Raw genomic sequence first — 47322 nt, 5'->3', positions numbered from 1 at the left:
TTGTCACGTTCACGGGTTGTGTAATGCCATGTTCTGCTGAACATGAGGTGAACGGAACAATCCACCGGGCTTAACTGACTGGCCTTACTGCCAGCGGTCAGCCCTATTCTGTATGAATTGTCCGCAACAGATCATTTAATCAGTCGGGCAGTCATGTGTACCTGGTTACCGGCATAGGCCTGGGTAATGGTGTACTCTGCGCCAGCCATTTTTGCCTGATGAGCAATTTTAGCTTCCGCAGCGTCGAGAGTAGACGCTGATGCAGTCACTGTCTGCGCATAGCTGGTGGAAGAAATCAGGGCGAAAAGCGCTACTGCAACAAAAGTTTTGATGGTGTTCATGGTCATTCCCTCAGAGTGTATTTTAAGTTAATTCAGGTTTTGTCTTGATGGAATGAATAGTAATGATGTTCAGGCGGTGAGAAAATCCCATAATCTTGCTTAAACAAATCAAAATATTTGAAGTAATTTAGTTGTGCGATATTTACCCTGAATGTGCGCTGACGTTTCGATGAGTTGATGAATCAGCAGGTAAGGCGCAGGACGAACCGCCCCGCACTTATGCGGGGCGGCTGAGAGGATAAAACCCGTCGTGGGTTTAGAATGCGAAGCAGCTGCAGCCGAGCGCGCCCCAGAAGGCGTTCTCCTCGGAAACCGGCAGGTTGGCACCGCGAGCAATGTCGTGCGAGTGGCTATGTACCCCGCACGGGCCGCTGCACTGATGAGGCATCTGCTGCATGCCTACACGCGTTGCCGCCGTTGGCGGGGCGCTGCGGTAGTGACCCGGCACTTTCACCACCGGCGACCATTCTGGCAGAACCGGAATGGCAGGTGGCGCATCGCTACTGAACGAACCGGCTGCATAAACGATTTTTCCGCCCACGATCGTCAGTACCGACTCAATGCCCTTAATTTCCTCTTCAGGAACGCTGAAGAAGTCTTTACTCAGCACGGCCATATCCGCCAGCTGGCCGACTTTGATCTGGCCTTTTTTCCCCTGTTCGCTGGAGAACCAGGCGCTCCCCTGTGTCCATAGCATGAGCGCGGTATCGCGATCCAGACGCGCGTTAACATCATACATCTGCATCCCACCTACGGTGCGCCCTGAGACCAGCCAGTACAGCGCAGTCCAGGGGTTATAGCTGGCCACGCGCGTTGCGTCTGTACCCAGACCGACAGGTACACCCGTTTCCAGCATGCGCGCGACAGGCGGGGTGTGACGAGTGGCCTCAATACCATAACGTTCAGCAAAATATTCGCCCTGGAAGGCCATACGGTGCTGCACCGCAATACCGCCGCCCAGTTCCTTAATACGATCGATATTGCGCTGGGTGATGGTTTCAGCGTGATCGAAGAACCACTGCAAGCCATCAAACGGAATGTCGCGGTTGACCTTCTCAAAGACATCCAGCATACGGCTGATCGATTCGTCATAAGTGGCGTGCAGACGGAATGGCCAGCGGTATTCCACAAGGTGACGAACCACGCGCTCGAGTTCGTCTTCCATTCCTGGCGCCAGATCTGGCCGGGGTTCGAGGAAATCTTCAAAATCGGCAGCGGAAAAGACCAGCATTTCGCCTGCACCATTATGACGGAAGTAATCGCTGCCCTGACCCGGAACCAGCATATCGGTCCATTTTTCGAAATCTTCCAGCTCGTGTCCCGGGCGTTGAGTAAAGAGGTTATAGGCAATACGAACGGTCATCTGGTTTTTCTGATGCAGTTCCGCGATCACCTCATAGTCTTCCGGGTAGTTCTGGAAGCCGCCGCCGGCATCAATAGCGCTGGTCAGGCCCAGACGATTCAGCTCGCGCATGAATTGACGTGTGGAGTTGATCTGTTGCTCCAGCGGCAGTTTTGGGCCTTTTGCCAGTGTCGCGTAGAGGATCATGGCATTCGGGCGGGCAATCAACATACCCGTTGGGTTGCCGTTGGCATCACGCTGGATTTCGCCACCCGGCGGGTTAGGCGTGTCTTTGGTGTAGCCGACGACTTTCAATGCGGCGCGGTTCAGCAGCGCGCGATCGTACAGGTGAAGAACAAACACCGGCGTATCAGGCGCCGCTTCGTTGATCTCATCCAGGGTTGGCATACGGCGTTCCGCAAACTGGAACTCATTCCAGCCCCCCACCACACGTACCCACTGCGGATTTGGGGTACGAAGCGCCTGCTCTTTCAGCATGCGTAAAGCATCTGCTACCGAAGGAACACCTTCCCAGCGTAATTCGAGGTTGTAGTTCAGCCCTCCGCGGATGAGGTGCAGGTGAGAGTCGTTCAGTCCCGGAACGGCAGTGTGGCCTTTCAAATCAATGACTTTTGTGCCATCGCAGTGGTGTTCCATCACCTCTGACTGGCTGCCGACTTCAAGGAATTTCCCGTCGCGAATTGCTACCGCTGTGGCAACCGGGTTTTCGCGATCGACAGTATGAAACCGTCCATTAATAAGAATGATATCGGCTTTACCGAGGGTAACCATAAGATCTCCTGGATTGGGTTGTCCGAAGCGGTAACACGTTCCGCGGACTGAGAATTGCCTGCCTGACAGGCAGAGGCTGGGGTAGCGGGATTATGGTAAGGAAGGCTGGAAAACGTCCAGTTATACAAAGGGATAGGTATACAAACGTATAGTATACCTAAAGATAATAGTCCGAAAAATAAAAGCTTCCTACACTGAGCCTCAGACAGTCACCAACCGTTATAGCGATGTAAACAGGGACGCTTAATGGCCAACAGGAATGATGTCAATCACACCGTTATAACCGCGGAATTTCGTAACTTTTATCTCAATGGACACCATTATGAGCAACAGCAAACTTGAAGTATTAACGCCGCAGAACTGCCAGATCATCTTCATCGACCAGCAGCCGCAGATGGCCTTCGGTGTACAGTCAATTGACCGTCAGGTTCTGAAAAACAACGTTGTTGCCCTGGCTAAAGCAGCGAAAGTTTTCAACATCCCAACGGTACTGACCACCGTTGAGACCCAGAGCTTCTCGGGTAACACCTTCCCGGAACTGCTGGACGTCTTCCCGGGCCAGGACATCCTGGAACGTACCTCCATGAACTCCTGGGATGACCAGAAAGTGCGTGATGCCCTGAAAGCTAACGGCAAGAAAAAAGTGGTTGTGTCTGGTCTGTGGACCGAAGTATGTAACAACACCTTTGCCCTGTGCGCGATGCTGGAAGGCGACTACGAGATCTACATGGTGGCTGACGCATCCGGCGGCACGACCAAAGAAGCGCATGACTATGCCATGCAGCGCATGATCCAGGCTGGCGTGATCCCGGTAACCTGGCAGCAGGTGATGCTGGAGTGGCAGCGTGACTGGGCTCACCGCGACACTTACGACGCCGTCATGAACATTGCGAAAGAGCATTCCGGTGCTTATGGCATTGGTGTTGACTATGCCTACACCATGGTTCACAAGGCACCTTCTCGTCAGAAGAGCGAGCACAAAACGCTGGCCCCGGTTCCGGCTCCGGTTCGTTAATCAGTGATACTGGCTGGCCCTCAATGGGCCAGCCGATACGTAAAGGAGGACCCATGAGTCCTTTATTGATTTCTCTGGGAGCAGGGGCATTAATCGGTGTGATGTATGCCTTGCTGAAGGTGCAGTCTCCGGCTCCGCCGGCAGTAGCGCTTGTTGGCCTGCTTGGCATGGTGATCGGCAGTGCGCTGGGTGGAAAACTTTTTCACAGCGATTCGACTGCCAGGGTACCCGCCAGCGAGCAAACACAGGTTGCTGAGGAAGTGCGGCCAACCCTCACCACACTCAGTGCTAAACAGGTGGGCTGACAATGTTGAAAACCTATTCTGTTTCGTTATCGGTAGGGATTCTGGCTGGGCTTGTTTATGCTGTCCTCGACGTGAATTCTCCGGCACCGCCGATCATTGCTCTGGTAGGGCTGTTAGGAATGCAGGTCGGGGAGCACGCTATCCCACTGATTAAAAAAATAATTAAACGCGATCCGGTTAATTTCCACTGGTTCCGCCATGAGTATCACCATAAAATCGGGGACACCCCGCCGCCCTCCGGTGACAAAACCTCCTGAGTCAGCGCCATATATAAGTAAGTGAATTCTTTAAGGAAAACAGCATGCAGCTGTCGCAGCGCATTGTCGTCGTCGATGATGAACGTTCTGTCCGCAATGGTCTAACCAACCTTCTCCAGTCTGAAGGCTATCAGACCGAAGCCTTCGAGTCGGCGGAATCTCTTCTTTGTGATGAAGCAGCGATGGCCAATGCCGCGCTTTTTATCATTGATGTGCAATTGAAAGGCATGAATGGTTTTGAGCTTTTCATCAATCTTACCCGGCTGCTTGAAAAACCGCCGGGTATTATCATTTCCGGTAACGGAGATGAGGGCATGTTGCAGCAGGCCCTCGATCTGGGCGCACTTGCGTTTCTGCCTAAGCCGATCGAAATTGATACATTATTTGAATACATTCGTCATGAGTTCTCCTCGAAGGCCACACCTTAATGAGTACGAATCCGGAAGTGTTAAATACCGTAGAAAACGATCAGATCGTCCTGTCAGAGGAGATCAGCTTCAACCTGCTGGCTCAGGAAGGCAATATCGACTGGTTTTTGTGTCAACATGCCACGACGGGGGAAACCTTTGTCCTGGCGACGGCAGGAAATGAAGAGTCGGTATTTCATGTCACGCGGTTGCTCAAAAATGAATATGGCCTTCGCGCAAAATTATCTGAGAGCTGGGCACTGCAACCCCAACGATTTACCCTTTATCAGGGGCGTTATGCTCTGGTATATAACCCTTTCAATTACAATACTCTGGCCGACAGGTTGTGCATGCCCCCCGACACTGTTCGGGAGTTTCTTAGCTGTGCAGCCAAACTCTGCGCAACCCTGAGCATGATGCATCAGCATGGGCTGATCCATGGTGACATAAAGCCCGCCAATTTTTTTTTCACCGATGAGGGTGAGGTTCGCCTGGGGGGTTTTGGGCTTTCATCGATACAGAACGATCTGCTTCAGCAGTCCAGCATCCCGGTTTCGGGAGGGACGCTGGCTTATATGTCTCCGGAACATACCTACAGATCTTCCCATCCGGTCGATAAGATCAGCGATCTCTATAGCCTTGGCATTGTGCTTTATGAATTACTGACCGGAAGATTACCGTATGGCAACGCTGAAGGAGGCCATGCTGAATGGGTCCATCATCATATTGCCTCCGAAGCCTTGCCCCCCCATATGATCCGCCAGGATGTGCCGCTTGTTTTATCTTCGATTATCCTGCGATTGCTGGCCAAATCACCGGAGTACCGCTATCAGACCGTCGAGGGTGTGCTGGCCGATCTTCGTCGGTGTGCTTCAACATTAAGGCCCGACGGGATCATTGAGCCATTCGCCCTCGGGCTTCAGGATTTGCAGCCTTCCACCTTCGCCCCCGCAATCCTCTTTACGGAACATCCCCAGGCAAAGGAGATCCTTTCGGCTTTTGAGGAGGTCAGCAAAAGCGGCAAACACAGTCTGGTCGCGATAAGTGGCGTACCGGGTTCGGGTAAGTCTTCGCTTATTGCGTCGTCGTTGAAACTGCTTCGTAATCAGAACGCGTTGATGACAGTGGTGAAAGCGGATCAGCATTCTCCTGTTTTACCTTATGCCGTCTTTACTGCCGCATTCAGAACGCTGACTCTGCATGTTCTGGGCCTTCCTACTGAAGAGATGACGTGCTGGAAAACGCACATTACCTGTCTGCTGGGTAAATATGTCGGGCTGGCAGTGAACCTGGTTCCTGAGCTTGGGATACTGCTAAAACAGAGGGCAGCGGTGCAGACGCACGCGCATTCCGTAGATGCGCGCGATCGTCTCAATCTGGTGGCATGTAGCCTGGTAAAAGCGTTTACGGCACCGGGCCGTCCACTGGTGATGCTGATTGATGATGTCCACTGGGCCGATCAGGCCACACTGCTTCTGCTGCAAAATCTGCTCACGTTAAGCGAAGATATTCCGCTATTGCTGGTGATGACCTACAGGGACAGTGTCTCCTTACCTTGCCCGACAATCGCAGCCAATTTGAACTGTATTCGCGCCCGTGCCGCACGTATTACGGACATTACGCCTGCACCGCTTTCAGAAAAAAATATTGCCGACTGGCTTGCCGGACTCTTCCACAGCCGTCATCAGGAAATGGCAGAACTGGCAGCGATCATTCATGAAAAAACTGATGGTAATCCACTCGCGACCCATGAATTTTTCAGACAGGCTGTGCGCGAGGGTTTAATCACGCACAACGCTCCCTTTAAATGGACATATGATTCGCAGGCGCTCAAAAACTGCCACTATACGGAAAATGTGGCCGCCAGTGTTTTACACCATTTATCTGCCTTGCCGCCTGCAACCCGGGTTCTTTTGGGCAAATTAGCCTCTCTCGGCAGTGCCGGTGAACTGGCTGTCACAGGCAAAATTATCAACGCATCTGTAAAAGATATTGAAACGACGCTTTTGCCTGCCGTTACGGCCAGACTGGTCTCGCTGAATGCATCAGGATATGCGTTTTTGCACGACAGCATGCACGAGGCGGCGCTGAGTCTTCTGGACGACGAAGAAAAAGATGGATTCCATTACGCGGCACTTCACTATTACATGCGCGAATCCAGTCTTGATATCTCGAACGCGCTCCTTTTCCGGGCCGCCCATCACTTGCTCTCCGTGAAAAATCCGTCACTTCTGACGCCCAATGCCCGCGAGTTATGCCAGCTGATGGTGAACGCGGCCAGGCGAGCAAAAATGACAGGCGACTACGTTTCGGCACTGCGTTATTTGAAGGTGACCCGTTTAATCAATAGCAGTGCAGGAAATGAAGAGAGCGTCGAGTTTTTGCTGGAGGAAGCTGAGTGCGAATTTCTTAACGGTAATTTACCGGCCGCGCTGACGTTATGTCACACCATCCAGTCTCTTCCCGGTGAGATAACCGATAAAGCTGAGACCGCTTGTTTAATCGCAGAAATTCATATGCGCCAGTCGGACAGTCCGCTCGCACTGGAAACGGCTCTGGCCTGGCTTGCGGTATTTGGCATCCACCTGAACCGTAATCCGAGCCAGCAGGAGTGTGATGAAGCAAGGGTTGTGCTTAAGGAGGACGTAGGTAAAAACCCTTATACCCGATTCCGTTCACTTCCGGTGGTCACCTGCAAGGACACGGCGGCAATCATGAATCTGCTGGCCAGCGCCAGCACTTTCGCGGCATTCACCAACCCGCGTCTGCACTTTATGCTCCTGTGTAAATTGCTTCATCTCAGCATGGCTCGCGGACTGAGCGGGGCATCCACCCTGGCGCTGTCGTGGTACGGCGTGGTATGCGGGGATCAATATGATGAATACAGCCGGGGCTTCGCCAGCACGCTGCTGGCCCGGGAGTTGGTGTATAAGCACGATTTTGTCAGCTTTAAAGCTCGCACGCTCCTGCCACTCGATCAGGTCAGTGTCTGGACGATGCCGCTAACCTATGCCATCGAGCGCGCGAAAGCAGCCTTTGACACAGGTGTTGAAACAGGCGACAGGACATCAGCTTGCCTGGCGCTCCGGCATATCATCATGAACTATCTAGCCCGGGGCGATCATCTTGAAGGCGTGTCCACTTCCATCGCGCGCGGTATACAGTTCGTACGTAAGGTGCAGTATCGCGACGTGGAGGTGATCCTGAGCATGCAGCAGGATTTTGTCCTGTTCCTGCGGAAAACCCGCGGCGCGACGTTCTCAGGGGATCATTTCCTGCCACCGGTACTTGAGGTTGTTAAGCCTGAGAACGCGGTAGAGCCAATGTACCTGATGCAATTCTGGTCGCGTCTGTATAAAGGGATGGCCCACTTCTTTGCTAATGAATATGGTGCCGCCAATCGGTGGTTCAGAGATGCCGGGTTCTATACCCGTCTCATCCCCGGGCATGTGCATATGCTTGATTTCCATTTATATAGCGCGCTTTCACTCACCGTACCGCTTCAGGCCGGCAGCATGGATGAAGCGTTGCGTCAGCAGCTGAATATCCATCTTGATCGCATCGTGACCTGGTCCAGTGAAAACACGAAAACGTTCAGCGATAAAGAGGCGTTGCTACGGGCTGAACTGCTTCGTCTGGAGGGCGAGACCGCACAGGCCGCAGAGTATTTTGAAAAAGCGATGACGTTATCCCGTGAAGGTCAGTTCCATCATATCAACGGACTGGCATGTGAGCTGGCTGCACGCATGGCCAGCACCAGAAACATGCCCTTTGCCGCGGAAGGCTACCTTAAAGGCGCCATTGCGGCCTGGGACCGCTGGGGAGCAGGGGCGAAAGTGCATCAACTGGAAACACAGTATCCGGCACTTGTCAGCCATCACTCTCAGACAGCACTGAGTACCGTCTCCTTTGAGCAAAGCGCCGTCATCAGCGATTTACAAAGCATGGTGACTGTCATGCGCGCCCTTACAGAGGAAATTAATCTGGATCGGCTGATCCATATCCTGATGATGATGCTGGTCGAACGCGCTGGCGCACAACACTGCATGCTGATCCGTTTAATTGATGGCACCATCCCTGAGATTCAGGCGAGGGCATCGACGACGATTGATGGCGTAAAAGTGAAAATTGTCCGGGAAATTCCAACGGCCAGCGATCTTCCCCTTTCCGTTCTCTCCGCGGTCATCAGGACGGGACAGGAGATTCGCACCGGTAAGCCTGAGACATTCAGTCCCTTTAGCCAGGACAACTATCTGGTTGCATCCGGGGCCGCTGTGATGTGCGTCCCGATGTTCAGGCAGGCGCAGATGGTTGGCGTGCTTTATCTTGAGAACAGGTTAATGCCTGATGTCTTTACCGCCGATCACTCCAGGATTGTGTCCATGTTAGGCGCCCAGGCGGCGGTCTCACTGGAAACGGCCCGCCTGTATGCCGAACTGGTTGATGAAAACAACCAGCGGAAAAAAATCGAAAAGCAACTCAGGGCAAGCCAGACATCACTTATTCTGGGTGAAAAAATCAGTAATACCGGAACCTGGCACTGGCATGTTGAGCCAGATATTCAGTACATCACGGACGAATATAAGCGCATTATGGGTCTTCCGGCAGATCAAGCCACCACTTCCATGGCTGAATTTCAGAGCCGTGTACACCCGGATGATATTCACTCTCTTCGTGAGTTGATCGAAACGAGTGTACGCCATGGCGTTGTGATGCAGGCCGAGTTTCGTATCATTCGCGATGATGGTGAATGCCGTTATATAAAAGGCATTGGCGAACCGAATGAGAACTGGCCAGACGTTGCGGAATACTTCGGTACGCTTACCGATATTACCGCGCAGCGTCAGGCTGAGGATGCCGTCAGGATCGCGCAGGTGGAGCTTGCCCGCGTTGCGCGTGCTACTACCGTTGGGCAGCTGACCTCTTCCATCGCACATGAAATAAACCAGCCGCTGATGTCGATTGTGGCGAATGCGGGTGCAAGTCAGCGTTGGTTGAAACGCGAGCCTGCGCATCTGGAGCATGCGGTAAACAGTCTCGATGAGATCATAAGGGAAGGGCGTCGCGCCGGGGAAATCATACGGGGTCTGCAAGCCCTGACCCGTAACCAGGCGTCCGAACTCGCTCCGGCGAGTCTCCATGTGATCACCAGGGACATCATAGGCTTATCGCGTCTTGAACTGGAGCGTCGCGCCGTTGCCCTGGAACTCGATCTCGCTGCGCAGGGTGATGCCATCATGTGTCAAAGTGTGCAAATCCAGCAGGTCATGCTCAACCTCGCCATTAACGCGATCGAAGCGATGGGGAACAATAAAGGGTCACGGACGTTAAAAATCTCGTCCTGGAATCCATCAGAGGATGTGATTCGCATTGAAGTGGCTGACAGTGGTACGGGGCTATCTGACGAGGTTATCGATAAAATCTTTAATTCCTTCTATACCACCAAACCTGAAGGTATGGGAATGGGATTGACCATCAGTCATGCCATCATCAAGCGGCATGGTGGAATATTAAGTGCAGAGAATCGTCCAGAAGGAGGAAGCCTGTTCTGGTTTACGCTTCCATTGATAACCCAGTCTGATTAAATAAGGTCAATACGCCCACAGCAGGGTGGGGGAGGCCGATTAACTGCTCTGGCTGGAAAGAATTTCTCGCCAGTCAGGGCAGTTAATTATCATGAAGAATGCCAAGTTTTTCAGCGGCTCTTATCAGCTCAGGTACTGACCGTACAACCATTTTGTCCAGAACGCGTCTTTTATGGACTTTGGCTGTGATTTCACTGATTTCCATTTCTGAAGCAATCTGCTTATTCAGCAATCCACGGAGGATATGCTGCATCAGCTCTTTTTCTCGTGGTGTCAGAGAGTGATACCGCGTAGTCAGCAGCAATTTTTCCTGGGACAACACGGCACTTTTTTCTGCCAGCGCCAGCGCGTCTGCAACACTGTTTATCAGCTCATCCGGGAGAACGGGCTTGGTGAGAAATTCAAACGCCCCCGCTTTCATTGCTTTTACAGACACGGGAATGGTGCCATGTCCTGTCAGGAAAATCGTCGGGATGGAATAGCCACGCTCGTTGAGCACCGTTGAAACATCAAATCCATCGAAACCCGGCATGTTCAGGTCAACAATGAGACAGCTGGACGCATCATAGTCCTGTAAGTTCAGGAATTCTGAAGGCGATGTAAAGGCTTCAATAAGATAGTCTTCTGAGCGAAGAAGATTTTGCAGTGCAGCAATGACGGATTGATCGTCATCCACGATATAAACTTTTTTCATCATATTAACTCATTATGACTCTGGCGAGTGCTGTTATATGCAGGTTACTCAATATATCCTTTTAATAACGCTTTTCAAATAAAGTTTCGTATGAAATGCGTGAGAAAAGTATCACTGCGTGCCTTATAACGGTAATGCAATGATACAGCAGCAATTATGCGTATGAATGTTATACAATCAGGTTATTCCTAATAATAAGACCATGCTCTTTTTATGGAAATATCGACGAGAGAATGATCGGTCTCATTATATATAGCAGGGTTTTATTTATGATGCGTTAACAACGATCAGCCATAAAGTTTTGCGCACGTTTTTCACAGCCAAATAATAGAGGACGCCATAACTTAAATTTTATCGCTTGCTATCGGATGTCATGTTTTCGAAACTAAAAAAACTGATGCTATTTTATTCCGATTATCGATCAAAGGTAAAAAGGGCAAGGGTAACGTAAAGCGATTTTCAATTATCTCTTAGTATAACTATCCCCCAGTATAACTATCCCTTTGTATACTACAGCTTTTGTTCGGTATCCTTGATAATCCTTTCCAGACGTAGGCGTTCATTTCTGACCCCGAACTTACACGGCGCTTAAACTTTTACACTGGAAAAAGATATGGCACAGACGACCTCTGACCAACAGTTTGCGATGGCGAATAATAAAATCATATCTAACGTGATTAAAGATATTCTTCCATGGATCGAAGAAAATCTGTATGACGAATCTTTCAGGGTGAAGGCTGTCAGCCACCGAAGCGGATATAGCCGTTGGCATTTCCAGAGGGTTTTTCGTGAACAAACTGGTTATAACCTGGCGACGTATATGAGAGTAAGACGTATAGCAAGGGCGGCACATTCTATTGCGTTCACCGACAAAGATTTGAAAGACTCGCCTGTGAGAATGGATTTACCAGTCAGCAAAACTTCAGCCGGACATTCAAGAAATACTTCAACCAAACACCGTCTCGCTTCCGAAAAGCATGCTCCGGGCAAGAAGATATTTTTTACAGGATCTCTGGAAAAATATGCCATGACTATGAGGGTGTGTTTTTTTTGAGAGATTGAGCCTGAAGGTCCCGCATTCCGGTAATGAGAATCGGAAGGCGGGAATCCCGAAGAAATAAAAACAACCCGGTATCGATGCAGTAACGGCACAGCTAATTTATTAAAAACAACGCCCCGCAGAATGCCGAAAAATTTTTCAAGCAAGTATTCACCAATTTAAGGGAAAGAGATGAGATTTCGTTATGTGGCACTGGCCGTGCCCTTCGTCATGCTGGCTGGAGAAGCGTCAGCAGCGGAGATTTATAACCAGAATGGCAACAGACTCGACTTATACGGTCTTGTTTCAGGATTGCATTACATGACGGATGACAAAAGCCAGGATGGCGATCAATCCTATATGCGTATCGGTTTCAAAGGCCAGACACAAATATCAGATAGGCTGACAGGATATGGTCAGTGGCAGAGTCAGTTTAATGCCAGTCAGTCAGAAGGTGAAAATGATTCCATTTTTACTCGCCTCGCTTTTGCAGGTGTGAAAGTGGGAGAGTTTGGGTCATTTGATTATGGACGCAACGTCGGCGTTTTATACGATGCGCTAAGTCAGACGGATATGCAGCCTGAATTTGACGCACAAACCTATAACACCGATCAGTTTATGTTCCGTAGGGGTAATAGTCTGGCGACTTACCGAAATACGGACTTCTTTGGACTGGTCGACGATCTTAACTTCGCGCTTCAGTACCAGGCTAAAAATGATGGTGGCGGCGAGCCAGGGGCACGGGATGTGTTACGTCAGAATGGTGACGGTTATGGCATGTCCCTTTCCTATGCTTTTGGCAATGGTATAAAAGCTGTCGGTGCGTTTACCCACTCCGACAGGACAAATGAACAAAATAATGCATCGGGTATTATGGGGCGCGGAGACCACGCTGAGGCCTATTCTGCCTCTCTTAAATATGATGCCAATAATGTCTATCTCGGGGTGATGTTCACCCAGGCCTACAACTCATCACGCTTTGGTTCCCGCGCCAGCTCCGACGTCTATGGCTTCGCAAATGAGTCACACATTTTTGAAGCTTTTGCCCAGTACACCTTCGATTCTGGCTGGGTCCCTTTCATTGCCTACAACCAGTTACGTGCCAAAGACCTTGGACGAGCCGGAGAGGGTACCGTCTATGGAAAGCAGGATTTAGTTAAGTTTGTTGATTTTGGAACAACCTTCAACTTCAACCGCAATATGCTGGCCTATGTGGATTACAAAATTAACAGGGTCGAAAAAAATACCTTCACCAAAGCAGCAGGGATATCGACAGATGACATTGTGGCATTAGGCCTGGTGTATCAATTCTGATACCCGACCTAATAACTTTTATGAGCCGTCAATGAAAAAGGCTCTTAATTTTTTTGTTCCTGTTGGCCGCCTGCATCGTCATTCACGTCATGCAGCAAGGGCTAAAAGGCTGCCTGAATGAATCCCTGAAAGATGACGATGAAATATTGCCTTCTCTCAGAGCCATAAATTAGCGCTGCATTATTCGTAGCCCTATTTTAGTAAGGAGTAAAACATGTTGCGGACTGCATATCATCCTGTTCAGGCAAGAGCACCCTTTGTTCCCGCTGTAAACATGGCTCGCCTGCCTCACATGAGGGTGAGGGAGAGTGGTAAGCAGGTCACGCTGCATTTGCATATTCCCCTTAACAGAGACGGCGAGAAAGCGATTGAGCTACGCAATACAACGTCTTACCGGCCAGGTGTGCGTAGCGAAAAGATGTTTGCCGTTATTCAGGAGATGGTGGTCTGGATTGAAAACCACCTTGGCTCACCCCTTAGTGTGCAGGACATCTCCCGCAAGAGTGGGTATTCAGTATGGCATCTGCAACGTACCTTTAACCAGTTAACGGGGTTCAGCGTTTATGAGTTTGTCCGTACCCGAAGAGTGATTAATGTTGTTTATGCCTTAATTCGGGAGGATAAACCTTTGCTGGATGTCGCACTGGAAAATGGCTTCAATTGCCAGGTCTCATTTACACGCACCATCAGGCAACTCACGGGATATACGCCGGGATATATCAGACGCAATTTCATTCTGAATAATAAGTGCTTAATCAGCATCCTTGAATCATTAATGACGCGAAAATAATCGGCTGTGTCATGAACTATTACGTCATCGCCGCGCAACCCGCCTGCGGTGACGAGAAATGAAATTTTTACTGCATGAAAAAACGCCCGTTGATGGGTGATGACTGAACGACAATTACAGGGGATATTTGTGAACGTTAAACGTAAAGCCTTGGCGGTACTTCTTGCTGCTCAGATGAGCGCAGCATTTGCGGGTACTATGGAGAATGCACCGTTACCGACCAAAGGTGTGGAGGCGTTTCTACAGGCGTTGAATAGCGTAGGCGGAAAACCGATAGAGCAGCTGTCTGTACCCGAAGCACGTAACGTGCTTATTGGCGCTCAGGCTGGGGTAAAATTACCCCCTGCCAGCGTCTCTGAAAAGACCATTACTGTTCTCGGAAAACCGCTCACGTTGACCATTGTTAAGCCGGAGAATGCGACCGGAACGCTGCCGGTGTTTATGTTTTTCCACGGCGGCGGCTGGGTACTGGGTGACTTCCAGACCCATGAACGTCTGGTCCGTGATCTCGTCAACGGCTCCGGGGCGGCAGCAGTATTTGTAAATTACACCCCGTCACCAGAAGCGCATTTCCCGGTGGCCATCACCCAGGCCTATGAGGCAACGAAGTGGGTTGCCCAAAACGGAGCAGAAATTGGCGTGGACGGTAAACGTCTGGCACTGGTCGGTAACAGCGTTGGCGGCAATATGGTTGCTTCTGTCGCCCTGCAGGCCGAGCGTAACCATACCCCTGACGTCCGCTACAACGTGATGCTGTGGCCGGTAACGGATGCACACTTTTCTAATGCGTCTTACAACCAGTTTGCGGAAAATCATTTCCTTACTAAAAACATGATGAAGTGGTTCTGGGACAATTACACAACTTCCGAGCAGGATCGCGCGAACAGCCTGGCTTCACCTCTGCGCGCCAGCGCAGCAGAACTGAAAGGATTGCCGCCGACGCTTATTCAGACCGCAGAGCTGGATGTCCTCCGTGATGAAGGCGAAGCGTTTGGCCGTAAGCTCGATGCCGCTGGCGTGCCGGTAACCGTGACCCGCTATAACGGCATGATCCATGACTACGGCCTTCTTAATGCCCTGAGCCAGGAGCCGACCGTGCGGACGGCTTTACAACAGGCTTCATCGGAGCTTAAAACGCATCTGCAATAACTCTCTGACTATTACCTTCCACTGATGTGCTTGTCATACTTTATGCCCGCGGCGCGCGGGCTTTTTTTTGGTGTTTTCCCTGGCACCTAAGACGCCTGTATTCATCGATAGCCTCTGGGCGTCACCCTCGGGTTTGCGATGCGACTCAGCAGGTAAACGCCTTCTCCTTCGCCAGCAGGAACGGACGCAGATACGCCACGGTATTCGACAGCGGGATCACCTCATCGGCAAGCTTAATCTTCAGCACTTCACGAATGTACGTCCGGCGGGTGACGATCCGCGTCCACAGCGCCGGGTACGCCGTCTGGATGTTGCTTTGCAGCGCCGCATCTGCCAGCGCGATACTCTCCTCGGCACTGACTCCGGTATAGCCGGGTACGGAGGGGATAATATCGATCTGCAGGATCATCCCGCTTTTCAGCGTCTCGGCGGAGTGCGGATAAACAGGGGAAGAGAGCCACTCTTCATCGGCGCTGAGGTGGCCCGGATTCAGATGCCAGCCATACTGCGCTTTGTTGAGCACCTGTTCGATGTGGGCGTACAGTTCACCCCCCGGCATCCCAATGCGGATAGTCTCAAGCCAGCTGGCAACCGCGGCAAAATAGGGTTTCGCCACCCGATCGAGATAATCTTTTTGCGATTCGGGCAGCTCGCCCTCGTCGGCAATCACAAACCCGGTCCGGCTTGATAACCCGCCTTTAAAGGCCGTGGTCATCGATAGCGGCTGGCCGCGCTCAAGCTTTTTGTAGGTGGGATAAAAGTTCGCTTTCTCAAAACGCTGCCCGGCGGCGGCAATGGTCACCACCGTCTGATACTGGCCTTCTGCCGCGAGCAGCGCCCCGAGTTCGGTTTCGCGGATCCCCGGTTCCACCGCGTTCATGGCCTGCAACATGCAGCCGGAAGCAAGGTTAGCGCCATACTCGTAATGCGCGATTTCGTTCTCGTTGTTGGTTACCCGGGCGCCGTTGTCGCCGCAAATAAACAGGTGCGCCGCGTTCACCAGCTGCGCGCCGGTGCTGTTCTTGAGCGCCTCGACGATAAAGTACGGCAGATCGAAGAGTTGCGTATTATCAGCCCTGGTCGCGGTAAACATTTTCCAGCCAACCAGCCCGATTCGGTTCAGCCTGTGAAGCCCGGTCTCACTGAACAGCGTCTCCAGCGAGGTTTCATTCTCCATCGGCTGGTTCGGCAGCGAAAATAACGGGCAGTGCTTCAACGTGACCGGGATCCGCGAATGCTGCGCCATCTTCAGATTTTCATTGCCCAGAATAGCGGTCGCAGCGCCTGATTTATCCAGTATCAGCAGGCCTTCCTCGAAGCGGGGCACAAACCCGGTCAGATACTCAAAATTTCCCCCGTGCTCCTTATCGGCGTAAATCACGAGGGCATCGAAGCCCGCCTCGTTCATGCGGATCAGCACCTTATTTTTACGCTCAAGCAGGGTGGCATCGGTGAGCAACACCGGGGGCACATCGGTGAAATGGCGCGGCGCAGGGATAGGCTGGAGCTGGATCATCATTGACCTCATCGTCAGGAGCAGGGCTGTCAGGCGCTTTTCCGGGCATGAACCCGTACGGTGGACGCAGGGGAATTTACCAGTTTATTTGCCGGTCGCACCGGGCGGCGCACCAGCTCTCCCTGGCAGTTGGGGCAGCGATGGTTGAGGTGAGTTTCAGCGCAGGCGGCGCAGAAGGTACATTCAAAGGAGCAGATTCGGGCGTCCAGGGCATCAGGAGGCAGGTCGCGATCACACCATTCACAGTTCGGGCGAAGTTCGAGCATAGGTTTCTTCCTTTCAGCGGGTTGCGTCTGCCTCACTATGCCAGAGAGACCGCAACCCCGCGACAGCGATATCGCAGGGTTGAGAGCGTTGTCCATAGTGTCGGAACGGCTTTCGCGTCTATCTCTTCATGAGTCAGTTCCCGTAGAAAGCATAAATGCCCGTAAGGGCATTTATGCTTCGACTGAATCTATCCTGTCAGAGACTGATTAGTGCCAGAACAGCGCAATCAGGATAATGATTGGGATCGGGACACCTAAAAAGAACAGTAATAGTGAGCGCATGTAAACCTCCTGCTTAATTAAGTATTAAAGATCGCGTTGACGGCCGCCCCAGGTCGCACACAAGCTGGCTACAAAAGCACCGGCCAACAGCGAGATGAATGTCCAGAGCATGAGATAGCTGGTGGCTTTGCGTGCTTCATCAGCAACCTTCTGCGCTTTCTCTTTCGTTTCTTTTAATTTCGCCTGGGCTTTGTCATAGGTGGTTTGAACCCGTTGTTCAGCTTCTTGCTGACTGATACCGGTACGTTGAGCAATCAGCTGCGCGACATACTGGCGATCTTCCTGAGGTAACTGGCCGGTGCTGATACTGTTAGCAAAGATACCGGTCACTTCATTCAACTGAGCGGGAGTGAGTTCCTGCTGTGGCGCGGCAGGTGCCGGTGCAGCGGGTGCTGCTGGCGCATCTGGCGTCGCGGTTGGGTTTGCTGGAGCAGCAGATGGCGTACCCGGACGGAACATGGAATTAACGAAATAGTCCATTGGCGAACCTGAGCCGTCAGAGGAATCTTTCGCCATCCCCGCTGCGCCGCCGACGGTGGCTGCAGCTGCACCGCCCGCAACGGAACCGACCACTTTAGCACTGCCGCCTACGATGGCGCTGACCGTAGAGGTTAACAGCATCGCCGAGACCAGCGCGGCAACGGCCCAGGCTAAAAATCCGTGGGCAGTATCGCGGAAGTAAATTTCATTGGTATGGGTAGAGACCCATTTGGTGCGCAGGCGTCCGGCTAAATAGCCGCCCATGCCTGACGCCACAATTTGCGTGAACGTCAGCCACCCTATGGCCGCAATACCGACAGTACCAGCATCAAGCCCGTCATTTTCCCAGGGAGACACGGTCGTCAGGCCCAATCCTGCGCCTAACATAAGCATAATCAACGACAAAGACGCTGCCGCCGCCGCGCCAGCAAAGATGGCGCCCCATGATACAGCACTGTTGCTGCCTGCGTCGGGCAGAGGCAGACGCGGATCAACATACTGTGTATTAGCAGTGGAATGATCGTGAATGTGAGTCATAGCTGTTGTCCTTTAAATAATCTTACGCCGGAACGCAAAACGGGAGTTTGCGTTCAGTACCAGGAACTGATTGAAAAAACAGGAAACATTATCAACTTCAACATTAAGGCTCTTTAAGGACGAAGTGGGGCAATTTATAATAACGATGTCATTAAAGATTAAATTAAATAAAAACAGTAAATGTAACTAACCCATGATTTCAGGATAGTTGATAATGTTGGCCCGGACACTTTTTGAAGCAAATAAATACAAAGCTATATTGTAATGATTTGTAAGTGCGTCGGGGTTATGCAACTCAGCGTTGCTATTATTAAGACGTATGATTATGTGACGGGAAAATAATTCCCATCCTGTCCAGGTTATTAAAACGATCGCCACAAGCTGGCGTGATAATTAAATAGGCCAGTGCCAGGTTTTATAAAAGTCCGTTACCGCATAAAGTAACGGACTTTATAATCAACCTTATTTATCACCGGCATCAGGTTTATTGACTCAGGCGACGCCAGTACCACCGTCAGAACACCAGACCTGACCGGAGGCGTAAGAGCTGCTGTCAGACGCCAGCAGAACATACAGTGGCGCTATCTCAACAGGCTGGCCAGGTCTTCCCAGCGGGGTATCGGCACCGAATTGCTGCACTTTTTCCTGAGGCTGACCGCCGCTGGATTGCAGGGGCGTCCAGTAAGGACCGGGTGCTACGGCGTTGACGCGAATCCCTTTTGGACCCAGCTGTTTCGCCAGTGATTTGGTGAAGGCCACGTTACAGGCTTTAGTCTGGGCATAATCCAGCAGGATCTCGCTAGGCTTGAAGGCCTGCACCGAAGAGGTGTTAATAATGACCGCGCCTTCCGACAGGTGACGCAGAGCGGCACGGGTGATCCAGAAGGGGGCATAAACGTTAGTTTTGAAGGTCGCATCGAAAGCGGCTGTCGTCAGCTCTTCAATGGACTCGCAATACTGCTGTCTGCCCGCGTTATTCACTAAAATGTCGAGGCCGCCCAGTTCACTCACCGCCCGTTCAACCAGCGTGTCGCAGAACGATTCCACCCGAATATCACCGGGGATCGCCACGGCTTTACGGCCTTCAGCCTGAATCAGCGCGATAACGGCCGCAGCATCAGATTCTTCTTCCGGCAGGTAGCCAATGGCCACATCGGCACCTTCGCGGGCATAAGCGATGGCGACTGCGCGTCCAATACCGGAATCACCCCCGGTAATAAGCGCTTTTTTACCGGCGAGTTTGCCAGAACCGATATAACTGGTTTCGCCATGATCGGGGATTGGCTTCATTTCCGATGCCAGTCCTGGCGTTTGTTGCGGTTGCTCCACAAACGGTGGGCGTGGGTAGTGTTTTGAAGTGGTGTTTCCTGATGTCATCCCGACCTCCTTAGTCAATGAATATAAATAATAGTCACTGTGACGTGACACACATTTCCGGGAGGTAAAATTCGGACGATTCTTCTTTTGAATATATTTTTGCTTTTTTACGCAGGATGTCTTACCCAAATATAGCGCACGCCCTGTACGCAGAAATCAATATCTCATCAGAGCAATTATTTATGCGGATGCTTGCGTGTCATACGGGAAATAATACGCCTGAGGTGTCGTTCAGGTGAACGCTGTCGCGGCGCGTTGCGGGGCAATAAATTGACTCCGCCGTAACCGGGTCAGAAATGGTGGATATCCGCCTGGTTACCGGGAGAGGGGAATCAGCGCCGCAAGGTTTTTTTGTGGTGACCTCTCAACCCCCAGTCAATATGTTAGAATCCGCAAAACACCAGGCGCAAATAAGCAAGAGGGAGAGAGATGGTAAGAAAAAACAGGATCGTTGTGGATTATTCGTTATCCGTTTTAGAGCGCACTAAAGCCAGTAAACTTATTAACGATCATAAAAAAGAGTACCTCAAACCCTACGGTTATCTTTCACTCATTCAAAAGGTGGCGGTCTCTGTTTTAGGGGTAGCGGCGTTATTTACGCTTATTACGCTGCTGATGTTAAGCCTGAAAACCGCCCCCGATGCTGCTTTTTTTGCCAGAACACGAAACTTCAGTATCGCTCTGCTGGTGCTGTTTGGTGTCGCGTTGGCCCTGTTCAAACTCTATGACGTGTTGATGAATAACATCATGAAGAAACACCAGCGGGTTGAGCAGGAGGACCCGGAGACCTTACAGAAAGTGAAGCTAAACCGCTTCTTTATTGAAAATATCACCAACACCGCCAGCGGGAAAATCTACTGGAAAAACGTTAAGGACAGCTACCGGAAAGGTGGATTTATTTTTATCCATATGATGAACGATAATTGTGTGGTGATACCTGAAAGGGTTTTTGCTTCGACCAGCGAAGCCGCAGAGGTTTTTGATTTTATCAACGAGCAGATAGCGCAAAATAAATAAACCATGACAACCCAACAGCAATTCACCTTTGCCACGCGCCCGCTGGTGCCTTTCGCCCATGACTACACGCATGGCGAAACGGAGCCGTGGCACAGTCACACCTGCGCCCAGCTGCTGCATACCCTGAGCGGGGTGGTGCGCGTGGAGACCGCGCAGGGGTTCTGGATTGTGCCGCCGGGGCGGGGCGTCTGGCTGCCTGCCGGGACGCAGCACCGTCTGCTGATCACCGGCAACGTGGCGGCACGCACGCTGTTTATCGATCCTTTTGCCCGGGCGGATCTGCCCTCGGTTTGCCAGGTGGTGCAAATTTCCACCCTGCTGCGCGAGCTGATCCTCGCCTCGCTGCACCTGCCAGAAAGTTACGCGGCGGGCAGCAGAGCCGAGCGCATTTATGAGTTGATCCTCGATGAAATCCGCGGGATAAGCGTGCTGCCGTTTAATCTTCCCGAGCCAGAGTCACCCGCACTGCTGGCGCTGTGCCGCCAGATCCAGGCCGAGCCGGGCGCGCGCTGGACGACGGCGCTGGCGGCCAGCCAGTTAAACATCAGCGAACGTACCCTGCTGCGGCATTTTCGCCAGCAGACCGGGCTGGCGTTCAGCGAATGGCTGCGCAGGGCGCGGCTGATGGAGGCCCTGAACCGCCTGGCGCAGGGGCAGTCCGTGCTCCGGGTGGCGCTGGACCTCGGTTATGAGAGTCACAGCGCCTTTAGCGCCATGTTCCGTCGCACCCTCGGCGTGACCCCGAGCGACTACTTCCAGCCTGAGTCGCTTTCCGGCAATGCGTTCAACAATGCCTGAAGCGATGCCCGGGAAACATCGTTGTCGATGCCCGTTCCCCAGCGGCTCACACCCTGCTTAGTGCTGCAACGAATATAGGCCGCCGACCGGCTTTCGCTGCACCTGCCGAGGGTATGCTCGTGATAATCCTCGATCGCGAATGTCAGATTAAAGCAGGTTTTTATCGCACTGGCGGCGGCAGAGAGCAGGCCGTTGCCTTTCCCCTCTAAGGTCACAATACCTTCGGCGGTCTGCACCCGGGCCGACAATACCAGCCCACCGTCCGGCTGGCTTTCCGTCCGGTAGTCCAGCAACTGACGCGGGGCGAGCTGATGTGGGCCATACAGCTCGCGGTAGAGCTGCCACAGCGCGCTCAGCGTCATCTCGTTGCCTTTCCGGTCGGTGTGGGCCTGAACGTGGCGGCTGAAGTCCTGCTGCAACGCCCGGGGCAATACCAGACCGTGGTTTTGCTCCAGCATCCAGGCCGCGCCGCTTTTCCCGGACTGGCTGTTGACGCGGATCACCGCCTCATAGCTACAACCGATATCGTTCGGATCAACGGGAAGATAGGGCATCTCCCAGCGCGGTGAGGCTGACTGTTCCCGGGCATGAAACCCTTTTTTGATGGCATCCTGATGAGAGCCAGAGAAGGCGGTAAATGCCAGCTTACCGGCGTAAGGGTGGCGCGGATGCACCGGCAGCTGGTTGCACTGCTCCACCAGCTCCACAACCTGCTTCATGTCGCTGAAGTCGAGCTGCGGCGAAATCCCCTGGCTATAGAGATTCATCGCCAGCGTCACCAGACAGACGTTGCCGGTGCGCTCCCCGTTGCCAAACAGACACCCTTCCACCCGGTCGGCCCCGGCAAGCAGAGCCAACTCGGCGCTGGCGACGCCGCTGCCGCGATCGTTATGGGGATGCACGCTGATACAGACGTCACGCCGGCGGGAAAAGTGACGGCAGAAGTACTCAATCTGATCGGCATACACGTTGGGCGTATTCACCTCGACCGTGGCGGGGAGGTTGATGATCATCGGCCGGGCGGAAGAGGGTTCCCAGACATCCGCCACCGCCTCGCAGATTTGCAGGGCAAAGTCCGGTTCGGTGAAGCAGAACGTTTCCGGCGAATATTCGTAGCTCCAGCGGGTCTGGGGGTGAGCCTCGCACAGGGCGCGGATCTGGCGCGTGGCGCTGACGGCCAGTTGCACGATCTCCTCTTTGCTCTGGCGAAACACCAGCTGGCGGAACAGCGGCGCGGTGGCGTTATAGAGATGCACCGTGGCGCGTTTGGCACCTTCAAGAGAGGCAAAGGTGCGCTCAATCAGATCGCTGCGGGCCTGGGTGAGCACCTGAATGGTCACGTCATCCGGGATCCGCTGCTCCTCAATCAGCTGACGGACGAACTGAAAGTCCGTCTCTGAGGCGGACGGGAAGGCGACCTCGATCTCCTTAAATCCGCATTTCAGCAGTTGCTCCCAGAAGCGCAGCTTGCGCGGAATATCCATCGGTTCGGCCAGCGCCTGGTTGCCATCGCGCAGGTCGGTAGAGAGCCAGCGTGGCGCGTGGGTTAAGGTCTTATCCGGCCACTGGCGGTCAGGTAACGCAATGGGGGCAAAGGCGGCGTACTTTTGCGAGGGATTGGGCAGCATGGTTATTCTCCAGGTGATGTTGTGTTTTTATCCTGGCGAAAAAGGGGGCAGGACACTGGCGCAAAACTGACAACCTGTGGCGAGGATCCGCCACATCACATCGCCCTGTGCAGCGCCTCTTCCATCAGCTGCTCCAGCTTCGTCTGGGCTGTGCTTCCGCTCTTTTGTTCCAGCGTGATCCCCAGGCTTCCTGGCGCAGGCAGAACACTCTCCGCCACCCGCAGGTTGCCCGGCATGCCGATACGGGTGCGCAGGGTGACGCCGAGTCCCGCCTGCACCGCCGCCCAGATGCCGCTCAGGCTGTGGCTGACAAACACCACCCGCCAGGGGATGCCCGCCTGGTTCAGGCAGTCGATGGCACGGGCGCGCATCAGGCAGGGGGAGTCAAACATGACCAGGGGCAGAGGTTCGCCCCGGGCCAACAGAGTGCAGATGTCCATGTCCGGAGGCTGGATCCACGCCATCTGGCGCTGGCCAATCAGCTGGCCCTGACGCTTTTCCTGTGCGTTCTGCCACAGCAGCACCATATCGAGGGCGTCATCATCAAAGGCATTGAGCAAAGCCCGGTTGCGATCGACCCGGGCAATGATCCGCACATCGGGATGGTGGCGTTTGAATTCCCCCAGAATGCCCGGCATCAGCGACTCGCCAAAATCCTCCTGCATGCCGATGCGGATCTCCTCCTGTAACTGTTCCCCTTTCAGGGCGCACTGCATCTCATCATTCAGGGCCAGCATCCGGCGGGCATAGCTCATGACGATCTCGCCGTCGCGGGTCAGCGCCAGGCCACGGCCCTTTTTCATCACCAGGTCTGCCCCGCACTGCTGTTCCAGCTTTTTCAGCTGGGCGCTGACCGCAGAGGTGGAGCGGCAGAGGCGAATGGCGGCCTGGGCGAAGCTGCCGCACTCCATGCCGGTGATAAAACTGCGCAGGGCATCGAGGTCGAGCGTGGGCGGGATCTTGTTCATAATCGTCCTGAAATACGGGATGGTAGGCCGCATGTTATTTGATTTTCAGGATGAAAATATCGCGCCAGAATCGGCTTACTGTCAATACGGAGAGCACACCATGGCGAAATCACTGACTGCGGAAACCCTGTCCCGCGTCGCACCCAAACTGGCTGAGCTGAGCAGGGAGGTCCTTTTCAATGATATCTGGAAGCGTGATGCGCTCTCCCCGCGCGATCGCAGCCTGATCACCCTGGCCGCCCTGACGGCCCTGGGGCGCGTCCAGCAGCTGCCCTGGCATATCGACTTTGCGCAGCAAAACGGCCTGAGCAAAGAGGAGATCACCGAAGCCTTCACCCATCTGGCGTTCTACGCCGGCTGGCCTGCGGCGGTGTCGGCCCTTGGCTGCCTGGACGAGGAGTAACCCCGATGCCTTTCACCCGTATCTCCCTGCGTCCGGGGTACAGCGACGTGCAGATCGCGCAGATCTCCGACATCCTGCAGCAGAGTCTCGAGGCGGAGTTTGCCGTCCCGCCCGGCGATCGCTTTCAGCTTTTCGAGGCGATCCCCGCCGGACAGCGCCTGTTCGACCGCCACTATAAAAGTGGCGGACGCAGCGACAATTTTATTCAGTTCCACATTCTGGCGGGCAAGCCCCGCTCGCGCGAACAGAAGCGCAATTTCTGCCGCCTGCTGTGCGATCGGCTGCACGCGGCGCTGGGCATACACCCGGATGATGTGATGGTGATGATCCACTTTAACACCGCCGATGACTGGAGCTTCAGCCAGGGACGAATGCTGTCGGAGGAGGGGTTATGATCGTGATGCAATACCGCTTTACCCTGCCTGCCGACTACGACATGGCCATCGTTGAGAAGCGCATTGCGCAGAACGGTGCCCGGCTGAACGGTTTCGCCGGGCTGCTGTTTAAAGCGTTTCTCGTCTCGCGACGTGAAGACGCCCATACCGAAGAAAACCGCTATGCGCCGCTCTACGTCTGGGAAGATGCCGGGGCGATGGCGCAATTTTTACAAAGCCCTGGCTTTCGCAAGCTGACCGAGGATTTTGGCTGGCCGCAGATCGATACCTGGCTGGCGCTGCGCCTGCCTGCTGTTGATGAGGTAAAAGAGGCCGCCTGGCTGTCGATGGATCGCCAGCCGATCGCCCCCCACAGCGACCTGTCGGCACTGACCCTGCGTGCGCCGCTGTGCGCATGGGATGTCAGCCGCTGGCAGGTGTTAGAGGTCGGGTTTGGTGACGCGCCGCAGGCGGGAAAAGAGAATTATCGCATCGGCTACGTGGCGAGCGGTACGACGGGTTCAACCGTAGTCCTTCCTTAGGCGTGATTTCCCTGCGGGGGAGATTCGCTGGATCGGGTTGGCACATTCAGAGGAGAGCGGGGCGAGCAACCCGCTTTCCGTCTCAAACGGTAGCGGCGGCCTGCTTATATATCCTGTTGCGTATAATTACGCCCCGTGACAGGCATGAAAAATGTGCAGGTGTATTCATCACCGCTGTGTTGCGCAAAACAACCCTCCCCCGTAGCAACAAAGTGAATTAAACCATTATGTTTATGGGTGTTTATTTGCGTTGTATAACGTGCTGGCTTGTTTTTTGTACGCCCGGAATAAAATTAACCTACATCTAATACTTTTTCAGACCAGACTTAATCTAAATTACAGCGCGCGATTCTCTCTAACTCGTTGATTTGTATGGTTAGAATTTTTCAATGAATTTGCTGAATCCATAATAGTCCGGTGACATATATTAATAGCATAATAACTAAATTATACTTCTTACCAATTGACAGAAGGATGAGGTTAGAATGCGGTTAATTGTCTTGTTGTTAAGCTTTGTGGTAACCATCCAGGCCTGGGCTGGTGAACTTCCCAAACCTGTCGGCAAAGTCCTTTTAACACTGTCCGGTAATATAGAAAATACAAATGAAGAGGGCAAAGCCGTCTTTGATATCGCCAGCCTTGAGAAACTGGGCCTGGTGAGTTTTAAGACCACCTCTCCCTGGTATGATGGGCGCACGACCTTTACGGGTGTGCCGCTGAAAAAGCTCATGGAGTATGTTGGGGCGAAGGGGTCTGTCCTTAAAATCACCGCGCTCAATGATTACACAACCGTAATCCCTCTCAGCGATGCCCAAAAATACAACGTTATCCTGGCCTTAAAAGTCAACGGGGAGTATATGCGTATCCGTGATAAAGGCCCGTTATTCGTCGTGTATCCTTATGACAGCATGCCTGAACTGAATAATCAGATTTTCTATTCAAGGTCTGCGTGGCAGGTCAGCAAAATGATGATCGAATAGGCGTTCAGGAGAGCTTCATGAACAGGATACTGGCGGGCATCATTTTTTTCCTCTTTATCTCTACCGGGTATGTCTCTTTCCTTGTGCATGAAAGGCAGCAAGAGTTACAAAAACTGACGCATTACACTGATTCCTGGTCGGCGGCACAGTTGGTATCCGAATATTACCGATTTGAGTCCATGCTGGGTCTTTATGCTATCGATGAAACGCTCTCCATCGATGATGTACGCCTGCGCCTCGACATTATGCTCAGCCAGAGTGATTTAATGAAAGAAGGGGATCTGGGGTATTATATTGAAAGTTCTGAAGCGCATCAGGCACTGGCTGCGGAGCTGGAAAAGTCCCTGAAATATCTCGATCTCCATCTTGAGCAAATGAATCGCTCAGAGCTCAAGACATATCTGAAGACGATGCATACCCTTGATGCGCCGCTCAGCAACCTTTCATCCAGTGCGTTAAATAAAGATGTTAACTCGATTAACAGCGCCAACCTTAAAATTCAGACGCTGTATTATGTCTATTCCGCGACCTCTGTCCTGCTGATCATACTCAGCGCCATACTGGGTACGCTGATATTTTATCAGAACAGAAATATTCTCAAGGCACACCTTCAGGTCCAGAGCCTGGCTGAAGAGCTGCAAACATCGAAAGAGAAACTGCAAATCCAGAATACGCAGCTGGAATATGACGTCTACCATGACTCGCTCACCGGGATGAATAACCGCCAGTTCTTCTGGGATAATTTAAAAAAGATAATCGAGGTAGCAGAGAAAAATAATAATTCTGTGGTTGTGATGCTGTTTGATTTAGATCGCTTCAAAGAGGTCAATGATACCTATGGTCATGATGCCGGCGATATGTTGCTGCGCCAGATATCCGACCGCCTGACGTCGATGAGCCTGACCACAGAAACGCTCTATCGCTTAGGTGGGGACGAATTTGCGTTTCTGTCGCGTGGCCTGACAGAGAGCAGCGCTGTGTCGCGAGCGCAAAAGATTTGTGAAGCTATCAACCAGCCCTACACCATAGATAACACCATTATCAATATCGCGACCTGCGTGGGGATTGTTATCTCCGAAACGGAACGCCGCGCCGACTATCTCTATAAATTTGCCGACTTGGCGCTTTATGAAGCCAAAAAACAAGGCTCCGGCCAGATCAAGGTCTTCCGCCAACGCATGCTACAGAAGCTGCTGGAAAGCAGAACCCTTGAACACGATATGGCCATGGCCTTAATGAATAAAGAGTTCGTGGTCTATTATCAGCCTATTGTTGATTCGTTCAGCCAGGATATTTACAGCTATGAAGCGCTTATTCGCTGGGTGCATCCTCTGAAGGGGCTTCTGTCGCCGGATAGCTTTATTCCTGTTGCTGAAAAAACAGGAATGATTAACGAGATGGGGAAGTCTGTGCTTGAAATGGCCTGCCGGGAAGCGGCTACCTGGGCGGTACCGGCCAAAATCTCCGTTAACGTCTCGCCTGTTCAGCTCAGCAGTAAAGCCTTTGCCGGGATGGTGCTATCCATTCTGAAAGAGACAGGCCTTGCGGCAGACCGTCTTGAGCTGGAAGTAACGGAGTCTTCTCTCTTTACCGAGAACAGTACGCCGATGAATACGCTCAACAAGCTCAGAGCAGTGGGCGTGAAAATCTCCATTGATGATTTTGGCACGGGTTACTCTTCGCTTTCGCGGCTGAGTAAGCTTGCCTTCGATAAAATCAAAATAGACAAATCCTTTGTGCATTCCATCTCCACGCAGGAAGATGCCCTGAAGATCATCAAACTCATCACCGGCATGGCGAAGTCCCTCAACATGCTAACAGTTGCTGAAGGGGTTGAAACGCAGGAACAGCTGGAAAATCTTCAGGCACTGGGGTGCGATCTCGCCCAGGGCTATCTGTTTGGCAAGCCTCAGCCCGGTATCGATGGCAGAATCAGAAACGGTTAAATCGCGAACGGCCTGCTGAGCGGGTGAAGGGGCAGGAGTGAGTCATCGCAGGGCAGCCCGAACAGGTAAACCCGGCTTTGCCCGGTAAGTTAAACGGGACGATGAATTATCACCCCTCCGTCTGCGGATACTTTGGCACAACCTCATCCGGCCCCAGCTCCCGCCCGTCACTTGCCACCATCGCCAGCGTCCGCAGTGGCTTACGATCCCGGGCATCCACCAGCACTGTTCCCACATCCCCTTCCGCAAACAGATGCGCATTTCCCCACTGGGAAAGGGCCAGCAGCACGGTTTGCAGGGCGCGGCCCTTTTCTGTCAGAACATACTCCTGCCACGCACTCCCGTCAGAGGCGGGTTGCAGCACCAGGATCCCTTCGTCCACCAGCAGTTTCAGGCGGGTCGCCAGCATGTTTTTCGCAATCCCAAGGCTTTTTTGAAACTCACCAAAGCGTTTAATCCCGCTCAGGGCATCGCGCACAATCAGCAGTGACCACCAGTCACCGATAATATCCAGCGAGCGGGCAACAGCACAGGGACTCTCTTCCAGGCGGGTACGTTTCATGGCGGCTCCTTATCAGCACAGAGTTTTATTATAAAACCATTCTTACCTACCGCACAAAGTTTGCCGCCACTTTGCGGGTGTGCTCCAGGTAATCCGTCACAAATCTGTCACACTGTTTACGACAATAAATCAGAGTGAGGAATTAGGGATGAGAAAAGCACTAATCGCTGTCGCCGTGACATGCAGCATCGGTCTGTCGGGCGGCGTCCAGGCGCAAACCGCGCCGGAAGGATATCAGCTGCAACAGGTTCTGATTATGAGCCGCCATAACCTGCGTGCGCCGCTGGCCAACAACGGCAGCGTGCTGGAGCAGTCAACCCCGGAAAAATGGCCGGAGTGGGATGTGCCTGGCGGGCAGCTCACCACCAAAGGCGGGGTGCTGGAGGTCTATATGGGCCACTACATGCGCGAGTGGCTGGCAGAGGAGGGCGTGGTAACCGCCGGGGAGTGCCCGACGGCGAACAGCGTTTATGCCTATGCCAACAGCCTGCAACGCACGGTGGCGACCGCGCAGTTCTTCATTACCGGGGCCTTCCCGGGCTGCGATGTGCCGGTGCACCATCAGGAACAAATGGGCACCATGGATCCGACCTTTAACCCGGTTATTACCGATAACTCCCCGGAATTCCGCGAGAAAGCGCTGCAGGCGATGAACAACGAGCGCCAGGGGATGAAGCTCGACGAGAGCTACAGCCTGTTGGAGCAGATGACCGACTACAAGGATTCGCCTTCCTGCAAAGAGAAACAGGTCTGTTCCCTGACCGGGGCGAAAGACACTTACAGCGCCGAATACCAGAAAGAGCCTGGCGTCTCCGGCCCACTGAAGGTGGGTAACTCGCTGGTGGATGCCTTTACCCTGCAATATTACGAAGGCTTCCCGCTGGATCAGGTGGCGTGGGGCGAGATCAAAACCGACCAGCAGTGGCGGGTGCTGTCTCAGCTGAAAAATGGTTATCAGGACTCGCTGTTCACCTCTGCAGAGGTGGCGCGGAACGTGGCGAAACCGCTGGTGAAATACATTGATAACGTGCTGGTCACCGACCAGGCGAAGGCACCGAAAATCACGCTGCTGGTGGGGCATGACTCGAACATCGCCTCGCTGCTGAAAGCCCTCGATTTCAAGCCTTATCAACTGCCCGGTCAGTACGAGCGCACGCCGATTGGCGGCAAGATCGTTTTCCAGCGCTGGCACGATAAGACCGGCAACCGGGATTTGATGAAAATTGAGTATGTTTATCAGAGTACGGAGCAGCTACGTAATGCCCAGGTCCTGTCGTTAAAAGCCCCGGCGCAACGGGTTACTCTGGCGCTGAACGGCTGCCCGGTGGATGCGGATGGCTTCTGCCCGATAGAGACGTTTAATACGGTGCTGAATACGGCGGCGAAATAAGTTTAACCCCTCTCTGTACTGACCCTGAAAGTGGGGCAGATTAACCGAGGCATATGAGAAAGAGTCCATGGAATAGATGGGCTCTTTTTTTCCTGTTAACGCTTTGATTAATACACCTTGATGTTTTCATCAATAACCTGAGGGCATCTTTACAGAGAAGCAGACAGGCGACGTAATCGCCTTTTATTGCTGGTCTTGTGACATTAGCTCAAATCATGCAGTGCCTTATCCAGCGGCGGCGTTAAAAGGATGTCCTGAAACACGACATCCAGCCCAGCCCGCTCCGGCGTACAACACATTGTACCGATCCTGACCGGACCCGGCGGAAAATAGCTCAGGCGTATTAAAGGCCACGTCTGTCCCTCTGTTGAATACTGTAGTCTCAGGCTGTCTCCTTTACGCGTGAGCCTCAGCCAGAACGCTCGCGCATCGCCGGGAAAAACTCCTGTAGCCCAGTCGGAATGGCCGAGCGTCAGCACGCTGCCAATAGCGGGCGCGCCGTCGTTATATTCAATACCCGCTTTTAGCCAGTGCTGTTCATCACCTATCATCATCAGTCCGGCCTGATCGTACAGCGTGGTAAAGTCTGCGCAGATCTTGAGCTGGAAAGTAAAATCGCCCTCAACCTCAGTGGCAAAGACATGACCGGTAAAGCGTTCAAACCCGTACCAGGTTTCGCGCCAGAAATCAGTTTTGTCATCGGTGGTGACCTGCAGAGTGCCGTTCTGGCACTGCCACTTTGCAGGCTCATTTATCCAGGCAAACGATTCAAACATAACAACTCCAGAATGGGTTATGGCTGACTTCACAAACATATCAGCAGAAATCTAAGCACCCGTAGTACCAGGCGTCATTTTTCATAACGACCTTCAGGCCGTCGATGTCATTGAGTTTACGGACGTGAAATTAAGCTGATGTAACGCTCAGAAAAAGCCTTCCGTGTAGATCCTCTTCGAGGGTATTTGTACATCAGAGTAGAGGACTCCCCATTCAGAGAGTCCAATAAAATGGATGCACTACACACCCAAAGAGGGGGGGTAACGTGTCGGGTGGTGCTTTGCTTATCCGACCTACCGAATCCCAATCCTGAACGAATTCTGTAGGCCCGATAAGCCTGGCGCCATCAGGCGTTAGTCGTCCGCATGGGTATCAAACGTTTTTACGCTCAATGGTCTGCTCGCCCCAGAACAGCGAGTCTTTGTCGGTTTTGTCGAAGGCGATCACCAGCACTTCATCACTGCCTTCTTCCCAGATTTTCTCGGCCAGTTTTTCGTCATAGTTTGCGACTTCAAAAATCGCCTCGGCGATCTCCGGTGACGTATTACGTAAACGCGCAAATTCTCCGACGCGATGTGCTTTAGCTTCTTGAGTTGGCATAGTGAACCTCCTGTTGAGTATTAACCTTTCAGTTTAGCAGCCAGACCGGCAACGTATTCACCCTGATAGCGGGCAATGTTCAGTTCTGCTTCCGACGGCTGGCGCGAGCCGTCACCCCCGGCAATGGTCGTTGCACCGTATGGCGTGCCGCCGCGGACCTGTGAAATATCAAACAGCTCCGGCGTGCCGTAGCCGATGGGCACGATCACCATCCCGTGATGAGCCAGGGTCGTCCAGGTCGACGTGATGGTCTGCTCCTGACCGCCGCCGGTGCCGGTAGAGCTAAATACGCTGGCGATCTTGCCGTGTAACGCATTTTTGGCCCACAGGCCACCGGTCTGGTCGAGGAAAGTACGCATCTGCCCGGACATATTGCCAAAGCGCGTCGGGGTGCCAAAAATAATGGCGTCGTAATCGCCCAGCTCCTGCGGTGATGCTTCCGGCGCATCCTGCGCTTTGCCTCCGGCTTTGGCAAAGGCGTCTGCCGGCATGGTTTCCGGTACGCGTTTGATCACCACCTCCACTCCCTCGACTTTCCTGGCGCCGTCCGCCACTGCATGAGCCATGGTCTCGATGTGTCCGTACATGGAATAGTAGAGCACCAGAATTTTCGTCATTTCGCTTCACTCCTCGCATGATTTTGAAGGCAGCGGCATGCTGCGCTCTTTTAAAGATATGACGTGACGGCGAGACTGCAAATTTTGAGGGCATTTATTTGATTTCAAACATAAAACAGGATGGCTTCTTTTACGTAGCAAAATGAAACATTTTCGGTATTGTGGATTTTTAGAATGATAAGAACGGCTTATGGTTTCGTTTTAGCGAACGTCATACGAAAGGCTGATTTCATATTGCAGAATATTACGGTTAGCTGGCTAAATACCCATACTCCACTAAGCTTAGGTTCACGTGGCGCAGTTAAAGACACTTTTTTAGCGCCATCAGGTGAAAGAATTCGCTTTCACTGAATACAGTATTAAGTCTTATGTTTTATAACTCTGGAGGTCCGACATGGCAAACCATCGTGGTGGGTCAGGTAATTTTGCAGAAGACCGTGAAAGAGCATCAGAAGCAGGACGTAAAGGTGGCCAGCAAAGCGGGGGGAACTTCAAAAACGATCCTCAACGCGCATCCGAAGCTGGCAAAAAAGGGGGCAAAAATAGCCATGGCGGCAACAAAAGCAGTTAAGTTGCAGCCGTCTGAAGTATGGGTCTCATGACCCCTGGCATCCCCCGCCGCCGGGCCTCCCGGCGGTTTTTTTATGTCTGTTATTGAAGTGTTATCAAATTCCTTTCACACTAGCGGATTGACTCTTTGTGCTGGTGCCTCATGTCCTCCTCCCGTTATGCCTTTTCGATCAAACCGCAGGAAGCGATCCTGATCCTTATCACCATGTTCTGGGGTGGGACTTTTCTTGCCGTGCAGTACGCCGTTACGCTCAGCGATCCCTTCTTTTTTGTTGGCCTGCGCTTCGCCACGGCGGCTATCGCGGTGGCGATCATCTCCCTGAAAACGCTGCCTGGCCTCACCATGACCGAACTGAAAGCCGGGCTGGCGATCGGCGTCTCCATTGCAATGGGCTACAGTCTGCAAACCTGGGGGCTGCAGTCGATCCCCAGCAGTAAATCAGCCTTTATCACCGCCATGTATGTCCCGCTGGTGCCGCTGTTGCAGTGGCTGTGCCTGCGCCGCATGCCGGGTGTGATGTCCTGCATCGGCATCGTGCTGGCCTTTATCGGCCTGATCCTGCTGGCGGGGCCAGACGATAACCTGCTGGCGCTCGGACCGGGGGAGATGATCACCCTGGTAGGTGCGGTGGCGATTGCCGCTGAGATTATTTTGATCAGTGCCTGGGCTGGAAAGGTGGACGTCAAGCGCGTCACCGTTGTGCAGTTGGCTACCGCCTCGCTGGTGGCGTTTCTGTCGATGCTCCCGGCGGGGGAGTCCGTGCCGCCGCTCTCGTCAGGCCTGGTGATTGTGGCCCTCGGGCTGGGGATTTTCAGCGCCATTATTCAGGTCACCATGAACTGGGCGCAGCGCAGCGTCTCGCCAACCCGGGCGACGGTGATCTACACTGGGGAGCCGGTGTGGGCGGGAATTTTTGGCCGTCTGGCCGGGGAGCGCCTGCCGTTACTCGCCCTGGTGGGGGCAGCCTTTATTATCGCGGGCGTGCTGGTGAGCGAGCTGAAGCTTAAAAGAAAGAAAAAGGCGCTGGCGGAGGCCGACAGCGCCACGCTGGATCAAGGCTCCTGAGTCACGGCTTCGCCCTGCGGGACTGCCGCCATCCGGCGGCTGAGCAGGGCGTTAAGCGCAATCGCGCCAAAGGTGGCGGTGCCGATCCCGCCCAGGGTAAAGCCGCCCAGGGAGAGAGCAAAATCACCGGCACCCAGTACCAGGGTCACGGCGACCATAATCAGGTTGCCGTTCTGACTGAGATCGACCCGGTTCTGCACCCAGATCCGCGCCCCGGCCACCGCAATCAGACCAAACACCACGATTGACGCCCCGCCAAATACTGCGGCCGGAATGGTGTGGATCAGCGCGCCAAATTTAGGTGAAAAGCCCAACAGGATGGCGATCACCGCCGCCGCCACGAACACCAGCGTCGAGTAGACCTTGGTCACCGCCATCACGCCGATATTCTCGGCATAGGTGGTCACGCCGCTGCCGCCCACCGAGCCGGAGAGCATGGTCGCCAGCCCGTCGCCGACAAAGGCCCGCCCCATCCACGGGTCCATATTGCGCCCGGTCATTCCGGCTACTGCCTTCAGGTGGCCGAGGTTCTCTGCCACCAGAATCACCGCCACCGGGGCGATCAGCATCATCGCCTGGCCGTTAAAGGTGGGTGAGGTCAGCTGCGGCAGGCCAAACCACGCCGCCTGCTGCACAAGGGCGAAATCGACCGGTTTGCCAAACCCCAACACGCTGGTGAGCAGGGCGTAGATCAGGCAGGCGAGGATCAGCCCCACAAGGATCAGCAGCCGCTGGATCATCCCCCGGGTAAACACCGCCACCAGGCCAATGCACAGCACCGTGACCACCGCCATCCAGCTGTCAAACGCCGAGCCGGACACCCCTTTCACGGCGATGGGGGCGAGGTTCAGGCCAATCGCCATTACCACTGCCCCGGTGACCACCGGCGGCATCAGCCGTTCTATCCAGCGGGTACCGAGCTTCATCACCACCAGGCCAATGACGGTGTAGATCGCCCCGCAGGCGATAATCCCGCCCAGCGCCACGCTCAGTTGCGGGTTAATCCCTTGCCCGTTAAAGCCGGTGGCGGCAATCACCACCCCGACAAAGGCCGCGCTGGAGCCGAGATAGCTTGGCACCCGTCCGCCGGTGATGACAAAGAACAGCAGCGTGCCGATCCCCGACATCAGTATCGACAGATTGGGATCCAGCCCCATCAGAATGGGCATCAGGACCGTGGCGCCAAACATCGCCACCGCGTGCTGGACGCCCATCACCGCGGTTTGCGCCAGCGGGAGGCGTTCATCCGGCGCGACCACGCCGCGGTCTGAAGAGGTCGATTTCAACTGCCAGTGAGGAAAACCGAATAGTGCCATCAGCTGCTCCTTAAGGAGGGTTAACAGGCGGGTCGCATCAGGGCGTGGTAGCCGCGGTCAAACCACACCAGGCCCTGAGGCACCGGGTGGCGGGTTATAGCAACGATCTCGCAAAACAGAATGTCGTGCGTGCCGACGCTCACCACCTGGCTAATGCGGCAGTCGAATGAGGCCAGCGCATCGTCCAGCCGCGGGCAGCCGGTGTCCCCGGTCTGCCACCGGGCGGCGGCGAAGCGTTCTGCCATCGGGGTCTTGCCACCAAACAGATTGGAGAGCGATTCCTGCCCGGCGCTCAGGGTGTTAACGCACAGGGTGCGGTTGTCGTTAAAAACTGGCCACACCGAAGCACCGCGATTGAGGCACACCAGCAGCGTCGGCGGCGAATCGGTGACGCTGCACACCGCGCTGGCGGTAAAGCCCGCCTGTCCGGCCGGGCCGTCGGTGGTAATGATATTCACCGCCGCCCCGAGGCAGGCCATGGCATCACGAAAGACTTGTTTATCAATGTTCATGGTTGCTCCTTATACCAGCCCGCAAGCGTCATCAAAGCTCAGGCGGGGCAGGCGGCCGTAAAGTTTGCTTGTATCGCCGTAACCGATGTTGATCAGCAGATTGCTTTTCAGGTTGCTGCCGGTAAAGAAGGCGGCATCCACCGTCTCCCGGTCGAAGCCGGACAGCGGCCCGGTATCCAGCCCGAGTGCCCGGCAGGCGACAATCAGATACGCGGCTTGCAGGGTGCTGTTGCGAAAGGCGGTCTCCTCGGCAAGCTGCGGGCTGGCGGTGAACCAGCTCTGGGCGTCGCCATGGGGAAACAGCTCTGGCAGCCGATCGTAAAACTGGCTGTCCCAGGCAACGATGGCCGTCACCGGGGCGGTGAGAGTTTTTTGCAGGTTGCCGCTGGATAGAGCCGGACGCAGTTTCTCTTTGCCTTCCGGGGTGCGGATAAACACCATCCGCGCCGGAGAGCAGTTGGCTGAGGTCGGCCCCCACTTCATCAGCTCGTATATTTCACGCAGCGTCTCGTCGCTGACCGCGCGGTCCAGCCAGCCGTTATGGGTCCGCGCTTCGGTAAACAGCGCATGCTGCGCGGTTGGGGTGATGGCTTCACTCATGGCAACTCCTTCGATAAACGTTCATGGCGATGCAGCAGACTGGCAAGCCCGTTTTGTAGCAGGGCGTTGAAAACCTCCGGCTCGGTAACGTTGCAGGCGTGGCCTCCCCGGGGCATCACCGTGAGGGTGCTGTCGGGCAGGGCGGCGTGGAGCTGGGATGAACAGACGGCTGGCACCAGCAGATCGTCGGCAGAGCAGATCGTTAACACCGGGCAGCGGATCTCTGTCGCCAGGCGGCTGAAATCGGCCCGCTTGAGAGCGTTCAGTCTGCGCAGCAGGGTGGCTTTACCCTGAAAATGGGCCAGCGCCAGCGCCTCTTCGGCCTCCATGCGCGGCTGACGGGCGGCCATCCAGTCGGCGGGATAGAGGAACAACGGCTGAGCTTCTACCCACGCCTGCGCACCACCGGCATGCAGCAGTCGCTCGCGCACCTGAAAACAGCGCCGGGTATGGGGATGCAGCGTCAGCCAGCCGTTGACGCACACCAGCGCGTCGATCGCTTCAGGGCGATCCACCGCCAGCTGCAGGCCGATCAGCGCCCCCAGTGCATGGCCGATCACCGAAAAGCGCCCGATCCCGGCGGTGCTGAGCGCCTGCCACAGCTCATCGGCCATCTGCGCCAGGCTGTAGTCCTCCGGCAGCTCGGCGGGGTTGTTACCGGTGCCGCGCTGGTCATAGCAGACCACCTGGTAATCCTGCTCCAGATCGGCCAGTTGGGGCAGCCAGTAGCTGCCGCTGCCGCCCAGCCCGGCGCTTAACACCACCACCGGCGCGCCCGCAAAGGGCGGGGGTGAAATTGAAAGGTTCATGGCAACCTCACTGACCGATGTGGGCAATGGTGGCGATCTCCACCAGCGCCTCGGGTTTTACCAGCCCGCACTGAATGCAGAACCGCGCCGGTTTATCGCCAGGGAAAAACTCGGCGTAGATTTCGTTAATCGCGGCGTAGTTTTTCCAGTCGGTAATAAAGATGCTGTTGAAGGTCACGTCCGCCATCGTCCCGCCCGCCGTTTCGATAACGCGCTGGATAGTCTGTAGCACGTGGCGGGTTTGCGCCTTTGGGTCATCGGGAAACACCACGTTGTTGTGGGCGTCGAACGGCAGGGTGCCCGAGACGTAGACCACGCCATCTGCCAGCGTACCTGGCACAAAGGGGGCGATCGGCGTACTGGTGCCTGGCGGGATAATCACAGATTTTGGCATTGGCTCACTCCTCAGGCGATACGGGCATAGGTGGATGGTGAAAGGGCGTCGCAGAAGGTGGCGACGTCGCTGACCCAGCCGAAAAAGGTTTCGATGTTAAACAGCGCGGCCTGCTGGGCAAACGCCGGGCCTGCCTGGTGAGTGGCGTCTTCCAGCACCACCCCGAAATATTCGAGAAAGAAGCCGTCGCGCAGGGTCGATTCCACGCACACGTTGGTGGCTATGCCGGTGAAGATCAGATGGCGGATCCCCCGGCTGCGCAGCAGGCTGTCCAGCGGGGTATTAAAGAAGCCGCTGTAGCGCGGTTTCGGCAGCACGATATCCCCCGGCTGCGGCACCAGCTCGTTCACCAGCTGGTAGTCCCAGCCGCCTTTCGCCAGCAGCTTGCCCTGCAATTCCGGGCGCTGGCGCATGGTTTTCAGGGCGTTGGATTTGTGGAAGTTGGGCGAGCCGGGGCCGCCTGCCTCCACGTACTCTTCATCCCAGCCGTTCTGGAACCAGATGATCTGGATCCCGGCCTGGCGAGCCGCAGCCACCGCGGTGCGAATATTGTCGATCACTGGCTGGGTGGCGGAGACGTCAAACCCGGCGAGGTCAAGGTAGCCGCCAGGGCTGGCGTAGGCGTTCTGCATATCCACCACGATCAGCGCGCTCTGGGCGGGATCGAAGGTGATAGCTTCCGGGCGTGCGGGCAGGATCGTCATTACGCGACCTCCCTGGTGACAGCGGGAAGATGCGATCGGCACGTCATCAGCGGCTGGATGCGCTCGCCAAAGGTTTCAATTCCGGCCAGGAAATCATCAAAGGTGAGCAACACACCTTCGGCACCGGGTACGCTCGCCACTTCATCGAGCATCCGCGCCACGCTGGCATAAGAGCCGACCAGGGTGCCCATATTGATATTTACTGCGGAGGTCGGGTCTGCCATCTGCCGCACGTTGGTGTCTGCCCCGGAGCGGGTGTCTTTCTGGCTCTGTTCGCTGAGCCAGCTCAGGGCTTCGTCGTCGGCCCCGGCTTTGTAATGCTCCCACTTCGCCCGCGCCGCTTCGTCGGTTTCATCGGCTATCACCATAAACAGCACATAGGAGCCGACATCGCGCCCGGTTTTTTCAGCAGCCTGTTTCATGCGAGCCGCGGTGGGGGCGAAGGCCGTCGGCGTATTGACCCCTTTGCCAAAGCAGAAGTTGAAGTCGGCATAGTTTGCCGAGAACTCCATCCCCGCATCGCTCTGCCCGGCGCAGATCACCTTCATGGGCACCGAGGGCTGCGGGCTGACGCGGCAGTCGTCCATGGTGAAGAACTCACCTTTAAAGTCGCTTTTGCCGGTGCCCCACAGATCGCGCAGGACCTGGACATACTCGGTGAGATAGTCGTAGCGCTTCGAGAAATACTCATCGCCCGGCCAGAGTCCCATCTGCTCGTACTCCGGTTTTTGCCAGCCGGTAACGAGATTGACGCCAAAGCGGCCGCCGGAGATGGTGTCGATGGTGGAGGCCATCCGCGCGACAATCGCCGGGGGCAGGGTGAGCGTGGCGGCGGTGGCGTAGATCTGGATGCGGGAGGTGACTGCCGCCAGCCCGGCCATCAGCGTGAAGGACTCCAGGTTGTGATCCCAGAATTCGGTTTTGCCGCCGAAGCCGCGCAGCTTGATCATCGACAGGGCAAAATCGAAGTGGTAGTGCTCCGCTTTTTGCACAATGGCTTTGTTCAGCTCGAAGGTCGGCATGTACTGCGGCGCGTGGGTGGAGATAAGCCAGCCGTTATTGCCAATGGGAACGAATACGCCAATTTTCATCACTAACCTCTCTTCATCTCAACATGGGGTGAAAGTCAGACGTGGCGCTGCATCCTGCATCTCCTGTTCAGCCGCGTAAGCCTGTTTTGCAAAGCGGATGCCAGGTTTGAAATTACTAATGTTATTAATGTGTTAATGATTGGTTGAGGAAAAGCAGGCGATAAAAGTGGACTGTCTGGTCAAAATAGTTGCACACAAAGCAGGCAGTCGTGCGCGGTAGCGGTGCAGATTGTCGTGGTAACTCAGGGGTTTTTGCTATGCTGGGTGCAGATCAACAAGGAGTGAGCCAATGGTACAAGGCGCAGTGAAAACGGGCGGTAAACGTTCCCAGGCAGTGAGCGCGAAAAAACAGGCCATTCTCTCGGCGGCGCTGGAGACCTTTTCGCAGTTTGGCATTCACGGCACGCGCCTGGAGCAGGTAGCCGAGCTGGCGGGGGTGTCGAAAACCAATCTGCTCTACTACTTCCCCTCAAAAGAGGCGCTGTACGTGGCCGTTCTGCAACAGATCCTCGATATCTGGCTGGCGCCGCTGAAGGCGTTTCGCGAAGAGCTGACCCCGCTGGTGGCGATCCAGCAGTATATCCGCCTCAAGCTGGAGGTCTCCCGCGACTATCCGCAGGCCTCGCGGCTGTTCTGTCTGGAGATGTTGCAGGGGGCACCGCTGCTGAAAACGGTGCTGAGCGGGGACATGAAATCGCTGGTAGATGAGAAGTCGGCGATCATTGCCGGTTGGGTGGACACTGGCAAACTGGCCCCGGTGGATCCGCACCATCTGATCTTTATGATCTGGGCCGCCACCCAGCACTACGCCGACTTTTCCGCCCAGGTGGAGGCGGTGACCGGCAAGTCGCTCAAGGATGATGACTTCTTCCACAGCACCGTGGATAACGTGCAGCGGATGATTATCGAAGGGATCCGGGTGCGTTAACTGGACGGCGGAAGCGGGCAGCTTAAATCGCCCTCTTCACACTGCATCAGCGAGGCCAGGAAAGCGTCCCGTTCGTTGGTTTTCTCCGTCATGCACTGATTAATGATCATCGGCTGCACGGAGCCGCCTGCGGTACCCGAACCGATAAGGGCGCAGTCGGCATCGCGCAGGGCGATCCACGCCTGCTGGGCTTTTTTCAGCAGATCGCGCTGGGGTGTCGCGGCGCGCTTCATGACGGCCTGATACGTCTGGTTCAGGGTTTTATCCGCCGCCTGATACTGTTGCGCGGTGCAGGTGTTCATCTCAACCTGGGTGCTGGCGTTACCGCACTCATCCGCCAGCGCGCTGGCGCTCAGCAGTAACGCTGCCCCGGCAATAAAAGCTCTTTTCATGTTTCTCTCCGTGTAAAAAAGCCGGATGCGCTACGCTTATCCGGCCGGTGAAAACCACATTGTCACGCTATCTGTAGCCCCGGTAAGCGTAGCGCCACCGGGGAAAGATTGCACGTTTAGCCGATGGTCATCAGGCTGGCATTACCCCCTGCGGCAGCGGTGTTCACGCTCAGGGAGCGCTCCACGTACAGACGCTCCAGCTGCAGATTGTCCTCGCCGCGGGCGAAGCCCTGCACCGACACAATCGCGCCGCTACGGGCCGCAACCTGTTCGCACAGCTCGCGCAGCTGGTCGGAATCGCCGTGATAGATCACCGCATCAAACGGCTGGCTGGTCAGTACATCCGCTTTCGCAAAGTGAATGCGCGCGGTCACCGCTTTCGGCAGCTGCTTCGCCAGGTCACGGTGCAGGCCATCTTCCGGCCACAGCACTTCACATCCGGTCGCCAGCGCGGCTGCCAGCTGGATCAGCGCATCCTGCTCGTTATCCGCCACACAGAGCACGCGCTCGCGCGGCATCAGGGTCCAGGTGTTACGCTCGCCGGTCGGGCCAGGCAGCACACGCTGCGTACCCGCCTGGGCCAGCTCGCCATACTGCTGGCACAGCGCCCGCAGTTCAGGACGTTTTTCTGCCCAGGTGGCCAGGGCTTCCAGCGGCTGAGTCAGCACCGCTTTCACCTGGGCATCCACCGGAAGTTGTGCATCCTGACGCGCCAGGGTCACGCCGAGGGCATTCGCCGGGCGGTTCGCCAACAGGCGGTACAGGTACATTGGACCACCGGCTTTCGGACCGGTGCCCGACAGCCCTTCGCCGCCAAACGGCTGCACGCCGACGACCGCGCCAACCATATTGCGGTTCACGTACAGGTTGCCGACTTTCGCGCTGCCGGTCACCTGAGCGATGGTTTCGTCTATACGGGTATGCACGCCCAGCGTCAGGCCATAACCGGAGGCATTAATCTGCTCAATCAGCTGATCGAGGTTGTTACGGTTGTAACGCACCACGTGCAGCACCGGGCCAAAGACCTCTTTTTTCAGTTCGTCGAAGCTGGCCAGCTCGATCAGGGTTGGCGCCACGAAGGTGCCGCTGGTCCATTCGCGGGCGTCTTCGCTGTTCTCACGCACCGCCTGGAATACCGGACGGCCTTTGGCGCGCATCGCCTGAATGTGATTCTCAATATTCGCTTTGGCTTCGGCATCAATTACCGGGCCGATATCGGTGGTCAGACGGCCTGGGTTGCCCATCCGGCATTCGCCCATCGCGCCACGCAGCATCTTCAGGGTGTGGTCAGCGATATCATCCTGCAGGCACAGCACACGCAGGGCAGAGCAGCGCTGTCCGGCGCTGTCGAAGGCCGAGGCGACCACGTCCACCACCACCTGCTCGGTGAGGGCAGAGGAGTCCACGATCATCGCGTTCATGCCGCCGGTTTCCGCAATCAGCGGGGTCGGACGGCCCTGGGCATCCAGACGGGTGGCGATGTTGCGTTGCAGCAGGGAGGCCACTTCGGTGGAGCCGGTGAACATCACGCCGCGCACGCGGTTGTCGGCGGTCAGCTTCGCGCCCACGGTTTCGCCGCGGCCTGGCAGCAGTTGCACCACGCCTGCCGGTACGCCCGCTTCCAGCAGGATGTTGATCCCCTGGGCGGCAATCAGCGGGGTCTGCTCGGCCGGTTTCGCCAGCACGCTGTTACCGGCGGCAAGCGCGGCAGCAATCTGACCGGTGAAGATGGCCAGCGGGAAGTTCCACGGGCTGATACAGACCACCGGCCCCAGCGGGCGATGGGTTTCGTTGTCAAAGTCGTCACGGACCTGACCGGCATAGTAGTGCAGGAAGTCAACCGCCTCGCGCACTTCGGCGATCGCGTTGCTGAAGGTTTTACCGGCTTCGCGCACCAGAATACCAATCAGCTGTTGCATCTGATCTTCCATCAGCACCGCAGCGCGCTCCAGGATCGCGGCACGCTCCTGCGGCGGCGTGGCGAACCAGATTGGCGCATTGTTCACCGCGCTGTCGAGGGCCAGATCCACTTCCTGCTCGGTGGCTTCGCGGGCGAAACCGACGATGTCTTTCGGCTCAGCCGGGTTGACCACCGGCTGCATTTCGCCGTTGCTCACCGGCTGCTCAAGGATCGGTTTGGCCTGCCATTTCTGCAGGGCGCTGTTGAGCAGCGACGAAGAGAGCGAGGCCAGACGGTGTTCGTTCGCCAGGTCCAGACCGGAGGAGTTGATACGGCCTGCACCGTACAGCTCGCGCGGCAGGGCAATCTTCGGATGCGGCAGACCCACCTGACCTTCCTGAGCGGCCATTTTTTCCACCGCCAGCACCGGATCCGCCACCAGCTCGTCCAGCGGCAGAGTGGCATCGGCGATGCGGTTAACAAAGGAGGTGTTGGCCCCGTTTTCCAGCAGACGACGCACCAGATACGCCAGCAGGGTTTCATGGGTGCCCACAGGGGCATAAATCCGGCACGGACGGTTCAGTTTGCCATCCGCAACCTTACCGGTGACCTGCTCGTACAGCGGTTCACCCATGCCGTGCAGGCACTGGAACTCGTACTGGCCCGGATAGTAGTTCTGACCGGCGAGTTGATAAATGGCCGCCAGGGTGTGGGCGTTGTGGGTAGCGAACTGCGGGTAAATCAGGTTCGGCACGCCGAGCAGCTTTTTGGCACAGGCAAGATAAGAGACGTCGGTGTAGACCTTGCGGGTATAGACCGGATAGCCCTCCAGGCCTTCCATCTGGGCGCGCTTGATCTCGCTGTCCCAGTAGGCGCCCTTCACCAGACGGATCATCAGGCGGCGACGGCTGCGGGTGGCGAGGTCGATCAGGTAATCAATCACGAACGGACAGCGTTTCTGGTAGGCCTGGATCACGAAGCCAATCCCGTTCCAGCCTGCCAGCTCTGGCTCGAAGCACAGTTTTTCCAGCAGATCGAGGGAGATCTCCAGACGGTCGGCCTCTTCGGCGTCGATGTTGATCCCGATGTCATACTGGCGTGCCAGCAGGGTCAGGGACTTCAGGCGTGGGTAAAGCTCATCCATCACGCGGTCGTACTGGGCGCGGCTGTAACGCGGGTGCAGGGCGGAGAGCTTAATGGAGATCCCCGGGCCTTCATAAATGCCGCGGCCATTCGAGGCTTTACCAATGGCGTGGATCGCCTGCTGGTAAGAGACCAGATAGGCCTGCGCGTCGGCAGCGGTCAGCGCCGCTTCGCCCAGCATGTCATAGGAGTAGCGGAAGCCTTTATCTTCCAGCTTGCGGGCGTTGGCCAGCGCTTCGGCGATGGTTTCGCCAGTAACGAACTGCTCGCCCATCAGACGCATCGCCATGTCCACGCCTTTACGGATCAGCGGCTCGCCGCTCTTGCCGATAATGCGGTTCAGGGAGCGTGAAAGGCTGGCTTCGTTATGGGTGGAGACCAGACGGCCAGTGAACAGCAGACCCCAGGTGGCGGCGTTAACGAACAGCGATGGGCTGCGGCCAATGTGTGAATGCCAGTTGCCGTTGCTGATTTTGTCGCGGATCAGCGCGTCGCGGGTGGCTTTGTCCGGGATACGCAGCAGCGCTTCCGCCAGACACATCAGGGCCACGCCCTCCTGGGAGGAGAGGGAGAACTCCTGCAGCAGGCTCTGTACCATTCCGGCACGGCCGGTGGCGGTTTTCTGGCTGCGCAGTTTTTCGGCCAGCTGATACGCCAGGTTATGGGCCTGGGTGGCAATCGGCTCCGGCAGGCGCGCCTGCTCCAGCAGCATCGGGACGGCATCGGTCTCGGCGCGGCGGTAGGCGGCGGTAATGGCCGCGCGGCTCACCGACTGAGGCAGGATCTGCTCGGCAAATTCGAGGAACGGCTGGTGGATCTCTTCGGCGGCCTCGGCGTGCTCGTCGCCCTCATTGGCGGCACCGGCCAGCAGGGCAGGCAGCTCTGGCAGGTCGTCGTTGCTCTCCAGCTTTTCCAGATAATTAAAGATGGCCTGCTTAATTAACCAGTGTGGCGTGCGGTCAATTCGCGTGGCTGCCGATTTAATCCGTTCGCGGGTCGCGTCATCCAGCTTAACCCCCATGGTGGTCATGCCCATGCCAAAAACTCCTGTGATTCAGTAGCGCTAGTGTAGTTAATGTGAAATATCCACTATGTTGCAACTTTGTGCAACCTCGTTAAATGTGACCCGGTTTGCAAGCTGGAAAATGAATGGATTGTTACGGCATGGTTAACCGCAAAAAAGATGTGGATTTTCATTTTCAACCCTGGTTTCATGCGGCGCTTAACACTTTTTGCAGGTGCAACCGCGAAAAACGTGAGCGAGTGCAACCTCCAGCAATCTGCTGTGAAACCGGGGATGAAATTGATGTAAATGCAGTGTTAAATCGTTTGTGTCAGAGCAGCGCATACGGCAGGATACGCGCGGCCAACACAAACACACATCATCACCCCCTCGTTCCGGGGGTGGAATAAAGACTGCCGGGAAGGCTGTCGAACATTTTTGCGGAGTATTTAAATGGCAATTAGCACACCGATGCTGGTGACATTTCTTATCTATATTTTTGGCATGATCCTGATAGGGTTCCTTGCATGGCGTTCTACCAAAAACTTTGACGATTATATTCTGGGTGGGCGTAGCCTGGGGCCGGTCGTCACCGCGCTCTCGGCGGGCGCATCGGATATGAGCGGCTGGCTGCTGATGGGGCTGCCGGGCGCTATCTTCATCTCCGGGATCTCTGAAAGCTGGATTGCCATCGGTCTGACCGTGGGGGCATGGATTAACTGGAAACTGGTGGCCGGGCGTCTGCGCGTGCATACCGAAGCCAACAATAACGCCCTGACCCTGCCGGACTACTTCACCGGGCGTTTCGAAGATAACAGCCGGGTGCTGCGTATTATCTCTGCGGTGGTCATCCTGGTGTTCTTCACCATCTACTGTGCCTCCGGCATCGTGGCCGGGGCGCGTCTGTTCGAAAGCACCTTCGGCATGAGCTATGAGACCGCGCTGTGGGCGGGTGCTGCGGCAACCATCCTCTACACCTTCGTGGGCGGGTTCCTGGCGGTTAGCTGGACCGATACCGTGCAGGCGAGCCTGATGATTTTTGCCCTGATCCTGACCCCGGTGATTGTGATCCTCTCCGTGGGCGGCCTGGGTGATTCTCTGGCGGTGATCCAGCAGAAGAGCATCGAAAACGTCGATATGCTGAAAGGCCTGAACTTTGTGGCGATTGTCTCGCTGATGGGCTGGGGGCTGGGTTACTTCGGCCAGCCGCACATCCTGGCGCGCTTTATGGCGGCAGACTCTCACCACACCATCGTTCATGCCCGTCGTATCAGCATGGCCTGGATGATCCTCTGTCTGGGCGGGGCCTGTGCAGTCGGCTTCTTCGGTATTGCCTACTTCACCAACAACCCGTCGCTGGCAGGTGCGGTGAACCAGAACGCCGAGCGCGTGTTCATCGAGCTGACGCAGATCCTGTTCAACCCATGGATTGCCGGTATTCTGCTCTCTGCAATTCTGGCGGCAGTGATGTCCACCCTGAGCTGCCAGCTGCTGGTCTGCTCCAGTGCCATCACGGAAGATCTCTACAAAGCATTCCTGCGTAAAAGCGCCAGCCAAAAAGAGCTGGTGTGGGTCGGGCGCACTATGGTGCTGGTGGTGGCGCTGGTCTCCATCGCGCTGGCGGCTAACCCGGAAAACCGCGTGCTGGGCCTGGTAAGCTACGCCTGGGCAGGTTTTGGTGCGGCCTTCGGTCCGGTGGTGCTGTTCTCGGTTATGTGGTCACGCATGACCCGCAACGGCGCGCTGGCGGGGATCATTATTGGTGCCGTCACCGTTATCGTCTGGAAACAGTTCGCGTGGCTGGGGCTGTACGAAATCATTCCAGGCTTTATCTTCGCCAGCATCGGGATTGTGGTCTTCAGCCTGCTGGGTAAAGCGCCGTCTGCCGCGATGCAGAAACGCTTTGCGGAAGCGGATGCGCATTACCACACCGCGCCGCCAACGAAGTTACAGGCTGAATAATGTGTTTCCCCCTCTCCATGAGGGAGAGGGAGAACCCTTACCTTCGTAATCTAAGCCGGGCACGCCCGGCTTTTTTCTTGCCAAAATCCGTGATTTACGTTGATATCGCTGTGGGTTGCCGCTGAATACTTCGCGTCGCAGGAAGGTGGCAAAGACGTGAATCCTCAGGCGCTTATATAAGTGAGTAACTGGGGTGACGGTGCGTAGCCAACGCACATGCAGCGTGAGGCATGAAGGGCATATAACAATGAGGATAGCGAACAATGATAATCAAAACAGGGCTGATGGCGGGTGCGCTTTTACTGTTGGCAGGATGCAACGCCCCATCGCACAGCATAGCGGATAACACTTGCAAAGCTGATAACCAGATGCAGCAGACCACGCTCTATTTTGGCCTGAACCGTCCGGCAGGGGAGGCGATCACCGGCCAGGAGTGGCAGCAGTTTGTTGACCAGGACGTCACCCCGCGTTTTCGTGATGGCTTAACGGTGTTTGAGGCGCGTGGGCAGTGGCTGGGTAACGACGGAAAAGTGGCGCGCGAGTCGAGTAAGGCGCTGATGCTCATCCACGGCAAAGATGCCCGGAGCGAAAGCAATATCGAGGCGTTGCGCGGCATCTATAAGCAGCGCTTTGCTCAGGAGTCAGTGATGCGCGTCGACCAGCCGGTGTGCGTGCAGTTTTGAGGTGATGCTGGGAGAGGGGGTTTGTACAAAAAAAACAGCACCCAGGGTTGTAATGCCAGTCAGTTAGGCAAGTCGATATTTCTAAAAGACTGAAGTGGAAAGGTTCCGTTCACTAAAGCATCTCTGCTTTATGCCCCCTCCGCTGCGGTGAACGTGCCA

Annotated in this window: 43 protein-coding genes and 1 pseudogene; 22 read left to right on the top strand and 22 right to left on the bottom strand. The window is 55.2% G+C overall.

Features of this window, described 5'->3' with window-relative positions; translation table 11 throughout:
- Positions 1 to 131 precede the first annotated feature (131 nt).
- Entirely contained in the window at positions 132 to 341 is a 210-nt protein-coding gene (locus tag ACF8PE_RS21280) for a DUF1471 domain-containing protein (protein WP_077227333.1), read from the bottom strand.
- A 256-nt stretch (positions 342 to 597) separates the two neighbouring features.
- Positions 598 to 2475: an amidohydrolase gene (locus ACF8PE_RS21275; protein ID WP_077227332.1), complete on the bottom strand. Its 1878-nt coding sequence runs from the start codon at positions 2473 to 2475 to the stop codon at positions 598 to 600.
- Between the two features lie 322 nt (positions 2476 to 2797).
- On the opposite strand from ACF8PE_RS21275, the gene ACF8PE_RS21270 reads away from it, so the two are divergent.
- The 5 genes from ACF8PE_RS21270 to ACF8PE_RS21250 are packed head-to-tail and all read left to right on the top strand — an operon-like array spanning position 2798 to position 10044.
- Complete coding sequence (locus ACF8PE_RS21270) at positions 2798 to 3490, top strand: hydrolase (protein WP_077227331.1); 693 nt, start codon at positions 2798 to 2800, stop codon at positions 3488 to 3490.
- Positions 3491 to 3543: 53 nt separating this feature from the next.
- Positions 3544 to 3795 carry a DUF1427 family protein gene (locus ACF8PE_RS21265; protein ID WP_077227330.1) on the top strand — a complete coding sequence of 84 codons (252 nt, stop codon included), beginning with the start codon at positions 3544 to 3546 and terminating at the stop codon, positions 3793 to 3795.
- Positions 3796 to 3797: 2 nt separating this feature from the next.
- Entirely contained in the window at positions 3798 to 4052 is a 255-nt protein-coding gene (locus tag ACF8PE_RS21260) for a DUF1427 family protein (protein ID WP_200142987.1), read from the top strand.
- A 44-nt stretch (positions 4053 to 4096) separates the two neighbouring features.
- Positions 4097 to 4480, top strand: coding sequence for a response regulator (locus ACF8PE_RS21255; protein ID WP_117385653.1), 384 nt, complete (start codon positions 4097 to 4099; stop codon positions 4478 to 4480).
- Positions 4480 to 10044: an AAA family ATPase gene (locus tag ACF8PE_RS21250; protein ID WP_392495245.1), complete on the top strand. Its 5565-nt coding sequence runs from the start codon at positions 4480 to 4482 to the stop codon at positions 10042 to 10044. The genes ACF8PE_RS21255 and ACF8PE_RS21250 overlap by 1 nt, the downstream gene beginning before the upstream one ends.
- A gap of 82 nt (positions 10045 to 10126) precedes the next feature.
- Here the strand turns inward: ACF8PE_RS21250 and ACF8PE_RS21245 are convergent, their stop codons facing one another.
- Positions 10127 to 10741, bottom strand: a complete 615-nt coding sequence (locus ACF8PE_RS21245) for a response regulator transcription factor (RefSeq protein WP_077227326.1) — start codon at positions 10739 to 10741, stop codon at positions 10127 to 10129.
- Positions 10742 to 11656: 915 nt separating this feature from the next.
- On the opposite strand from ACF8PE_RS21245, the pseudogene ACF8PE_RS21240 reads away from it, so the two are divergent.
- From ACF8PE_RS21240 to ACF8PE_RS21225, 4 genes and pseudogenes are all read left to right on the top strand, one after another.
- Positions 11657 to 11800: pseudogene (locus tag ACF8PE_RS21240) on the top strand (hypothetical protein); the annotation flags it as partial.
- 169 nt (positions 11801 to 11969) lie between these two features.
- A complete protein-coding gene (gene ompC / locus ACF8PE_RS21235) occupies positions 11970 to 13091 on the top strand; it encodes a porin OmpC (protein ID WP_262660032.1) in 1122 nt (373 codons plus the stop codon).
- A gap of 214 nt (positions 13092 to 13305) precedes the next feature.
- Positions 13306 to 13881, top strand: a complete 576-nt coding sequence (locus tag ACF8PE_RS21230) for a helix-turn-helix domain-containing protein (RefSeq protein WP_262660033.1) — start codon at positions 13306 to 13308, stop codon at positions 13879 to 13881.
- 174 nt (positions 13882 to 14055) lie between these two features.
- Positions 14056 to 15030: an alpha/beta hydrolase gene (locus tag ACF8PE_RS21225; RefSeq protein WP_175637264.1), complete on the top strand. Its 975-nt coding sequence runs from the start codon at positions 14056 to 14058 to the stop codon at positions 15028 to 15030.
- A gap of 145 nt (positions 15031 to 15175) precedes the next feature.
- Here ACF8PE_RS21225 and ACF8PE_RS21220 read toward each other — a convergent pair whose 3' ends face one another.
- The 4 genes from ACF8PE_RS21220 to ACF8PE_RS21205 form a co-directional block, all read right to left on the bottom strand.
- Positions 15176 to 16549, bottom strand: a complete 1374-nt coding sequence (locus ACF8PE_RS21220) for a M24 family metallopeptidase (RefSeq protein WP_392495244.1) — start codon at positions 16547 to 16549, stop codon at positions 15176 to 15178.
- A 26-nt stretch (positions 16550 to 16575) separates the two neighbouring features.
- Entirely contained in the window at positions 16576 to 16812 is a 237-nt protein-coding gene (locus tag ACF8PE_RS21215) for a DUF1272 domain-containing protein (RefSeq protein ID WP_077227320.1), read from the bottom strand.
- 306 nt (positions 16813 to 17118) lie between these two features.
- A complete protein-coding gene (locus tag ACF8PE_RS21210; protein WP_392495243.1) occupies positions 17119 to 18111 on the bottom strand; it encodes a hypothetical protein in 993 nt (330 codons plus the stop codon).
- 492 nt (positions 18112 to 18603) lie between these two features.
- Complete coding sequence (locus ACF8PE_RS21205) at positions 18604 to 19488, bottom strand: SDR family oxidoreductase (protein ID WP_032617451.1); 885 nt, start codon at positions 19486 to 19488, stop codon at positions 18604 to 18606.
- A 429-nt stretch (positions 19489 to 19917) separates the two neighbouring features.
- Here ACF8PE_RS21205 and ACF8PE_RS21200 point away from each other — a divergent pair, with 429 nt between their 5' ends.
- Both ACF8PE_RS21200 and ACF8PE_RS21195 read left to right on the top strand, forming a co-directional pair.
- Positions 19918 to 20505 (top strand): YcxB family protein, encoded by a 588-nt coding sequence (locus ACF8PE_RS21200; RefSeq protein WP_279869763.1) that lies wholly within the window; start codon positions 19918 to 19920, stop codon positions 20503 to 20505.
- 3 nt (positions 20506 to 20508) lie between these two features.
- Positions 20509 to 21303 carry a helix-turn-helix domain-containing protein gene (locus ACF8PE_RS21195; protein ID WP_191152931.1) on the top strand — a complete coding sequence of 265 codons (795 nt, stop codon included), beginning with the start codon at positions 20509 to 20511 and terminating at the stop codon, positions 21301 to 21303.
- Here ACF8PE_RS21195 and leuA read toward each other — a convergent pair.
- Positions 21255 to 22931, bottom strand: coding sequence for a 2-isopropylmalate synthase (gene leuA / locus ACF8PE_RS21190; RefSeq protein ID WP_392495242.1), 1677 nt, complete (start codon positions 22929 to 22931; stop codon positions 21255 to 21257). The two genes, ACF8PE_RS21195 and leuA, sit on opposite strands and share 49 nt — an antisense overlap.
- A 95-nt stretch (positions 22932 to 23026) precedes the next feature.
- On the bottom strand, positions 23027 to 23899 hold the full coding sequence (locus ACF8PE_RS21185) for a LysR substrate-binding domain-containing protein (RefSeq protein WP_392495241.1): 873 nt from the start codon (positions 23897 to 23899) through the stop codon (positions 23027 to 23029).
- Positions 23900 to 23999: 100 nt separating this feature from the next.
- Between ACF8PE_RS21185 and ACF8PE_RS21180 the strand changes: the two genes are divergently transcribed.
- The 5 genes from ACF8PE_RS21180 to ACF8PE_RS21160 all read left to right on the top strand — a co-directional run bounded on the left by ACF8PE_RS21180 (position 24000) and on the right by ACF8PE_RS21160 (position 28144).
- Positions 24000 to 24302, top strand: coding sequence for a carboxymuconolactone decarboxylase family protein (locus ACF8PE_RS21180; RefSeq protein ID WP_059309130.1), 303 nt, complete (start codon positions 24000 to 24002; stop codon positions 24300 to 24302).
- 5 nt (positions 24303 to 24307) lie between these two features.
- Complete coding sequence (locus ACF8PE_RS21175; RefSeq protein ID WP_392495240.1) at positions 24308 to 24697, top strand: tautomerase family protein; 390 nt, start codon at positions 24308 to 24310, stop codon at positions 24695 to 24697.
- The gene (locus tag ACF8PE_RS21170) at positions 24694 to 25218 is read left to right on the top strand and encodes a DUF4865 family protein (RefSeq protein WP_077227312.1); all 525 of its coding nucleotides are present in this window, start codon (positions 24694 to 24696) and stop codon (positions 25216 to 25218) included. The genes ACF8PE_RS21175 and ACF8PE_RS21170 overlap by 4 nt, the downstream gene beginning before the upstream one ends.
- A 485-nt stretch (positions 25219 to 25703) precedes the next feature.
- Complete coding sequence (locus ACF8PE_RS21165) at positions 25704 to 26198, top strand: molybdopterin-dependent oxidoreductase (RefSeq protein WP_032617461.1); 495 nt, start codon at positions 25704 to 25706, stop codon at positions 26196 to 26198.
- Between the two features lie 17 nt (positions 26199 to 26215).
- Positions 26216 to 28144 carry a bifunctional diguanylate cyclase/phosphodiesterase gene (locus tag ACF8PE_RS21160; protein ID WP_150870458.1) on the top strand — a complete coding sequence of 643 codons (1929 nt, stop codon included), beginning with the start codon at positions 26216 to 26218 and terminating at the stop codon, positions 28142 to 28144.
- 109 nt (positions 28145 to 28253) lie between these two features.
- Here the strand turns inward: ACF8PE_RS21160 and ACF8PE_RS21155 are convergent, their stop codons facing one another.
- Positions 28254 to 28706: a helix-turn-helix domain-containing protein gene (locus ACF8PE_RS21155; protein WP_150870460.1), complete on the bottom strand. Its 453-nt coding sequence runs from the start codon at positions 28704 to 28706 to the stop codon at positions 28254 to 28256.
- Positions 28707 to 28854: 148 nt separating this feature from the next.
- Between ACF8PE_RS21155 and agp the strand changes: the two genes are divergently transcribed.
- On the top strand, positions 28855 to 30096 hold the full coding sequence (agp, locus tag ACF8PE_RS21150) for a bifunctional glucose-1-phosphatase/inositol phosphatase (RefSeq protein WP_032617464.1): 1242 nt from the start codon (positions 28855 to 28857) through the stop codon (positions 30094 to 30096).
- Between the two features lie 203 nt (positions 30097 to 30299).
- Here agp and ACF8PE_RS21145 read toward each other — a convergent pair whose 3' ends face one another.
- The 3 genes from ACF8PE_RS21145 to wrbA form a co-directional block, all read right to left on the bottom strand.
- Positions 30300 to 30872, bottom strand: coding sequence for a DUF1349 domain-containing protein (locus ACF8PE_RS21145; protein WP_059308307.1), 573 nt, complete (start codon positions 30870 to 30872; stop codon positions 30300 to 30302).
- Between the two features lie 373 nt (positions 30873 to 31245).
- Positions 31246 to 31473, bottom strand: a complete 228-nt coding sequence (locus tag ACF8PE_RS21140) for a YccJ family protein (RefSeq protein ID WP_032617466.1) — start codon at positions 31471 to 31473, stop codon at positions 31246 to 31248.
- Between the two features lie 20 nt (positions 31474 to 31493).
- Positions 31494 to 32090, bottom strand: a complete 597-nt coding sequence (gene wrbA / locus ACF8PE_RS21135) for an NAD(P)H:quinone oxidoreductase (protein WP_032617467.1) — start codon at positions 32088 to 32090, stop codon at positions 31494 to 31496.
- A 394-nt stretch (positions 32091 to 32484) separates the two neighbouring features.
- Between wrbA and ACF8PE_RS21130 the strand changes: the two genes are divergently transcribed.
- Positions 32485 to 32661 carry a general stress protein gene (locus tag ACF8PE_RS21130; protein ID WP_032617468.1) on the top strand — a complete coding sequence of 59 codons (177 nt, stop codon included), beginning with the start codon at positions 32485 to 32487 and terminating at the stop codon, positions 32659 to 32661.
- 141 nt (positions 32662 to 32802) lie between these two features.
- Positions 32803 to 33726 carry a DMT family transporter gene (locus tag ACF8PE_RS21125; protein WP_032617469.1) on the top strand — a complete coding sequence of 308 codons (924 nt, stop codon included), beginning with the start codon at positions 32803 to 32805 and terminating at the stop codon, positions 33724 to 33726.
- On the opposite strand, the gene rutG is transcribed toward ACF8PE_RS21125, so the two are convergent.
- The 7 genes from rutG to rutA are packed head-to-tail and all read right to left on the bottom strand — an operon-like array spanning position 33714 to position 39152.
- Positions 33714 to 35042, bottom strand: coding sequence for a pyrimidine utilization transport protein G (gene rutG, locus ACF8PE_RS21120; protein ID WP_392495239.1), 1329 nt, complete (start codon positions 35040 to 35042; stop codon positions 33714 to 33716). The two genes, ACF8PE_RS21125 and rutG, sit on opposite strands and share 13 nt — an antisense overlap.
- A 20-nt stretch (positions 35043 to 35062) precedes the next feature.
- Positions 35063 to 35554: an NADH-dependent FMN reductase RutF gene (gene rutF / locus ACF8PE_RS21115; protein ID WP_059308304.1), complete on the bottom strand. Its 492-nt coding sequence runs from the start codon at positions 35552 to 35554 to the stop codon at positions 35063 to 35065.
- Positions 35555 to 35563: 9 nt separating this feature from the next.
- Entirely contained in the window at positions 35564 to 36154 is a 591-nt protein-coding gene (locus ACF8PE_RS21110) for a malonic semialdehyde reductase (protein ID WP_392495238.1), read from the bottom strand.
- Positions 36151 to 36963: a pyrimidine utilization protein D gene (gene rutD / locus ACF8PE_RS21105; protein ID WP_077227307.1), complete on the bottom strand. Its 813-nt coding sequence runs from the start codon at positions 36961 to 36963 to the stop codon at positions 36151 to 36153. Before rutD ends, ACF8PE_RS21110 begins: the two co-directional genes overlap by 4 nt.
- Positions 36964 to 36970: 7 nt before the next feature.
- Positions 36971 to 37357 carry a pyrimidine utilization protein C gene (gene rutC / locus ACF8PE_RS21100; RefSeq protein ID WP_059308301.1) on the bottom strand — a complete coding sequence of 129 codons (387 nt, stop codon included), beginning with the start codon at positions 37355 to 37357 and terminating at the stop codon, positions 36971 to 36973.
- An 11-nt stretch (positions 37358 to 37368) separates the two neighbouring features.
- A complete protein-coding gene (rutB, locus tag ACF8PE_RS21095) occupies positions 37369 to 38061 on the bottom strand; it encodes a pyrimidine utilization protein B (RefSeq protein ID WP_392495237.1) in 693 nt (230 codons plus the stop codon).
- Positions 38061 to 39152, bottom strand: a complete 1092-nt coding sequence (gene rutA, locus ACF8PE_RS21090) for a pyrimidine utilization protein A (RefSeq protein ID WP_392495236.1) — start codon at positions 39150 to 39152, stop codon at positions 38061 to 38063. The genes rutB and rutA overlap by 1 nt, the downstream gene beginning before the upstream one ends.
- A gap of 289 nt (positions 39153 to 39441) precedes the next feature.
- Between rutA and rutR the strand changes: the two genes are divergently transcribed.
- A complete protein-coding gene (rutR, locus tag ACF8PE_RS21085) occupies positions 39442 to 40080 on the top strand; it encodes an HTH-type transcriptional regulator RutR (protein ID WP_032617479.1) in 639 nt (212 codons plus the stop codon).
- Here rutR and ACF8PE_RS21080 read toward each other — a convergent pair.
- Both ACF8PE_RS21080 and putA read right to left on the bottom strand, forming a co-directional pair.
- Complete coding sequence (locus ACF8PE_RS21080) at positions 40077 to 40472, bottom strand: lysozyme inhibitor LprI family protein (RefSeq protein ID WP_130589041.1); 396 nt, start codon at positions 40470 to 40472, stop codon at positions 40077 to 40079. The two genes, rutR and ACF8PE_RS21080, sit on opposite strands and share 4 nt — an antisense overlap.
- A gap of 116 nt (positions 40473 to 40588) precedes the next feature.
- Entirely contained in the window at positions 40589 to 44551 is a 3963-nt protein-coding gene (gene putA, locus ACF8PE_RS21075) for a trifunctional transcriptional regulator/proline dehydrogenase/L-glutamate gamma-semialdehyde dehydrogenase (RefSeq protein WP_059308298.1), read from the bottom strand.
- 420 nt (positions 44552 to 44971) lie between these two features.
- Here putA and putP point away from each other — a divergent pair, with 420 nt between their 5' ends.
- Together putP and ACF8PE_RS21065 are read left to right on the top strand one after the other, a co-directional pair.
- Positions 44972 to 46480 carry a sodium/proline symporter PutP gene (putP, locus tag ACF8PE_RS21070; RefSeq protein WP_392495235.1) on the top strand — a complete coding sequence of 503 codons (1509 nt, stop codon included), beginning with the start codon at positions 44972 to 44974 and terminating at the stop codon, positions 46478 to 46480.
- A gap of 263 nt (positions 46481 to 46743) precedes the next feature.
- On the top strand, positions 46744 to 47163 hold the full coding sequence (locus tag ACF8PE_RS21065; protein WP_200142995.1) for a DUF3574 domain-containing protein: 420 nt from the start codon (positions 46744 to 46746) through the stop codon (positions 47161 to 47163).
- The last annotated feature ends 159 nt before the right edge of the window (positions 47164 to 47322 follow it).

Origin of the sequence: Leclercia sp. GLN_9, from assembly GCF_043105735.1 — a bacterium.
Taxonomy (GTDB): Bacteria; Pseudomonadota; Gammaproteobacteria; order Enterobacterales; family Enterobacteriaceae; genus Enterobacter; species Enterobacter adecarboxylatus.
The sequence above is the reverse complement of the archived record's forward strand: the minus strand, read 5'-3'. Positions and strand labels throughout refer to the sequence as shown.

Coding starts and splice junctions, on each gene's coding strand:
- ACF8PE_RS21160 (WP_150870458.1), top strand. CDS start 26,216: ATGAACAGGATACTGGCGGGCATCATTTTTTTCCTCTTTATCTCTACC.
- ACF8PE_RS21110 (WP_392495238.1), bottom strand. CDS start 36,154: ATGAGTGAAGCCATCACCCCAACCGCGCAGCATGCGCTGTTTACCGAA.
- putA (WP_059308298.1), bottom strand. CDS start 44,551: ATGGGCATGACCACCATGGGGGTTAAGCTGGATGACGCGACCCGCGAA.
- rutG (WP_392495239.1), bottom strand. CDS start 35,042: ATGGCACTATTCGGTTTTCCTCACTGGCAGTTGAAATCGACCTCTTCA.
- rutB (WP_392495237.1), bottom strand. CDS start 38,061: ATGACGATCCTGCCCGCACGCCCGGAAGCTATCACCTTCGATCCCGCC.
- ACF8PE_RS21195 (WP_191152931.1), top strand. CDS start 20,509: ATGACAACCCAACAGCAATTCACCTTTGCCACGCGCCCGCTGGTGCCT.
- agp (WP_032617464.1), top strand. CDS start 28,855: ATGAGAAAAGCACTAATCGCTGTCGCCGTGACATGCAGCATCGGTCTG.
- ACF8PE_RS21215 (WP_077227320.1), bottom strand. CDS start 16,812: ATGCTCGAACTTCGCCCGAACTGTGAATGGTGTGATCGCGACCTGCCT.
- ACF8PE_RS21125 (WP_032617469.1), top strand. CDS start 32,803: ATGTCCTCCTCCCGTTATGCCTTTTCGATCAAACCGCAGGAAGCGATC.
- ACF8PE_RS21245 (WP_077227326.1), bottom strand. CDS start 10,741: ATGATGAAAAAAGTTTATATCGTGGATGACGATCAATCCGTCATTGCT.
- ACF8PE_RS21270 (WP_077227331.1), top strand. CDS start 2,798: ATGAGCAACAGCAAACTTGAAGTATTAACGCCGCAGAACTGCCAGATC.
- ACF8PE_RS21225 (WP_175637264.1), top strand. CDS start 14,056: ATGAGCGCAGCATTTGCGGGTACTATGGAGAATGCACCGTTACCGACC.
- ACF8PE_RS21200 (WP_279869763.1), top strand. CDS start 19,918: ATGGTAAGAAAAAACAGGATCGTTGTGGATTATTCGTTATCCGTTTTA.
- rutF (WP_059308304.1), bottom strand. CDS start 35,554: ATGAACATTGATAAACAAGTCTTTCGTGATGCCATGGCCTGCCTCGGG.
- ACF8PE_RS21140 (WP_032617466.1), bottom strand. CDS start 31,473: ATGCCAACTCAAGAAGCTAAAGCACATCGCGTCGGAGAATTTGCGCGT.
- ACF8PE_RS21230 (WP_262660033.1), top strand. CDS start 13,306: ATGTTGCGGACTGCATATCATCCTGTTCAGGCAAGAGCACCCTTTGTT.
- ACF8PE_RS21220 (WP_392495244.1), bottom strand. CDS start 16,549: ATGATGATCCAGCTCCAGCCTATCCCTGCGCCGCGCCATTTCACCGAT.
- ACF8PE_RS21255 (WP_117385653.1), top strand. CDS start 4,097: ATGCAGCTGTCGCAGCGCATTGTCGTCGTCGATGATGAACGTTCTGTC.
- ACF8PE_RS21180 (WP_059309130.1), top strand. CDS start 24,000: ATGGCGAAATCACTGACTGCGGAAACCCTGTCCCGCGTCGCACCCAAA.
- wrbA (WP_032617467.1), bottom strand. CDS start 32,090: ATGACGAAAATTCTGGTGCTCTACTATTCCATGTACGGACACATCGAG.
- ACF8PE_RS21185 (WP_392495241.1), bottom strand. CDS start 23,899: ATGAACAAGATCCCGCCCACGCTCGACCTCGATGCCCTGCGCAGTTTT.
- rutC (WP_059308301.1), bottom strand. CDS start 37,357: ATGCCAAAATCTGTGATTATCCCGCCAGGCACCAGTACGCCGATCGCC.
- ACF8PE_RS21280 (WP_077227333.1), bottom strand. CDS start 341: ATGAACACCATCAAAACTTTTGTTGCAGTAGCGCTTTTCGCCCTGATT.
- ACF8PE_RS21260 (WP_200142987.1), top strand. CDS start 3,798: ATGTTGAAAACCTATTCTGTTTCGTTATCGGTAGGGATTCTGGCTGGG.
- ACF8PE_RS21175 (WP_392495240.1), top strand. CDS start 24,308: ATGCCTTTCACCCGTATCTCCCTGCGTCCGGGGTACAGCGACGTGCAG.
- ACF8PE_RS21275 (WP_077227332.1), bottom strand. CDS start 2,475: ATGGTTACCCTCGGTAAAGCCGATATCATTCTTATTAATGGACGGTTT.
- ompC (WP_262660032.1), top strand. CDS start 11,970: ATGAGATTTCGTTATGTGGCACTGGCCGTGCCCTTCGTCATGCTGGCT.
- ACF8PE_RS21265 (WP_077227330.1), top strand. CDS start 3,544: ATGAGTCCTTTATTGATTTCTCTGGGAGCAGGGGCATTAATCGGTGTG.
- ACF8PE_RS21170 (WP_077227312.1), top strand. CDS start 24,694: ATGATCGTGATGCAATACCGCTTTACCCTGCCTGCCGACTACGACATG.
- putP (WP_392495235.1), top strand. CDS start 44,972: ATGGCAATTAGCACACCGATGCTGGTGACATTTCTTATCTATATTTTT.
- ACF8PE_RS21130 (WP_032617468.1), top strand. CDS start 32,485: ATGGCAAACCATCGTGGTGGGTCAGGTAATTTTGCAGAAGACCGTGAA.
- ACF8PE_RS21145 (WP_059308307.1), bottom strand. CDS start 30,872: ATGTTTGAATCGTTTGCCTGGATAAATGAGCCTGCAAAGTGGCAGTGC.
- ACF8PE_RS21210 (WP_392495243.1), bottom strand. CDS start 18,111: ATGACTCACATTCACGATCATTCCACTGCTAATACACAGTATGTTGAT.
- ACF8PE_RS21205 (WP_032617451.1), bottom strand. CDS start 19,488: ATGACATCAGGAAACACCACTTCAAAACACTACCCACGCCCACCGTTT.
- rutD (WP_077227307.1), bottom strand. CDS start 36,963: ATGAACCTTTCAATTTCACCCCCGCCCTTTGCGGGCGCGCCGGTGGTG.
- ACF8PE_RS21155 (WP_150870460.1), bottom strand. CDS start 28,706: ATGAAACGTACCCGCCTGGAAGAGAGTCCCTGTGCTGTTGCCCGCTCG.
- ACF8PE_RS21080 (WP_130589041.1), bottom strand. CDS start 40,472: ATGAAAAGAGCTTTTATTGCCGGGGCAGCGTTACTGCTGAGCGCCAGC.
- ACF8PE_RS21165 (WP_032617461.1), top strand. CDS start 25,704: ATGCGGTTAATTGTCTTGTTGTTAAGCTTTGTGGTAACCATCCAGGCC.
- leuA (WP_392495242.1), bottom strand. CDS start 22,931: ATGCTGCCCAATCCCTCGCAAAAGTACGCCGCCTTTGCCCCCATTGCG.
- ACF8PE_RS21250 (WP_392495245.1), top strand. CDS start 4,480: ATGAGTACGAATCCGGAAGTGTTAAATACCGTAGAAAACGATCAGATC.
- ACF8PE_RS21065 (WP_200142995.1), top strand. CDS start 46,744: ATGATAATCAAAACAGGGCTGATGGCGGGTGCGCTTTTACTGTTGGCA.
- rutA (WP_392495236.1), bottom strand. CDS start 39,152: ATGAAAATTGGCGTATTCGTTCCCATTGGCAATAACGGCTGGCTTATC.
- rutR (WP_032617479.1), top strand. CDS start 39,442: ATGGTACAAGGCGCAGTGAAAACGGGCGGTAAACGTTCCCAGGCAGTG.